The organism is Pseudoduganella sp., assembly GCF_041914865.1.
In the GTDB taxonomy this organism is placed as follows: Bacteria; Pseudomonadota; Gammaproteobacteria; order Burkholderiales; family Burkholderiaceae_D; genus Rugamonas.
Genome location: NZ_JAYSCO010000028.1, coordinates 1 through 54,687 on the forward strand (window position 1 = coordinate 1; position 54,687 = coordinate 54,687).

Sequence of the window (54,687 nt, forward strand, 5' to 3'; positions counted from 1 at the left end):
AACGGACAAAAGGCGCACAAATGTGCGCCTTTTGTCCGTTTGTCAGACCTGACCCCGAATTACAATAAAACAAAGGAGGAGCACATGAGCTTATATATCGGCCTGATGTCGGGCACCAGCCTGGATGGCGTGGATGGCGTGCTGGTGGACTTCTGGGCCGGCGCGGCACGCACCATGTCGGCCGCCTATGTCGAATTCCCGCAGGCGCTGCGAGATGAGCTGATGGCGCTGCAGGCGGCCGGCCCGAATGAAATCGAACGCGAAGCACTGGCCGCCAACCAGCTGGCCGCGCTGTACGCCGACTGCGTAGCCCAGCTGCTGGCCAAGGCCGAGATGAAGGCGGCCGACGTGCGCGCGGTGGGCGTGCATGGACAGACCATCCGCCATCGGCCCGAACTCGGCTTCACGCGCCAGACCAACAACCCCGCCCTGCTGGCCGAACTGTGCGGCATCGATGTGATTGCCGACTTCCGCGCGCGCGACGTCGCCGCCGGCGGCCAGGGCGCGCCGCTGGTGCCGGCCGCGCACCGCGCCCTGTTCGGCAAGGAAGGCAAGACCCGTGTGCTGGCCAATATCGGCGGCATTGCCAATATCTCGCTGCTGCACAAGGATGGCAGCGTGGGCGGCTACGACACCGGCCCCGGCAACGTCCTGATGAATGCCTGGATCGCCCGCCACCAGGGGCGCGAATACGATGCGGGTGGCGCCTGGGCCGCCACCGGCCAGGAAGTGCCCGGCCTGCTGGCCGCGCTGCTGGCCGAGCCCTACTTCGCCCAGCCGGCGCCGAAGAGCACGGGCCGCGACCTGTTCCACGCCGCCTGGCTGGACGCCCGGCTGGCGCCCTTCGCCCAGGCGCGCCCGGAAGACGTGATGTTCACGCTGACGCGCCTGACCGCCGTCACCCTGGCGCGCGAAATCGCACCGCACGGCACGGATGCCGTCTACGTGTGCGGCGGCGGCGCCTACAACGTCACCCTGATGCGCGAGCTGCAGGCCGAGCTGGGCACCAGCATCCAGGTGCAGTCGACCGACGCCCTGGGCGTTCCGCCCAACCGCGTCGAAGCGCTGGCATTCGCCTGGCTCGCTTTCCGCTTCGGCGAGCGCCAGCCCGGCAACCTGCCCAGCGTCACCGGCGCGCGCGGCGAGCGCATCCTCGGCGCCCTGTATCCGCGTTGATTCGCCCCGTTAACGCAAGAGCCCGTGTCCACTCCGGGGCCTGACCCCAAAGTGGACACGGGCTCGGCCGTATCGGGGAAAACTTATACGGAGAAGGAAGAGCCGCAGCCGCAGGTGGAGGTGGCGGATGGGTTCTTGATCACAAATTGCGCGCCTTCCAGGTCGTCTTTGTAGTCGATCTCGGCGCCCACCAGGTACTGGTAGCTCATCGAGTCGATCAACAGCTGGACGCCGTTCTTCACCATGGTGGTGTCGTCTTCGTTGACGATTTCGTCAAAGGTGAAGCCGTATTGGAAGCCGGAGCAGCCGCCACCCTGCACGAATACGCGCAGCTTCAGGTCCGGATTGCCTTCTTCTTCGATCAGTTGCGCTACTTTCTCGGCCGCGGCGTCGGTGAAAACGATCGGTGCCGGAATCACGTCTTCGGCTACTGCAGTCATGTATTACTCCTACTTAAATTCAGTTGTCCCATTATAGTCCATGCCGGACCTGGCCGCTTTCTCAGCGCACGTCCGTTGCTTCGCTAGCAACGGTTTTACCGTTTTCCGACATGCTGACCGCCACCGACACGGCCTTGGCGCCCTCGGGGAGCTCCAGCGTGCCATCGACGCGCTGGTAATTCTCGATCGTCATGGCGTAGCGCTCGGCACCTTCCTTCGGGTACTCGAGCACGCTCTTCTTGCCGCCCTGCTCGATCGTCACCGCCAGCTTGAGCCGGCCGGACCAGGCCGCCGGCCCCTTCTTCCTGGCCCCATATTGGAGCAGTACCGTGTAATGCAATAGCCGGGGCGAGGCCATGCGGGCTTGCATGCCGCGGATGGACAGGCCGCTGCCGGGCCTGGCCGGTGGCAGCACCGCTTCCAGCAGGGCCAGGTCGGCGTTGAGCTTGGCCAGCTCGGCATCAGTGGATGCGGGCGGTGCGGCGCTGCTTGCGGCGGCAGGAGCAGCCTTCAGCTTGTCCGCCAGGGCGTCACGCTCGGCCGTCACGCGCGCCAGCTCGACTTCGGCGGCGGCCAGCTGCCTGGCAAGCGACGGGCCGGCTTCGCCTTTGGAGGCGCCGATCACGCGCTGGCCCAGGTCCACGCCCCACACCACCAGCACGCCGGCGGCCACCAGCACCGCCGCTAGGCCCAGCACGCGCGCCAGCAGCGGCGGGCGTGCCTGTTCCATGCCGGTCTCCAATTACGGCATCAGGGCGATGGTTTGCAGGCCCAGGCCTTCATCCAGGCCGAACATCAGGTTCATGCACTGCACGGCTTGGCCGGAGGCGCCTTTCACCAGGTTGTCCTGCACCACCAGCACGATCAGGGTGTCGCCGTTGCCCGGACGGTGCAGCGCCAGGCGCAGCATGTTGGCGCCGCGCGTGCTGCGGGTTTCCGGGTGCGAGCCCCATGGCATCACGTCGACGAACGGCTGGTCGGCGTAAGTGTCTTCGAACAGCTTTTGCAGCTCTTCGTTCGTCACGTCCTTGGTCAGGCGCGCGTACAGGGTCGAGTGCATGCCGCGGATCATCGGGGTCAGGTGCGGGGTGAAGATCAGGTTGACCTTGTCGCTGGTGTAGCGCTGCAGCTGGGCCGCGGTTTCCGGCGTGTGGCGGTGGCCGCTCACGCCATAGGCTTTGAAGTTGTCGGATGCTTCCGAGAACAGGGTGCCGATTTCGGCCTTGCGGCCGGCGCCGGAGACGCCGGACTTGCAGTCGGCGATCAGGTGGCCGGCGTCGATCAGGCCGGCCTTCAGCAGCGGCACGAAGCCGAGCTGCATGGTGGTCGGGTAGCAGCCGGGGTTGGCGATCAGCTTGGCTTTCTTGATGTCTTCGCGGTTCAGCTCAGGCAGGCCGTACACGGCCTGCTCCAGCAGCGCGGGCGCGGTGTGGTCGATCTTGTAAGTTTTCTCGAACACGGCGCGGTCCTTGATGCGGAAATCGGCCGCCAGGTCGATCACTTTCACGCCCTTGGCCAGCAGCTCCGGCGCTTGCGCCATGGCAACGCCGTGCGGGGTGGCGAAAAACACCACGTCGCACTGGGTCAGGTCGACCTTGTCGGGCGAGCTGAAGGCGATATCCACGCGGCCGCGCAGGGAAGGATACATCTCAGCCACCGGCAGGCCGTCCTCCTTGCGCGAGGTGATCGCGGTCAGCTGGACTTCCGGGTGGGCGGCTAACAGTCGCAGCAGTTCCACACCCGTGTAACCAGTGCCGCCGACGATGCCTACTTTGATCATGTTCTCTTCCTTGCAAGGTGTGTTAAATAGGCGGCCATTTTATCAAAACCGGCCCCGGGCTTCAGCGGCGTACGAACTTGCCGGGCGTCATGATGAAAAAGGCCGGCACAGATGCCGGCCCTTTCAGGCTAACGTCGCGCCAGCGGCAATCAGTTGTCGCAGGTAATCACATCACCTGGGCCATCCGGCAGCGAGGTCGAGTAGCGGCGTGGGTCGCAGTATGGCAGTTTGATTGCGGCGCCAGTGACGGCCTCCAGTTCCTCGGCCGTCACGACCTGGCCGACGACGTTCGACAGGATGCGCTGGAACATATTGTTCTTGATTTCCATCTACTATCTCCAATCATGCTTGGCCCACGGTTGAAACAAGCTCGGGCGGGTCAGCTTGACCCGGGCTTGCTGCGCCTGTCGCGCCAAGGCGCAGCAGGTCGCGGTAAATGGCGCCGTTGCCAAAGGCCGCAGGCTGGGCCAACGCCAGCGTCTCCGGATCGATGATGACCAGCGAGGGCACGCCTTCCAGGTCGAAATGCTGGCGCAGCACGTTGTCGGGATCGCGCAAGCCAGGCAGGCCATCGGGCGCCGGCCCGCTCAGTACGATATGCAGGGGAAAGTCCAAGCGCCCCAGCACGGGCGCCAGCTCTTTCTTCACCACTTCGCACTGCTCGCACCCGGCCATGGTGAACAGCAGCGCCAGCGGACGCCCCGGCTGCAGCAGGTGGCGCAACTGGACGCTGGAACCGTCGGGCCGCAGGCCCAGCTGGTCCTGCAGGCGCAGCTGGGCGGCGCCGCGCTGCAGGTTCTGCTCCGGCGTCCGCGCAGCCTTGACTTTCGGCACGGCGCTGGCATGCGCGTAGGCGTAGGCGGCCAGCACGGCCAGGCCGCCGGCCGCCAGGGCGGCCAGATAGGCCGGCGCGGCCCGGGTCGCGCTGTGCCCATCCCATTGCGCCGCCAGCAGCAGGACGCCGCCGAGCGCGAGCGCGCCGCGCACATGGTTGCGCCAGCGGTGCAAGGCGGGCGTCAGCACACCGAAACAATTGCAGATGGTGTTGCCGCGCAGGCGCTCGCGCAGCCAGCCGCCCGCGCCAACGGCAAGCGCGCCGGCGCCGGCGGCCAGGGCGGCCGGCTGCCACCAGGCCAGTGCCGCCAGCGCCAGCAAGCCCAGGTCGAGCGCGGCCTTGCTACACATGGCGCCGCCGATGCGCTGGCAGCCTACCACCTTGCCCATGGCGCTCACGCAGAACACCCCGGCCAGCACCGCCTGCCCTGCACCCGCCGCCACTTCAACTGCCATCATGTGTCTGCTCCCTTCAAGCGCGCAGGGCGCCGTTTTGTTCCTGCAGGAAGTCGCGCACGATCGCGCCCTGCGCCAGTTCCACCACGCGGTCGGCCGAGGCGATGGTTTCCTGGCGGTGCGCGACGATCACGCGCGTGATCGCCATGTGGTGGATCGCTTCATTGACGCGCCGCTCGTTGCTGGTGTCCAGGTGGCTGGTGGCCTCGTCGAGGAACAGGATGCGCGGGCGCTTGTAGAGGGCACGCGCCAGCACCAGGCGCTGCTTCTGCCCGCCCGACAGGCTCGACCCCATATCGCCGACCAGGGTCTGGAAGCCCATCGGCATGGCGCGGATGTCGGCGCCGATGGCGGCCGAATCGGCGCACTGCTCAAGCCAGGCCATGTCCACCTGCTGGTCGAAGAAGCACATGTTGTCGGCGATGGTGCCGGCGAACAGGTGGTCATCCTGCATCACCGCGCCCAGCATGGCGCGGTAGCGGCGCGCGCCCAGCTGGGCCAGCGGGATGCCGCCCACCAGGATCTCGCCCTCGGTCGGCTCCAGTATCCCGATCAGCATTTTAAGCAGCGTGGTCTTGCCGCAGCCGGACGGGCCGACGATGGCGATCGACTGGCCGGTATGGATCACCAGGTCGAGCCCGCGGATCACCCACGGATCGGCGTCGGAATAGCGGAAGGAGACGCCGCGCAATTCGATATCGAAGCCCTCGGGCAGGCTTTCCACCGGCGTGTGGTCGTCGCCGCTTTCGCGCTCGGTGAGCACGATGTCGGCCAGGCGCTCGCCTTGCAGGGACAGCATGCGCAAGTCCTGCAGCTTGTCCACCAGCGCGTAGGCGCGCCCGGTGAAGATGCTTTTGTAGGCCAGGAACGCGTACAGCATGCCGAGCGAGAAGCTGTCGCCCATCACCAGGCGCGCGCCGAGCCAGATCACGGCCACGTTTTCCACGCCGGTCAGCAAGGCGTTGCCGGTCTTGAAGTAGAGCGCCAGCTTGTCGCAGCGGATGGTGCGGTTGGCCGCCGCCACCTGGGCGTTGAACCAGCGCGAGTGGCGCGCGCGCTCGTGGTTGAACAGTTTGATCGACTGGATGCCGCGCAGCGACTCCAGGAACATGCTTTGCTCGCGCGCCTTGAAATTCAGCTGTTCCTCGCTGGCCCGGCGCAGCGCCAGGTACAGCGCCGCGCGCAAGGCCACGTACACGGCCAGCGCCAGCGCCACCACGCCTGTCAGCAGCGGGCTATAGGCCAGCAGGATGGCCAGCGCAGCCAGCGCCATGATGCCGTCCAGGACGGTCTCGATGAAGCTGCGCGAGAGCGTCTGCTGGATCATGTTGACCGAACCGAAGCGCGAGATGATGTCGCCCATCGAGCGCTTCTCGAAGAACCACAGCGGCAGGTGCAGCAGGTGGGTGAAGACGCCGGAAATCCACTGCAGGCCGACGTGGGTGCTGATGTACATGACGACCCAGGAGCGGAACGCGCCCACCGCCACCTGCACCAGCATCAGCATGCCGAAGCCCAGCGCGAACACGGTCAGCATGTCGTAATCGGCCGAGGCGATCGGCCCGTCCACCACCAGCTGCATGAACAGCGGCGCCAGCAGCGCGAACGTCTCCAGCGCCAGCGCCAGGGCAAAGGTCTGCACCAGGGCGCCGCGCAGGCCGCGCACCTGGCGCACCAGCTGGCCGACCCGCACGCGCGGCGGCGCGCTGCGCTCTTCGAAGCCTTCGGCCGGCGCCAGCTCCAGCGCCACGCCGCTGAAGGCGGCATCGACCTGCTCGGCGCCGACGCTGATATCGCCGACCGCCGGGTCGTGGATGCGGATCGAGCGCAGCTTGCCGCGCGCGTCGAGCCGCACTTTTTTCAGGACCACGAAGTGGTTCATATTCCAGTGCAGCACGCACGGCATGGCCAGGTGCTGCAGCTCTTCCAGTTCGATGCGCACCGGGCGCGCGCCGAGCTTGAGCACGCCGGCGATATCGACCAGCGTCTTGAGCGTGGCACCGCGCATGCTGAGCGAAAAACGCTGGCGCATGCCGAGCAGATCGATCTCATGGCCGTGGTAGCTGGCCACCATGGCCAGGCAGGCCAGGCCGCATTCCGCCGCCTCCCCTTGCATGATCAGGGGCAGCCGCTGGCGGCGGCCGAACTCCAGGCCCAGGTTCATAGCGTCTCCTTCAAGCGGTAGAGCGGCGCGAAGAGCCAGCCGGCCAGGGTGCGGCGCTCCTGCGGGAAGCGCACGTCGACCGCCATCCCGGCGCGCAGCTTGTGCCAGGCGCCGGCGGCGCGGATCGACTGCGCCGGCAGCCCGACCCGCACCCGGTAGCGCGCCTCCCCGGCCAGGCCCTGGCTGGCGGCCTGCTCCTGCGGGCTGAGCGTGGCGTTCGGCACTTCCAGCACGCGCCCTTCGAATTTCCCATACCCTTCATTGGGATAGGCGGCCAGGCGGATCGCCACCGGGTCGCCTTCGCGGATCAGGCCGATGGCTGAGCTGGGCACAAAGATGTGCGCTTCCAGCTGCGAACCGGCCGGCACGATGGTGAGCAGGGTCTGGCCGTCGATGCGCTGGCCCGGCTCGGCCAGCACGGCGGTGACCAGGCCGGCCTGCGGCGCCGTCACCAGCACCCGCCCGCGCGTCTGCTGCGCCACCCGGTCCTGCTCAATGTCGAGGATCTGGCGCTGGTAGCCCGAGCGCGCCAGCGCCAGCTTGCCGGCGGCGGTATCGACCGCAGCCTGCGCGTCGGCCATCTCGCGCACCAGGCCAAGGCGGCTGCGCTGCATATCATGCAGGCGGCTTTGCTGCTCCAGCAGCTCGTCGCGCTTCAGCTGCAAGGCCAGCGGCGACAGGAAGCCCTGCGCCTGCGCCTGCTGGTGCCGTTCGTACTGCACCTGCTTGGAGGCCAGGCGCTCGGCCTGCACCGCAATCGATTGGTCCAGCTGCGCCAGTTCGCCCTGCAGCGAGGCGACGCGGGCGCGCGCTTGCGCATTCTCGCGCGCCGCCACCTGCGCCGCCTGCTCGGCGTCGGCCTGCACCAGGGACTGGCGCGACTGCAGGTGGCCCAGGGTGTCGGCCGCGGCGCCGCGGCTGCGCGTGCCGTCCGGCGCGTACATCACTTCCGACGACACCACATACAGCACCTCGCCCGCCTGCACCTGCTGCCCTTCGCGCACGCGCCGCTCCAGGATCACGCCCGGCTGCGGCGACTGCACCTTCAGCAGGCCGGCGTCCGGCGCCAGCACGCCGGAAGCGGGCACGCGCCGGGTGTACTCGGCGTGGAAAATGAAGGCCAGCAGGCAGACGGCGAAGGCCACCATGGTCCACGCGATCAGGCGCATCGACAGCGGCTGCAGCAGCACCGGCTGGCCCAGCCACTCGTCGGGACGGGCCGCGCGCAGGGCGGCGGCCCGGAACAGGGGGCGCCGGCTCATGCCGCCAGCACCGCCGTGCGCGCCTGCTGGGCGTTGCGGCAAGCGTCGCTGGCGAACCATGCCGCCATCGAGATGGCGGGCGGCTGCCCGGCTTGCGGCCGCATGTCGCCGAAGGCGAGGTAGCGGCAGAACGCGTCCAGCATGGGAATGGCCGGATCGGCAATCTCGTTGAACAGGAACTGGCCCCAGCGGTTGATCTCGAGGAAGACCACGCCGCCGGCCGGCGTCACGATCAGGTCGATGCAGCCGAAGGCCACGCCCAGGCGCGCGCAGTAGCGCACGCATTGCTGCTCCAGCCCGGGGGGCAGCGTGGTGGCGTGCAGGTTGCTCATGCCGCGGCCGCCATCCATGCGCCAGTCGAGCGCGGGACCGTCGCGCTGGCTGTCGATCAGGGCGGCAATGGCCGCGCTGCCCATGACTGTCACGCGCAGCTCATGCTGCTTGTCGATACGCTGCTGGTAGATGCCGGGGCAGGCCCGCAGCGCGTAGTCGGACTGCAGGTGGGCGCGCGCGACGGCCGACGTCCGGGCGGCGGTGCGCGAACCGTCCGCGTTGTTCCATGTCGCGGGCGCGAACGATTTGTGGATGATGCGCCCGTCGTGCTTGTCGAAGAAGGCGCGCACGGCGTCCACGCTGTTGCCCACCAGCGTATCGGGAATCGTGAAGCCGCATTCGCGCGCCAGGGCAAGCTGGCGCAGCTTGTTTTCGCAGGCCTCGTTGGCGTAGTACTCGTTGATCCAGCGCGTGCCGGCATGGCCCAGGTAGGGCAGCACCACGCGCACGAAATGCTCGGACGCCTGTTCGATCACGGCCAGGTCGTCGGGATGGGCGCCGTCCATGGCCGTGGTCTTGCCCATGCGGCGCAGCCAGACCACGTCAAACCCGCCCTGCGGCTGGCCATCGCCCAAGTCCAGGCTGGCCGCCGGCGCGGCATCCGGGCCGATGCTGTAACTGGCCTGGCCCACGCGGGGAAAGTCTTCCCAGTACCAGATGCTGGGCTGGACGCCCATCTGCTGCAGCCCCCACTCAACGGCAGCAACATGGGGGTCGTTCTTCTTGGCGACGATAAGGATACGCATGGCGGCATTACACAATGCTAATGAACTCCAATTAGGATAACGCCAACAGTATCAATTTAGTAATTTCGTTTGTGCAATTTTTATGTGGTGTGGCGAATTCGGCCACAAATGAAAAAAGCCGCTGGAAACCAGCGGCTTTTTTGTGTAAAGCGTAAAAAGATTAACGCTTCGAGAATTGCTTTGCGCGACGTGCTTTGCGCAGACCAACTTTTTTACGTTCAACTTCACGAGCATCGCGAGTGACGAAGCCGGCACGTGCCAGGTCGCCCTTCAGGCCTGCATCGTAGTCGATCAGTGCACGGGTGATACCGTGGCGCACTGCACCTGCCTGGCCGGACTCGCCGCCGCCGTGCACGTTGACTTTGATGTCGAAACGTTCAACGTTGCCGGTCAGTTCCAGCGGCTGACGGATGACCATCAGGCCGGTTTCACGGGAGAAGTACTCAGCTGCTGGCTTGCCGTTCACGATGATCTGGCCAGTGCCAGCTTTGATGAACACGCGAGCAACTGCACTCTTGCGACGGCCGGTGCCGTAGTTGTAGTTACCGATCATGTCAGTTCCTTAGAAATCGAGTGCTTTAGGTTGCTGGGCAGCGTGCGGGTGGGAACCCTCAGCGTACACTTTCAGCTTCTTGATCATGGCGTAGCCCAGAGGACCCTTCGGCAGCATGCCTTTCACTGCCTTTTCCAGGGCGCGGCCTGGGAAGCGCTGTTGCATCTTCAGGAAGTTGGTCTCGTAGATACCGCCTGGGTAACCGGAGTGACGGTAGTAGGTCTTCTCGGTTGCTTTGGTACCGGTCACGCGCAGTTTGCCTGCGTTCACGACAACGATGAAGTCGCCGGTGTCAACGTGAGGGGTGAATTCTGGCTTATGCTTGCCGCGCAGTCGGCGTGCCACTTCGCTGGCAACACGGCCGAGGACTTTGTCCGTCGCGTCAATCACGAACCAATCGCGCTGGACTTCATGGCCCTTAGCGGAAAAAGTTTTCATGTTTGAACTTTCTGTGAAAGATTAAAAACGCTCAAATGGTGGTTCCGCCCGGTTACTTCAGCGGACGCATCCTTCTTATATGCTTTTCCTGAGCGAACGGAAAGCTGGCGATTATAGCCCGGCCGGGGCCGCTGGGTCAACCCCGCCCTGTACCGCGTTGCCGTTGCTAAGCAAATATTGCAGAGCTACTATGGAGCTCCAGAACCATAAGAGGAGACGGCCATGGTTTGCCCCATGCTGAGCCGACTGGTGGCGATGGCCGCGCTGCTGGCGCCGGCCCTGGCGCTGGCCCAGGCCGGCAAGGATTGCCACCTGCCCGGCACTGAGGAGTCGCTGCGCTGCCACCGCCTGGCGGTGCCGCTCGACCACCGCGCGCCCGGGCCCACCCTCAGCCTGCACGTGGTGGTGGCGCCCGCCCTGCGCGAATCGGCCCGGCGCGACCCGCTGTTCCTGCTGGCCGGCGGCCCGGGCGAGGCGGGCAGCGACCTGGTGCCCCTGCTGAACACCACCTTCCGCAAAGTGCGCGCCACGCGCGACATCGTGCTGATCGACCAGCGCGGAACGGGATTGTCCGGCAAGCTCGATTGCAAACCCGGCAAGAATGTGGAAATGGCCACGGAAGACGAGCTGCTGGCCGCGACCCGCGCCTGCATCAAGGGCCTGAACAAGCGCTTCAACCTGTACACCACCGAGCAGGCGGCGCGCGATATCGAGCTGGTACGCAGCGCCCTGGGTTATGGCCGCATCAACCTGTGGGGCGGCTCCTACGGCAGCCGCCTGGCCCAGGTCTACGCCCGCCTCTACCCCGCCAGCATCCGCGCCATGGTGCTGGATGGCGTGGCGGCGCCGGACCAGGTGGTACCGGCCGGCGCGCGCGATGCGCAGGCCGCGCTGGACGCCCTGTTCAAGCAATGCGCCGACGACACCGTGTGCGCCACCGCCTTCCCCAGCCTGCGCAGCGAGTTCGAGGCGCTGGCGGCGCGCCTGGCGAAAGCCCCCGCCACCCTCAACCTGCCCGACCCGCGCACGGCGGAGCCGAGCAAGGTGGAAATGACCGGCATGCGCTTCCTCGGCACGGTGCACAACATCCTGTATTCGCAGGCCGACAGCCGGCGCCTGCCCTTCCTGATCCACAGCGCCTACCAGGACCGCTGGCAGCCCTTCATTGCGCGCAGCAATGTCTCGCGCGACTTCGCTTCCGACAGCGGGCCGGCCATGCCGCTGCACCTGGCCGTGGTGTGCGCCGAGGACTTCCCGCGCCTGACGCCGCAGTTGCTGGCCGAAGACACCAGGGGCTCCTTCCTTGGCGCGCCGCAGATCATGCGCATCGGGAAGATGTGCGAAGCGATGGCGGTGCCCGCCGTGCCGTACCAGGAACCGGCCATGATCGAGGCGCCGGTGCTGCTGATGTCCGGCGCGCTGGACCCGGTCACGCCGCCGCGCCGCGCCGAAGCGGCGCGCAAATACATGAAGAAGGCGCAGCACCTGGTCGTCAAGAACGGCGGCCACATTGTCTCGCCGCTGGGCTGCATGCCGCGCCTGATGCGCAGCTTCCTCGACCAGCCGGAGGCGGCGCTGAAGGCCGACTGCCTCAGCGAGATCCCGGCCCCTACCTTCCAGCTCAATAGCGCAGGCCCGCAACCATGATCGAAGTCCAGAACCTCTGCAAGCGCTTTGGCAAAGTCCAGGCGCTGGCCGGCGCCAGCTTCACCGCGCGCGACGGCATCATCACCGCCCTGCTCGGGCCGAACGGCGCCGGCAAGACCACCTTGCTGCGCACCCTGGTCGGCCTGCTGCAGCGCGACCACGGCAGCATCTCCATCGACGGCGTCGACCCGGCCCTGGACCCGATGGCGGTGCGGCGCAACGTGGGCGTGCTGACCGACCAGTTCGGCCTGTACGAGCGCCTGACCACGCGCGAATACCTGCGCTACTTCGGCGAGCTGAATGACATGGCCGATGCCGCCATCGAGCAGCGCACGCGCGAAGTGACGGAGCTGCTGTCGCTGGAGGACATCATCGACCGCCGCGCCAAAGGCTTCTCGCAAGGCCAGCGCATCAAGGTCGCCCTGGCGCGCACCCTGCTGCACCGCCCGCGCCACCTGCTGCTGGACGAGCCAAGCCGGGGCCTGGACGTGATGAGTACGCGCGCCCTGCGCCGCGCCCTGGCCGCGCTCAAGGCCGACGGCTGCTGCGTCATCATGGCCACCCACGTGATGCAGGAAGTGATCCACTCCTGCGACGACGTGATCGTGATCGCCAAGGGCACCACCGTCACGCAAGGCACGCCGCAGCAGCTGTGCGAAAAGGCCGGGCTGTCCAGCCTGGAGGACGCCTTCGTGCGCCTGGTCGGCACCGAGGAAGGCATCGAACTATGAAGCTCAAATTCCCCATCGTACTGCGCAAGGAACTGGTGGAAACCCTGCGCGACCGCCGCGCCCTCAGCCTCCTGCTGCTGTTCGTGCTGATGTATCCGCTGCTGGTCGGCCTGGTGCTGCACCGCCAGATAGACCGCGCCACCAAGCCCGAACGCGAGGGCGTGGAGCTGTCCGTGATCGGCGGCGACCAGGCGCCCACCCTGATGAACCAGCTGCGCCAGCGCAACGTCAACATCACCGAACTGGAACCGCTGCAGGACGAGGAAATCACCTCCCTGCTGCGGCGCCAGGGCGTTACCGCCGTGCTGCGCCTGACCCCGGAGTTTGCCGAGAACTACCACGCCATGCGGCCGGCGCGGGTCGAGCTGTGGTTCGACTCCGCCTCCGACAGCGCGCGCAAGCTGGATGAAGTGGAGTACGTGCTGCGCGACTACAGCCGCAACATCGCCAGCGCGCGCCTGCTGGCGCACGGCGTCTCGCCGGTCAACCTGAACCCGGTGCTGGTGCAGCGCTACGACGCCGGCAGCAGCGCGGCGCGCTCTGCCAACACCATCAGCACCATGCTCGGCATCTTCTTCATCCCTGCCTTCATGTTCTGCATGAGCACCGCCGTCGACAGCACCGCCGGCGAACGCGAACGCCGCTCGCTGGAGGTGCTGATGGCGCAGCCGGTGCGGCCGGCCGACCTGATTATCGGCAAATGGCTGGCCGCTTCGCTGCTGTCGATCGTCGGCATCACGCTGGAACTGGCGATTGCGCACGGCATCCTGAAATGGCTGCCGCTGGAGGAAATCGGCCTGTCCTGGCGCCTGGGCTGGCGCGACCTGGCCATGGTCTGCCTGGCCTCCGTGGCGCTGTCGCTGTTCGCCGCCGCGCTGGAAATCGCCCTCGCCATCAACGCCCGCTCCTTCAAGGAGGCGCAAACCCTGGTCAGCTTCACCATGATCGTGCCGCTGGTGCCGGTGATCGTGGTGCCGATGATGAACCTGACCAACAGCTGGTGGATGTATATGGTGCCGGTGCTGTCCAACCAGACCTTGTTGCGCGAGCTGGCCAAGGGCCAGAGCATCGGCATGCTGCCCTTCCTGCAAACCTTCTTCAGCAGCCTGCTGCTGGCCATGCTGTGCGTCTGGTACACCGAGCGGCGCATGAAGAGCGAGAAATACATGATGACCGTATAATGCCCGGACGCATTTTACGGAGAGATTTCGATGGAAGTGAAAGTCAGCTGGAATGGCCCGTCGGGCATGAGTTTCCGCGCCCAGACCGGTTCGGGCCACATGGTCAATATGGATGGCGCACCGGAAGGCGGCGGCCATAACCTGGCGCCGCGCCCGATGGAGATGGTGCTGCTCGGCACCGGCGGCTGCACCGCCTATGACGTGGTGCTGATCCTGAAAAAGGGCCGCGCCGACGTGCAAGGCTGCGAAGTCACCCTGCAGGCCGAGCGCGCCGAGACCGAACCCAAGGTCTTCACCAAGATCAATTTCCACTTCGTCGTCACCGGCAAAGGCCTGAAGCCGGAAGTGGTGGAGCGCGCCATCACCCTGTCGCACGACAAATACTGCTCGGCCAGCATCATGCTGGCCAAGACCGCGCAGATCACCCACAGCTTCGAAATCATCGAAGCCTGAGCAGGGTCTCCGCAAAGCCCTGCCCGAACAGCAGGGCAGTCCTGATATCGCCGGCCGCGAACTGGTCGCTCGGTGCACCATGGCCAGCCTGCGCCATCATGCCGCTCCACGACCCCAGGCGGTTCGCCGCCTCCTCGTACGGCACCCCGCTTTGCTGCTCGGGGATGATGGGATTGCCGGCCCACAGCATGCCGTGCTGCATACAGAAGGTGAACATCGACATCAGCGTCGATTGCTTGTCTCCGGCCGGCAGCGAGGACACCGTGAAGCCGCCCGCCAGCTTGCCCTTGAGCTGCTGCGTGCGCCACATCTTGCCGGTGGCATCCATGAAGGACTTGAACACGCCCGACACGCCGCCCAGATAGGTCGGCGAGCCAAGCAGCAAGCCGTCGTACTGCAGCAGCGCCTCGGGCGCCGCAGCCAGTTCCGACGCCTGCAGCACGTGCACTTCCGTGCCCGCCACCTTGGCGGCGCCCTGCGCGATGAGCGAGGCAATATGCGCGGTGTGGCCATGCGCGCTGTGATAGATAACGGCGATCTTCTTCATGATGCGATTCCTTTGACGAGTAAAGCGGAGAGGTAGAGGCCCAGGCCGAACACGGCATGGTTGGCGAGGCTGCGCAGGCAGTTCTTGAGCGGGGTGGGCGTTTTGCTGGAGGCGAAGCCCAGGCCCATGGCAGGCTGCATCACGAACAGCGGCGCGCCGACGGTGGCAATACCGACCGTAAGCGCCGGCGCCAGCGTGGGCGCGGCCAGCCAGCCCGGCCCCGCCACCACCACCAGCGCCGCCGCGAAGGCGATGCCGGTGGCGTAATGCACCAGCCAGCCCAGCGCGCCCTCACCCGGCACCGGCGCCGCCGCCCCGATCGAGGCGTGGGCAAAACGCCCTTGCGCCAGGTGCCCCGCCCAGCGGCCGATGAAAGCCATGTTCAGCGTCTTCACACCGAGCCGTTTCAACAGCGCCAGCCAGAGGTCCATGACCACGGTCGCGCCGATGCCGATAAAGATGATTTCCATTGCAATCTCCTTGAACGATGTGCACACTGTAGAAGTTGAAGCCAACTTCAAGTCAAGGGATTTATGCCGATGGATATTGCCGAAGTAGCCGAACGCGCCCACGTGGCCGCGTCGACCCTGCGCTACTACGAGAAAAAGGGCCTGATCAAGCCCTCCGGCCGCAATGGCCTGCGCCGCACCTACGCGCCCAGCGTGCTGGACACGCTGGCCCTGATCGCGCTCGGCCAGTCGGCCGGCCTGTCGCTCGATGAAATCGGCGCCATGTTCACGCCGGACGGTGGCACCGCCATCGACCGCGCCATCCTGCTGGCCAAAGCGGAGGAAATCGAGGCCCTGGCCAAGCGCCTGAAAGCCATGAGCGAAGGCTTGCGCCATGCCGCCGCCTGCCCGGCCCCGAGCCACGCCGAATGCCCGAAATTCCAGCGCCTGCTGAAGGCGGCCACCAGCGGCGCCATCGAACGCAGCCTGCGGCGGTGACAAAGAGTGCATTTTGGATGGGGTGCCAGCTGCTATCCTCTTGGTCTTAATACAATAATTCCATGGGGAAATTAAAATGAAGATCCGTCACTGGGTGATTACGCTCGCCCTCCTTCCCGCGCTGGCAATGGCGCAGCAGATGACTGCCGAGCAGCGCAAGGCAGAATTCGACAAGCTTGAATGGCATTCCGGCCCGCGCGCCGAGAACATCGCCGGCAAAGCCACCCTGAAAACGCCGAACGACAAGGTGCAGTTCCTGGACGAGAAGAATTCGCGCCGCTTCCTGGAGCTGACCGGCAACCTGCCGGAAGACGGCAACTTCATCGTGCTCGATAACGAGAACGGCTGGTGGGCCGATTTCACTTTCGACCCGAGCGGCTACGTGAAGGAAGGCGAAAAAATCGACGCCGACGCGCTGCTGAAAACCCTCAAGGAAAACGACGGCCCGGCCAACGAAGAGCGCAAGCGCCTCGGCCTGGGCGAGCTGCATACCGAAGGCTGGTACGTGCCGCCGCATTACGACGAGAAGACCAAGCGCCTGGAATGGGGCCTGAAACTGCGCTCGGAGCACGGCATTTCGCTGAACTACACCATCCGCCTGCTGGGCCGCACCGGCGTGATGAGCGCGACCCTGGTGTCGTCGCCGGAAACGCTGGATGCCGATGTCGCCAGCTTCCGCAAGATCCTGCAGGGCTATGATTTCAACGACGGCGAGAAGTACTCCGAGTTCCGCGCCGGCGACCACGTGGCTGAATTCGGCCTGGCAGCGCTGGTCACCGGCGGTGCCGCCGCAATCGCGACCAAGAAAGGCTTCTGGGCAGCCGCTGCGCTGTTCCTGGCCAAGATGTGGAAGCTGGTTGCCGTCGGCGGCATTGCCGTTCTCGCCGGCCTGCGCTCGCTGTTCAAGAAAAAGGAAAGCAGCAATTGATTGCTCCCCACGCCGAGGTGCTGCTGCTGGCCGCCATGGTCGGCTTGTACCTGTACGACTCGGCGCGGCTGCTGCATGCCAACGAAGGCGTGCTGATGGCATCGCTGGGCGGCCGCTGGTCGCTGCACTTCGGCGCGGAGCATTTCACCCTGCGCGGCAAGGAGCCCTTCGTTCCGCATCCCCTGCTGCCGCACCGCCCGCTGTATCCCTTCCAATGGAAACAGCAGGTGGCTGCCGGCGCAGCGCCACGCTGGACGCCGCCGCCCTTCGGCCCCTACAAAGTGCTTGCACCCATGGTGTGGCTGATGGCACTGGCCCTGTTCGGCCTGGTGCCGCTAGGCCTCTTCTCGCGCTTCGGCAATGTAGCGATTGCGGCGGGCATTGTGCTGTTCTACGCCGCCGCACTGCTCGCGCTGGGCTACACCTGGTTTCAACGCCGCGCCCTGGCACTGAGCGCACGCCAGGTCGGCGCACTGGCCTTTGAATCGCTCACCTGCCCGCCGTTTGCCCTCAACCTGGTACGCCACATCAGCTGGCACACGCAGCCACCGGAAGAACTGGTTTCCGCCGGCCGCCGCCTGCTGCGCAGCGACGACTGGAACGCCACCCTGCCCACCGTGATCAAGCGCATCGACAACGCCATCTCCTGGGAAGCCGAAGGCACGCCACGAGCGCAGGCACTGGCAGCTTACCAGGCCGCCCTCCACCAGGAACTCGAAACATGTCCACCCACGAAATAATCGCCATCGTACTGGGTCTTGCCGGCGGCTACTGGGGCATCAGCCGCCTGCTGGCCGCGCAGGAAACAGCCGCCCAGACACCCTGGCACCTGGTCCTCAACGTCCCACCGGACGCCACGCTGGAGCAGGTCGACCAGGCTTACCAATCCATGATGAAGACCAAAGAAGTCCGCAACGCCTACGCCGCAGCCATCAAAGCCCTGACCGTTTGAGCGCCCCCAAGCCGTCCGCCCGACGTTATCAGCATGCCGGCGTTTGAAGAAGAGCTAGAGCTTCTGAGACAGCAAGCCATATTCGTTGACGAAGAACCTCTACATATGCTTTAAGTTAGTGCTGTTCTGTCAAGCACCGGCGTTCTTGGATGAGCCCACCAGCGGGGCTTTTCTCATGAAACATAGGGAAGACCATGGCCGAATTGCCCACTCACTCGTCGCCCGCAATAAATACGAATCCCGCCTGCTTCTATCGAAAGTGAAAACGATGGTTGACTGAAGCTGAACTGCTTCCAAGGCCGAGTAACACCAGTTTCGGCAAAACGGATGTAGGCGTCACTCATCGCTGTCAATGTACATTGCCCCAGTTTTCCCTTGGGCATCCCGTGCATCGAATCATCGTTGTCGTCTCGCTCCAAGGTACCATCAACCCGAAGCAAACGAACGTCATAGAATTCGAAAACCACTTCCGCCCGTGCTTCCTCCCGAGGTCCCCAGCTCGCAGGCACCACGTTTGGCATATGTAGGAACTGACCGGCGATGGCAACCTGATTGAAGTGCGCACGCCACGCATGTGGTGCAAACGCGCTCAACGATGGTGCGGTACCGTTATAAGGGCCCAGGATGGACTTCGGCTCATCGAGAAGTGCAGTCCATTCAGTTATTGTCATTCCAGGAACCCAATAAGCAAAAAATCTCTAACGAATTACCTGAACTTTCCAGCAAAGCCTCTGTCCAAGCGATTAACATGGCTGCGAGCCGCGCATTGTAAAACTTGAGGCTGAAATAGCGAATCAAATCCTGGGCTGGGTGTTGAAGGCCGCCGGCGTCTTTTAGATGTAATACGTGGTCGAAGTCATCACCTTCGACATGGCCTTCATCGCCAGCTGGATCGGCAGCGGCGTCTTCTCCGCGCCCATGTCTTCAGCCGCCTTGCCGTGCGCGATTTCGTCGATGCGCATTTGCTCGACGATGGCGCGCGACTTGGCGTCTTGCGGCGGCAGCATGTCGAGGTGGCTGGCCAGGTGGGCTTCCACCTGGCGTTCGGTTTCCACCACAAAACCCAGGCTTTGCTTGTCGCCCGCCAGCGCGGCGGCGGTGCCCAGCGCGTAGGCGCCGGCGTAGAACAGCGGATTCAGGAAGCTCGGCTGCGAGCCTAGTTCGGCCAGGCGCGAGGCGCACCAGGCCAGGTGGTCCTCTTCTTCGCGGCTGGCTTTGTCGAAGGCGGCACGCGCTTCATCGCTTTTGGCAAAGCGCGCCTGCGAGTTGTACAGCGCCTGCGCCATCACCTCGCCCACATGGTTCACCCGCATCAGGCCCGCGCTGTGGCGGTGTTCCTTCTCCGTCATGTCCGCATCGGCCGCATGCACCGCCGGGTTCGGGCGCGATGCCGAATGCACGCCAGCCAGCACGCGCAGCGCCTTGTCGGCGCCAGTGATGAAACGGTCGATAGGATTGTGGTAGCGGTTCATGATGTGTCACCAGGCTTATACGGAAGGCCACATTATATGCCCTACACCGGGGCAGTTGCGCCTTGCTGCGCTTCCAGCAAGCCCATAAGCGCGCCCATTGCGAAGCCCAGCGCCAGCACCAGCACGAACACCAGCACGCCAAGGAAAGCTCCGCGCAGGAAGGGAATGCGCAGGCCCTCGCGGTCGTGCACGTGGCGGCCGAGGAACCAGCCGCCCATCAGGGCGTGGAAGGCAAAGGCGATGGCGGCGCCGAGCACGCCCGGCAGCACCACGCCGCTGAAAAAGCGCAGCAGCACGCCTGCCAGGCCCGCCACCGTGACCAGGGCGCCGTAGGCGAAGGCGTGGCGCCAGGCCAGGCTGCCGTGGCGCGCCAGCCGTACCACCAATTTCGCCATCAGGCCAACAGCCAGGGTCCCGAGCAGCAGCGACAGGATGGCCGGCACCAGGATCATGCCTCGCCCTCCCGCAACTGGCGCTGCTTTTCCAGCCAGTCGGCCACCGGGCCGCGCGCGTCGATCTTCGAAATATCCTTGGCCACGCCCAGGTTCAGCCCAAGCAGGAAGGGAATCGAATCCACCGGCACTTCCGGGAAGTAGTCGGCCATCGCGCGCATGAAGCGCGGCGACTCCAGCACTTCCACCACCTTGGACCCGCTCATGAACTGCAGGATGCTGGTGGTGCTGTGCCCCGGCCCGATGGTGCGGTAGATGAAGCGGTTGAACGCCTTGTCGAGCGCCTTGAAATCCAGCTGCTCCTTGGTCATCAGGCCGGCCAGGTAGTACAGGCCGATGGCCGTGCGGAAAAAGCCGCTCGCTTCGCGCGCGGTCAGGCCGCAGCGGGTCACGGTCAGGATCTTTTCCTGCACCGCAGCATCAAGTTTGGGATGGTGGACTTGCATGGCTTGGGACTATATAGCAATTTTGTCCAGATTTGTTCCTTGCGCGGGGGTATCAACCTTGTTACCCTTGAAACTTTAGTGCTAAACCTACCCCAGAATGGCCCTTTCCGCTCCCCGGAAAGCGCAATCTGGGCGGCGGAATATGCGGGCTATCGCATAAGGGCAACCGATATGTCGTGTATTCAATACAATGCCATCATGTGAAAAGGGGTTAGCGGAGTCACCATGGAATTACGCATCAAGAACTTGTCAAAGACATATGCCAACGGGGTAGTCGCGCTCGACAACGTGTCGCTGACCATCCCCGCCGGCATGTTCGGCTTGCTCGGCCCGAACGGCGCCGGCAAGTCGACTTTGATGCGGACCCTGGCCACCCTGCAGGAATGCGACTCCGGCTCGGTCTTTTTCGGCGACCTCGACGTCCTCGACGAGAAGGATGAAATCCGCCGCCTGCTGGGCTACCTGCCGCAGGATTTCGGCGTTTACCCGAAAGTGACCGCTTACGAACTGCTCGACCACTTTGCCATCCTGAAGGGCCTGTCGCACCGCGGCCGCCGGCGCGAGGTGGTGGACGGCCTGCTGCAGCAGACCAACCTGTTCGAAGTGCGCAACCAGCGCCTGGGCGGCTTCTCCGGCGGCATGCGCCAGCGCTTCGGCATCGCCCAGGCCCTGCTGGGCGACCCGAAACTGATCATCGTCGACGAGCCGACCGCCGGCCTGGACCCGCAGGAGCGCGTGCGCTTCCACAACCTGCTGTCCGATATCGGCGAAGACCGCACCGTGATCCTGTCGACCCACATCGTGTCCGACGTGGCCGACCTGTGCGCCAATATGGCGATCATCAACAAGGGCAAGCTGCTGGTGGCCGGCGCCACCCAGAAGCTGATCGATGACGTCAGCTGCAAGATCTGGGCGCGCTTCGTTGACAAGAAGGAGCTGGCCTATTTCCAGCAGCGCCATGCCGTGATCTCGACCCGCCTGATGTCCGGCCGCACCCTGATCCACGTCTACAACGACGACGATCCGGGCGACGGTTTCGAGGAGGCCCTGGGCGACCTGGAAGACCTCTATTTCGCGACCATCCTCGGCCGCCACGACGTCAGCAACGCCTGCGACTGACCGGGGGCCGCCATGTTCGCCATCGCCCTCTTTGAAGCGAAGCAGCGCCTGAAGCTGGTGTCGACCTGGGTCTACTTCGGCATGTTCCTGCTGCTGGCCGTGCTGTGGATGGCCGCCGCCGGCGGCGTGTTCAAGGAAGCCATGATCACTTTCGGCGGGCGCGTCTTCATCAATGCGCCGCGCTCGATCATGCTGACCTCCTCCTTCCTCGGCTGCATGGGCGTGATCATCGTCGCCGCCGTCATGGGGCGCGCGGTGCAGCAGGACTTCGAGTACGAGACCCACCACTTCTTCTTCTCCGCGCCGATCCGCAAAGCGCAGTATATGTTCGGCCGCTTCCTCGGCGCCTGGCTGGTGCTGTGCGTGGTGTTTGCCTCGATCCCGCTCGGGGTCTGGCTCGGCACCCAGGTGCCCGGCATCGACCCGGAGCGCCTGGGACCGTTCAACCTGGTGCATTACCTGCTGCCGTACGCGCTGTCGCTGCTGCCCAACCTGTTCATCTTCGGCGCCATCTTCTTTGTGCTGGCCGCGCTCACGCGGCGCATGCTGCCGGTGTATGTATCGAGCGTGGTCATGCTGGTCGGCTACATCGTGGCGCCGGGCCTGGCGCGCGACCTCGACTACAAGACCCTGGCGGCGCTGATCGACCCGTTCGGCACCACCGCCGTGATCCGCCTCACCGAATACTGGCCGATCGCCGAACGCAATGTGCGCCTGGTGCTGCCCGAAGGCGTGTTCCTGCTGAACCGCGCGATCTGGTCCTCGTTTGCCCTGGTGGCGCTGCTGCTGGGCTACTGGCGCTTCCACTTCGTCAGCACGGTCGACAGCGGCGCCGCCGCGCGCGGCGACAGCGACATGCCGGCTACCCTGACCCAGGCCGCCGTCGCCACCAACGAAAAGCCGGACTTCAAGGCGCGCAGCCTGGGCTTGCTGCTGCTGCGTTTCAGCTACCTGAACCTGCGCGAGACGGTCAAGAACATCTACTTCTTCGTCATCGTACTGGCCGGCGTGCTGACCATGTACGCCGGCTCGCTCGACATGGGCTCCATGTTCGGCACCGGCACCTATCCGGTCACCTACCAGGTGCTGGAACTGGTGACCAACACCTTCTCGCTGTTCATGCTGGTGGTGACCACCTTCTACGCCGGCGAAATGGTGTGGCGCGAACGCGAGCACCGCATGGCGCAGATGCTGGACGCATTGCCGGTGCCGACCTGGCTGCCGATCCTGTCCAAGCTGTTCGGCCTGATCGGCGTGCAAGCCTTCCTGCTGTTTATCGTCATGCTGGTCGGCATGTCGATCCAGCTGTTCAAGGGCTACTTCAACCTGCAGCCCGGCTTGTACTTCGAGTGGCTGTTCACGGTGCAGCTGCCGGCCTGCGCCCTGATCGCCGTGCTGGCGATCGCGGTGCAGGTGCTGGTCAACCACAAGTACGTGGCCTACTTCGTGATGATCATCTATTACGTGGCGACGCTGACCGCCGCCACCTTGGGCCTCGACCATCCGATGCTGATGTACGGCGTGACGCCCGACCTGCCCTATTCCGACATGAACGGCTTCGGCCACTTCATGGCGCGCGAGCGCTGGTACACCCTGTACTGGGCCGGCGCCGCCGTCATGCTGCTGGTGCTGGCCGTGGTGTTCTGGCCGCGCGGCACCAACGAGGAATGGCGCCAGCGCGCCAGCCTGGCGCGCCATGCGCTGACCTTGCCGGTGCTGGCCAGCTTCGGCCTGGGCCTGGCGGTCTTCCTCGGCGCCGGCGGCGTGCTGGCCTACAACCTGTGCGCCGGCGACTACAAGACCAACTTCGGCCGCGACGCCCTGCGCGCCGACTATGAGCGCAAGTACAAGCAGGTGCTGGACGTGGCGCAGCCGCGCATCACCGACGTCAAGCTGGGCCTGGACATGTATCCGGAACAGCGCACGCTGAAGGTGAAAGGCTGGTACCAGCTGGAGAACAAGACGCAGCAAGCCATCAGCACCATCTACATCCAGCAGGATGCCGGCGCCGACATCCACTCGCTCAAGTTCGGCAGCGCCGTGCACCGCGTGCTGAACGATAAGGAACTGGGCTTCTACAGCTACCGCCTGGAGCGCCCGCTGCAGCCGGGCGAAAAGATCACGCTCGACTTTGTGCTGGGCTACGAGCCGAAGGGCTTCTTCAACCTGGGCAAGACCACCCCGGTGCTGAACAACGGCACCTTCTTCAACAACACGGTGCTGCCGCATATCGGCTACCAGCGCCACGCCGAGCTGACCGACCCGCGCGACCGCAAGAAGCACGGCCTGCCGCAGCAGGAGCGCGCGCTGCCGCGCGACGACCCCAAGGGCCTGTCGCGCAACTATATCGGCGCCGATGCGGACTGGGTGACGTTCGAAGCCACCCTCGGCACGTCCGGTGACCAGACCGCCGTGGCGCCAGGCACCCTGGTGAAGGAATGGCGCAAGCACGGCCGGCGCTACTTCCATTACAAGATGGAGCAGCCGATCCTGAACTTCTACGCCTTCCAGTCGGCGCGCTACGCCGTCAAGCATGACTGGTGGCAGGACGTGGGCATCGAGATTTACTACCATCCCGGCCACGAGTACAACCTGGACCGCATGGTGAAAGGCGTCAAGGATTCGCTCGACTACTACACGCGCAATTTCGGCCCCTACCAGCACAAGATCGTGCGCATCGTGGAGTTCCCGCGCTACGAGCGCTTTGCGCAGTCGTTCCCGAACACCATCCCGTTCTCGGAAGCGGTGGGCTTTATCGCCAAGGTGGACGACAAAAACCCGAAAGACATCGACTACCCGACCTACGTTACGGCGCACGAAGTCGCGCACCAGTGGTGGGCGCACCAGCTGGTGGGCGGCAACACGCGCGGCGCCACGGTGCTGAGCGAAACCCTGGCCGAGTACTCGGCGCTGATGGTGATGAAGAAGAGTTTCGGCCCGCAGCGCATGCGCCGCTTCCTGCGCTATGACCTGAACAAATACCTGTTCGGCCGCGCCACGGAGAACAAGAAGGAATTGCCGCTGGCCGACAATGAAAACCAGAGCTACATCCACTACCACAAGGGCAGCCTGGCCATGTACCTGCTGGCCGACATCGTCGGCGAGGCCAAGATCAACGCGCTGCTGGCCGAACTGCTGCGCCAGCACGCCAACCACGCGCCGCCATACCCGAGCGTGACGGTGCTGGTGGACGGCCTGCGCCGCATCGTGCCGCCGGAGCAGGCTTACCTGGTGGACGACCTGTTCAACGCCATCGTCCTGTACGACAACCGCGTGGTCGCCGCCGTGGCCGAAAAACGCGCCGACGGCAAGTACGACCTGACCCTCACCGTGCACGCGGCCAAGCTGCGCGCCGATGAACTGGGCGCCGAAAAGGAAGTGCCGTTGCACGACCTGATCGAGATCGGCGTCGACGACAAGGACGGCAATGCCCTGCTGCGCGAGCGCAAGCTGATCGACCGCCGCGAATCGACCTTCAGGCTGGTGGTGACGGGCCGCCCGGCCAAGGCCGGCATTGACCCGGACAATAAACTGATCGACCGCAAGCCGGACGACAACCTGGGAACGGTGGAGATCAGCTCGCGTTAAGGGTTAGGCAACGCACTTTGTGCGCCCGCCATGCTTGCTAAGCTTTCACGCAACTTGAAAGCGAGGACACCATGGGCATCCTGAGCAAGATTTTCCACAAGATTTTCCCGTCGTCGCACCAAGAGGCCGCCCCACCGCCGGCCTCTGGTGCGCCAGTAACGCCGCAGCCCGGCGCACCGGCCGCCACGCCCGCGCCCATCCCGACCGCCGCCCCGGCGCAGGCCGCCGCCGCCCCGGTCGATGTCGAAGCCATCCTGAACGCCAAGGCCGCCCAGGCCGGGCAACCGCTCAACTGGCGCAGCTCCATCGTCGACCTGCTGAAACTGCTCGACCTCGATTCGAGCCTGGCAGCCCGCAAGGAGCTGGCGCAGGAGCTGCACTATACGGGCGACAGCGGCGACTCGGCCGCCATGAATATCTGGTTGCATAAGCAAGTGATGCGCAAGCTGGAGGAAAATGGCGGCAAGATCCCCGCCGAGCTGCGCTCATGAGTAAAATGGGGGGATGAACCCATTACGACGCGCTGTTGCGGGCGCCTTGCTTGCGCTCTGCACCCTTCCGCTGCATGCGGCCGATAAAACCTACGGCACCCACGGCATGGCCCTGTTCGGCGGCCAGGACGGCTTGTACGCCTCGCACCTGCCGATGTTCCATGCCCCGCACGATTACCAGGTCATCCTGCAGATCCATATCGCCGACAAGGCGACCGATGCGGCGCTGCGCAAGCGGCTGGACGGCAAGACCGAGCTGTGGACCATCAACCCGGAAAAGTTCGAGTTGAGCAGCATCGCGCCCGAGGCGGAAAAGCCGCGCAAGGACTTCCGCGCCGACCTGGTGCAAGGCCACTTCGAGCGCGGCGGCAGCACCCAGTACAAGGGCGCCAAGGTGGTCATCGACAAGGTGATCATGTTCCGCCAGCTGGAAAGCCGCGCACAGCACGCCAAGCTGGCGCGCTACTTCCAGCTGGGCAGCGGCAAGCAGCGCTTCCTGGTCAAGGAAATCAACACCCGCCCCGACTTCGACCATATCGTGGCCTACAACGCCGCGCCGGACGCGCCGACTGGCCCGGTCCAGGTGCGCAAATGGGGCATGCAGCAGACCGGCAACGACGCGCTGGCCATGGCGCTCAAGGCCAATATGGCGGCCATCGGCGGCACCATCTATTTTGAGACCGGCGACCTGAAATGAGCGTCCCGCAGGCATATGAAGGGCTGTGGCGGCGCAAGGGCATCTGGCGCAGCAACGGCAGCAGCGACCTGGTGACGCCGGTATGGTGGTTCCAGGCCGCCGACTTCCACATCGACCTGCGCATCCCGGCCGACCGCAAGGACATGACCGGCTTTGCCGGCACCACCGTGGTGGACGGCGCGCGCTGCGAATGGCGGCCGGAAATCGCCTACCCCTTCGTCAGCCCGGAACTGGATGCCGGCACCATGCGCTTCGACAGCGCCGATGCGCTGCATGAGGACGGGGTGGACGGCAGCTACCAGGAAGACTGGTGGCGCGAGGCGGCGGGCCCGGTCGCCAGCAGCCGCACGGTGCTGGAGGACGGCCGCATCCAGTACGAAATCTCGTGCGGCGACTTCCTCGCGCGCGCCACCGGCAAGCCGCACAAGGCGGCCGACATCACGGTCTGGCGCCGCAGCGCGCCCGGCCTGTGGCGCGTGATCGCCTCCACCATCGCCGCGCGCGAGAATGTGACGGTGGAAACGCCTTAAAGGCTGAGCAGGCTGCCGCTGCGGAACGGCGTGGCGCCGGCGATCTTGGCCACGTTCATGCCGCGGATGATGTAGCGGTGCGACAGGCGCGTGAACAGCACGCCGTCCACCTGCGACACCAGCGGCGTCGTCTCGCCCGTCACCGGGTCCACCAGGTCGGCGATCACGTCGCCGGCGCGCACCGTTTCGCCCACCTCGCGCCGGTACACCAGCATGCCGGCGTGCGGCGCATCGAGCCGCTGCGTGCCTTCCAGCGGCGTCGGCATGCAGCCCTGCGCCGGCACCGCCACCGGGCCCGCATCGAGCATGCCGCGCAGGCCCAGGTAGCCGATGATGGCGTCCGCATCGCGCGCCGCCAGCTCGTAGCTGACCGACGTTTCGCCGCGCAGTTCGACCGTGGCGGCCATGCAGGCCGACGGAATCGGGAACTGCGGGCCGAAATGCGCGGCCAGGTCCCACCACAGGCGGCTGCAGGCTTCATCGAACGGCTCGCCGCCGGCGCCGGTGGTGTGCAGCACGGCGCAGGCGCCCATCAGGTTGGCCAGCGGCTGCGCGGCTTCGCACAGCGAGGTGCCGACATACAGGTGCAGCTCGCCCTCGTTCTCGCAATGCATGTCCAGCACCACGTCGGCATCGAGCGCCATCTGCAGCAGGGCTTTCTTCAGCGTGGTGGCGTCCGAGTGCGGCTGCCATTGCGCCACCAGCTCGCGCAGGTGGCGGCGGATGGTGCGCACATTGGCCTCGGCATCGGGCCCCAGCTGCCCGGGCGCCGCCAGGCGCTCTTTCAGCTGCTCGAAGTAATGCGGGTAGCCGCGGTTGAAATTGATGCCGTTGCTCAGGTCAAAACGGCCGAACGGGCGCTCGTTGATCACCTGCCCCAGGCCGATCGGGTTGGCGGCCGGCACCAGGATCACTTCGCCCGTCACCTTTCCCGCCGCGTCCAGCGCGGCCAGGCGCTGACGCAATTCGTGCGCCACCAGCATGGCCGGCACCTCGTCCGCATGCAGCGCGGCCTGGATATAGGCTTTCGGCCCGCCCGGCCGGCCGAAGTGGTAGCTGGTCAGTTCGTAGTGCGCCGTGCCGTGCGGCGCGGAGATCGGGTGTTTGATGGTTTCCATACCTGCCATCCTACCAGTTCATGAGGCAGGGCGGCACCAGCAATACCAGCGCCAGCACCAGGTAGATCAGCTGCAGCGGGATCATCCACTTGGCCCAGGTCAGCCACGGGATGCGCGCCAGCGCCAGCACCCCGACCGTGATGCCGGAGGTCGGGATCATGGGGGTGGTGAATTCGCCGAACTGGAAGGCCAGGATCGCGGTCTGGCGCGTCACGCCCACCAGGTCCGCCAGGGGCGCCATGATCGGCATGGTGAGCGCGGCCTGGCCGCTGCCGGAGTGGATGAAGAAGTTGATCACGGTCTGGATCAGGAACATCTTCTGCGCCGCGAACACCGGCGAGGACGAGGCCACCAGCGGCATCAGGCCGTGCAGCATGGTGTCGATGATATGGGCGTCGCGCGCCAGCACCATGGTGGCGCGCGCCAGCGCGATCACCAGCGCCGTGCCGACCAGGTCCTTCGAGCCCTGCACGAAGGCCGCCACCGCGTCGTCCGCGCTCAGGCGCCCGATCAGCGCCACCACCACCGTCATGGCCAGGAACAGCGCGCCGATCTCCTCGATGAACCAGCCGAACTTCACCACGCCGAACACCATGCCGCCCAACGTGGCGGCGAACACCCACAGCACCATCCGGTGGCGGCTGGTCATGCCCTCGAAGCTGCCGAAATCAACCGTTCCCTCGGCGCGCTTTTCCTGGTCCAGCAGGTAGGTCGGGCTCTTCTCCGGGTGGCGCTTGATGCGCGCCGCGTACCACATGAGGAAGGCGATGGTGGCGGCCGTGGCGATAAACCAGACGATGACGCGGTAGCCCATGCCGGAGAACAGCGGCACGCCCGCGATGCCCTGCGCGATGCCGACGTTGAACGGGTTGAGGAAGGCGGCCGCGAAGCCGACCTGCGAGCCGACAAACGGGATCGAGACGCCGACGATGGAATCGTAGCCCAGCGCCAGCGCCAGCGGCACGAAGATCAGGATGAAAGGAATGGCCTCCTCGTTCATGCCGAAGGTGGCGCCCCCGATCGAGAACAGGGTCACGAACAGCGGGATCACGCCCACCCGCACCAGGCGCGAACGCGAATGGGCGCGCGCGATCGACTTGATCATGGCGTCCACCGCCTCGGTCTTGTGCAGCACGTTGAAGGCGCCGCCGGTTAGCAGCACGAAGCCGATGATCAGGCCCGCCTCGGCGAAGCCCTTGACCGGCGCCATCAGGAAGGCGGCCAGCCCCTGCGGCTTGCTTTCGATGTAGTGGAAGCTGTCCGGGTTGATCAGCTGCTTGCCGTTGACCAGGTGGGTGTCGTACTTCCCGCCCGGCACCAGCCAGGTGGCCAGCGCGATCAGCGCCAGGATCATGAGCAGCAGGATGAAAGTATTGGGGAGTTTGAGCTTCTTCATAGGCTGAGCAGGTTGCCTTCTCGGATTGGGTGGACACCGGCGATCTTACCGACATTCATGCCGCGGATCACGTAGCGGTGCGACAAACGTGCGAAAAATACGCCATCCACCCCGGCACGCAGGGTGGTGGTATGGCCGCTGGCCGGGTCGATCAGGTCGACGATGGCGTCGCCCGCAGCCACCGTGTCGCCCAGGGCGCGCAGGTAGACCAGCATGCCCGCGTGCGGCGCGTCCAGGCGCTGCGTGCCTTCCAGCGGCGTGGCGCGGCAGCTGGCCGGCGGCAGCTCGAAGGCATCCATCTGCACGATGCCTTGCAGCGACAGGAAGCGCAGGATGGCGTCGGCGTCCAGTGCCGCCGTGGCGTAATCGACCTGCGTCTCGCCGCGCAGTTCGACGGTGGCGGCCAGGCAGGCCAGCGGCAGCGGCGTGCCCGGCGCCAGCTGCGCCGCCAGTTCCGCCCAGGGACGGAAGCAGGCCTCGTCGAACGGGTCGCCGCCGGCCACGCTGCTGTGCAGCAGCGCGCTGGCGTGCATCAGGCGCGCCAGCGGCTCCAGCTCGGCCACCTGGCCGCTGCTGGCGTAGATGTGCAGCGCCGCCTCGTTGTCGCAGTGCAGGTCCAGCACCACGTCGGCGTCAATCGCCAGCGCCAGCAAGGTTTTCTTCAGCGCGTTCACGTCCGACGCCGGCTGCCAGGCCGCGACCTGGGCGCGCAACTGCTCGCGCACCAGGCGCACATTGGCTTGCGCGTCCGGCCCCAGGCGCCCGTGCAGCGCCTGCGCCAGCGGCGCGCCCAGCTGCGGATAGCCGCGGTTGTAGTTGATGCCGGTGGCCAGGTCGAAGCGGCCGAACGGGCGCTCGTTGATCACCTGCGCCAGGCCGAGCGGGTTGGCGGCGGGCACCAGCACCACTTCGCCGCTCACCCTGCCCTGCTGCTCCAGCAGGTGCAGGCGCGTGCGCAGGGACTGGGCCACCAGCATGGCGGGCACTTCGTCGGCGTGCAGGGCGGCCTGGATGTAGGCCTTGCGGCCGCCGGGCTGGCCGAAATGGTAGCTGGTCAGGCCACTGGTCGGATGTCGGATGGTTTGCATATTGTCGGCGGAAGTTCAGGTCGGCCGATTATGTATCAATTTTTTCACGTTGTGCGCATATGAAAATAAATTTTCAGAATTTTGTTGAATTTCTGCGCGAGGGTGCGTACATTCCGGATATCGGATAAATTTTCATCTTTCCAATATTTGAAAATTCACTTACATGAAACCGAACCGCACCTACGAAGCCAGCTCGCCGGAAGTCGCCTTCGCCCAGTCCACCCTGGGCCAGGAGCTGAAGCGCATGCTGAGCGAGGGTTCCGCCTCCAGCCGCACGATCGCCGACTTCGTGCTGCGCAACCCGGTGCGCGTCACGGCTTTCGGCATCGAAGAGCTGGCGGAACACTGCGCCGTTTCGAACGCCACCGCCAGCCGCTTTGCGCGCGACATCGGTTTCACCAACTACGCGGCGATGCGCAGCGAGATCGCCGCCACCATGCAGGGCATCCTGCAGCCGGTGGAAAAGCTGCGCAGCAATATTGAACGCGGCCAGGGCGCCAGTACGCCGGCCGTGGAAAGCCTGGACTACACCGTCGCCAACATCGGCGCCACGGCGCAGGCTCTGGACGCGGCCAGCCTGCACAAGGTGGTCGGCAAGCTGACCGCCGCGCGCACCGTCTACGTGATGGGCTTCGGCCTGTCCTCGCACTTGGCGGGCCTGCTGTCGCTGCACCTGCAGCCCTTCTGCCAGCATGTGGTGGAAGTGGCCGGCCACGGCGGCACCGAGGTCGCCGCCGGCCACCTCGCCAACATCACGCCCAAAGACGTGCTGGTGGTGATCTCGTTCCCGCGCTACGCGCTGGACGTGATCCGCCTGGCCGGGTTCGCCCGCAGCCGCGCCGCCTGCATCGTCTCGCTCACCGATTCTCCGGCTTCGCCCCTGGCGGAGCTGGCTGATGTAGCACTGTTTGCGCAAGCCACGCACCCGGTCCTGCCAAGCAGCTCCAGCGCCGCCCTGGCGCTGATCGAAGCACTGGTTGCCACCTTGATGGTGTCCAACAAGGACAACGTCGAGAAGGCGGCCCGCCTCACCGAAGCCATCTCCGCCTATCTGTACGGCGCAGAGGCCGGGAGAGTGAAACCCAAGAAGAGTCGATAACAGGAGAGAGTAATGAAGCAGAGACAGGTTCCGGCGCCAACGGTGCTGGCGGGATTGTTGCGCCTTGCGTTTGGCGCGATGGCATTGGGCGCGGCCGGCGCGGCGCTGGCGCAGGCCGAGGAAAGCAAGCTGCAACGGGTGGAAATCACCGGCAGCTCGATCAAGCGGCTGGATGCGGAAACGGCGCTGCCGGTGCAGGTGATCCGGCGCGAGGACATCGACAAGTCGGGCGTGACCACCGCCGCCGAACTGCTGGGCAAAGTATCGGCCAGCGCGGCCGGCCTGACCGACGGCGCCAGCTTCAGCGACATCTCGGGCCAGCGCGGCTTCAACGGCGCCAACCTGCGCGGCATCGGCGTCTCCTCCACCCTGGTGCTGCTGAACGGCCGCCGCCTGGCCAACTTCGCTTCGCCTGGCGCCAACGCCGGCGTCGACCTGAACGCCATCCCGGCCGCCGCCATCGCCCGCGTCGAAGTGCTGAAGGACGGCGCCTCCGCCATCTACGGCACCGACGCCATCGGCGGCGTGATCAACTTCATCACCCGCGCCGACTATACCGGCGCGGACGCCAGCCTGTACGGCAGCGCCACCCAGCACGGCGGCGCCGGCAAGACCATGGCCACCCTGTCGGGCGGCACCGGCAAGATCGCCGAGCAGGGCTACAACCTGTTCGCGGTGCTGGACTACCAGGACAACAAGCCGCTGCGCTCGGGCCAGCGCGACTGGATCGGCTCGGCCTACCAGCCCGACATCAACCTCGATGTCGGCAGCTCCAACACCTTCCCGGCCAATGTGCGCCGCGTGCGCGCCAACGGCTCGCCCACCGGTCCGCGCCTGAACCCTTCCGCGCCAAGCTGTAATCCGCCGGCCACCGTGTATGCGCCGGGCAGCTTCGTCGGCAGCCAGGCCTGCCTGTACGACTACATGCAGGACACCGAAATCTTCCCCGAGTCGAAACGCCTGTCGCTGCTGGCGCGCGGCGAGTTCGATGCCGGCAACGGCCACACCGTCTTTGCGGAAGCGCTGCACAACGTCACGCGCAGCACCTACCGTATCAGCCCGCTGACCATCACCAACCTGAACTACCCGCTGGCCGGCCAGTACTACCCGCACAGCCTGATCACCACCAATAAGACCGACCTGCGCGTCTCGATGCGCCTGGCCGAAGGCGGCAACCGCACCAACGAAGTCGAGTCCACCGCGCAGCGCCTGCTGCTCGGCGCCAAAGGCACGCTGGCCGGCTGGGACTACAACACGGCGCTGAACCACAGCGTCAACACGGTGGACGACCAGTACATCGACGGCTATGTGCGCACCAGCGCCTTCGACAGCGCCTTCGCCACCGGCAAGATCAATCCGTTCGGCGCCTCCGGCGCCGAAGGCCAGGCCCTGCTGAAGGCCGCCAAGATCAAGGACGCGGCGCGCCAGTCGCGCGGCACCACCAACGTGTTCGACGCCAAAGCCACGCGCGACCTGTTCGCCATGGCGGGCGGCACTGCGGCGGTTGCCGTCGGCGGCGAATACCGCAAGGAGAAGATGCGCTTCACGCCGTCGGCCCTGCTGGCTGCCGGCGAAATCCGCGGCGACGGCGCAGCGGCCGCCTTTGCCGGCGAGCGCACCGTGAAAGCGGCTTACGTGGAACTGAACCTGCCGTTCCTGGCCGGCGTCGAAACCCAGCTGGCCCTGCGCCACGACCGCTACGACGACTTTGGCGCCACCACCAATCCGAAGTTCGGCCTGCGCTGGCAGCCGGCCAAGGAACTGGTGCTGCGCACCTCGTACAGCGAAGGCTTCCGCGCGCCGTCGCTGTCGGACCTGTACAACCCGCCGCGCACCGGCCAGACCAACGGCATCTATAACGACCCGCTGGGCTGCATCAAGACCGCCACCCTCGACAACACCGGCAACCCGGACTACTGCGGCCTGCAGCCGGACAAACTGCTGGGCGGGCGCGCCGGCCTGAAGCCGGAAACCTCGAAGCAGTTCTCGGCCGGCGTCGTGTTTGAACCGCAGCGCAACCTGACCGCCACCCTGGACTACTGGAAGATCCGCAAGCAGGACGTGATCGTGGCGCCGGAAGGCTCCTACTTCAGCGACCCTGTGCGCAACGCCGCCTATATCGAGCGCGGCCCCGCCGATCCATCCCTGCCCGGCATTCCCGGCCCGATCCTGTCGATCGATTCGCGCCTGCGCAATATCGGCTCGCTGGAGACTTCCGGCCTGGACCTGGGCCTCAACTGGCGCAGCGCCGCCAGCGCCTGGGGCCGCGTCGCCGTCGGACTGACCGGCACCTATGTGCTGGACTACAAGACGCGCGAAGCCGATGCGCCCGAACTCAATGGCGCCGGCGTGTTCGCCAACGACCAGGTGGTGCAGCGCTGGCGCCATACGCTCAGTTTCGATTACGACCTGGGCCCGTGGGCGGCGACCTTGCAGCAGACCTTCTACTCGCACTACCGCGACCAAAACCCGAATCCGGATGGCAGCGAACGGCGCGTCAAGGCCTACCAGCTGTGGGACCTGACCGGCAGCTACGCCTGGTCGAAGGCGCTGCGCATCCGCGGCGGCATCCGCAACCTGCTCGACACCAACCCGCCGCGCTCGAACCAGATCTACAGCTTCCTGGCGGGCTACGATCCGAACTACACCGATTCGCGCGGGCGTTCGTTCTTCCTGTCGGCTAACTACAGCTTCCGCTGATGCGCCGCCAGTTCCTGAAAGCCGCCGGCGCCCTGCTGGCGGCGGCCGCCCTGCCGCGCGCAAGCGCGCAGGCGGCGCGCGCGGCGACGGGCGGCGCTGCCGGCGCCGTGCCCGCCGGCGCGCTGGTGATCATCGGCGGCGCGCTGCGTCCCGATACCGCCGATGTCTGGCAGCGCATCGTCGCGCTGGCAGGCGGCCCCGGCGCGCGCATTGCGGTGCTGCCCAGCGCCGCCGCGCGGCCCGAGCGCTCCGGCGCCAGCATCGCCGCCAACCTGAAGCGCCACGGCGCCGACGCCTTCGTGGTGCCGGTCGCCGTACGCCTGGCCGGCAGCGACTACCGCGCTCGCGCCGACGACGCCGAACTGGCGGAGTCGGTGCGCAGCGCGGGCGGCGTCTACTTCAGCGGCGGCGACCAGGCCCTGGTCACGCAGGCGCTGGTCCGTCCCGACGGCAGCCGCAGCGCCATGCTGCAAGCAGTGTGGGACGTGTACCAGCGCGGCGGCGTCATCGCCGGCACCAGCGCCGGCGCGGCGATCATGAGCAGCACCATGTTCCATGACCCGCGCCCGACGCTCGCCATGCTGCAGCACGGCGTGACGCCAGGGCGCGACCTGGCGCCCGGCCTCGGCTTCATCGGCGACCAGGTCTTCATCGACCAGCATTTCCTGGTGCGCGGCCGTTTCGCGCGCATGCTGCCGGCCATGCAGCACGCCGGCTATCGGCTTGGCCTCGGCATCGATGAGAACACGGCGGTGGTGGTGCGCGCGCAGCGCGAGCTGGAAGTAGTGGGCTACAAGGGCGTGCTGCTGGCCGACCTGACGCAGGCCAGCAGCGCGCCCGGCCCGTTCAACGTCAGCAACGCGCGCCTCAGCTACCTGGACCGAGGCGACCGCTACGACCTGGCCAGCGGCCGCCACACGCCGGCCCCGGACAAGGTCAATGGCCGCATCGACCCGGCGCGCCCCGCCCTGCGCGGACCGGTATATGCCAACGACGTGCTGGCCAACAACGCCATCGTCGAGCTGATGGAGCGCCTGATGGACGGCGACCAGCGCGAAGCGCTCGGCATCGCAGCCGGCGACCCGCGCACCGCGCCGCCGCAGCCGGCCTTCCATTTCCGCCTGTCGCGCGATGCGGCCAGCGTCGGCTACGCGTCCGATGTGGCGGAAGCATATTCCCTGCTCAATGTGCGGCTCGATGCCGCACCGGCTGCTCAGGGCGCGGCGAACAGGTAGTTGCAGCCCTGGTCGGCCGGGTCGCGCGCCATGATGCGGTCGTACAGGCCGGCGCGCTCGGTGATGATGCGCTCGAAGTCCTCCTGCAGCAGCAGGCGCGCCGCCAGCTGGCGCTCGGCGGCGGCGCGGGTGGCGGCGACAAAGGCTTCGCGGCTGGCGTAGCGCGCCTCCAGGCTTGGGCGCGGGTCGTTGGCGGCCTTGCGCTCGGCCTCGTTGCGCGCAAACGGCACGAAGCTGCCGTCGAAGCGCGAGGTGAAGCCGGCAAAACCGGTTTCCGGCGCGCGCAGGTTCCAGCCGGTATGGGTGCCGAGCGGCGCCTGCATCTCCACCAGGCGCACACCGCCACGGTCGTTGCCGTCGGCGTCCGGCGCCGGCACGCGCGTCTCGTATGCCACCTTCTGCAGCGGCGGCACGATGTCGGCGATGCCTTGCAGCGGGAAGCGCGCGCCGTAGTCCAGGCGCGGCTGGCGCAGGTTCTGCTCCGGCGGCGCAATGCCCGGCACGGCGGGGAAAGCCTTGCGGTAAGCCTCGACGGTGACCAGCGTGCCGTCCTCCAGGCGCGGGTAGGCGCTGGCGGGCGGCAAGGTGCCCTTGCTGGTCCATGCATCCAGCGCCAGCATCAGCGCGCGCATCGGCAGGTAGTGGTTGGTGGTCGAGACGCAGGCTGTAAACGGTGCGCGCGTGCGCGAGCGGCCGACGTAGTGCTGCGCGCCCATGAAGCCGTACACGCGCACATTGGCGGCCGGCCCCACATCGCCGCTGGCGTCGGGCGCAGTGGTCAGCAGCGAAGCGCCGCGGTTCCAGAATTCGGTCGAGGTGTTGGCGATGACGATCTTGGGCAGGCGGCCGCGCTTATCCTTCGCCTTGTCCAGCGTGGAGGCGGTGCGGCCCGTCAGCGGATCGCGCGAAGGCAAGCTGGTGAAGGGGAAGGCGTCGGCCGGATAATCGTGCTCCTCCAGCATGGACGGGTGGCGCGTCGGCTGCACGAAACGGCTGTTGAAGCCGGCCGAGCCGCCGGCGCCCGGCACCTGCAGGAAGGCGCCGTCGAAGGCCAGCCGGCCCTGCTCGTCCACATTCAAGCCATCGTGCAGCATGCGGCCGATCACGCGCGCCGACTGGCTGATGCCGAACACCAGCACGTTCTTCGGCGGCATGGCGTCCTCCACCGGGTTGTCGCGGAAGTACGCCAGCAGATCGCGAATGCCGGCCAGGCCGGCGCCGGTCACGCGCGGGTCCTTCGCCTCATAGCGCACTTCGTAAATGGCGCCGGGCTGGAAGCCGCCTTCCAGCTTGATGCGGCCCGGGCCGCCCGCCTGCTCCGGCGCCACAAACTGCCAGCGGGCGCGCGGCAGCACCTTGCGTTCGCCGCCCTGGCTGCTGCGTTCCGTCAGCACCGCGTGCGGATCGTCCGCCGTGGCCGGCTCGTAGGTCAGGCCGCGCATGCCGGCGTAGGTTGCCACCTCGGTGGCGGCGTTGACGATGAATTCGTTGGCCACCATGCCGCGCACGCCCTTCACCACCGGCGGCTTGAACACCAGCGGCCGCGCACCGGCCGCTTGCGGCGCCACGTCCCAGGTCCAGGCCGAGAACAGCATGCTGAAGCCATGCCGCATCAGGAAGCTGTCGCCCGCGTCTTCCGCCGTGGTGGGGTCGTTGTTCTTCGGGCTCCTGCCGTTGATCTGGCCCAGCATGGCGATGCCGCCGCGGTTGTTCACGTCGTACACCAGGGTGGTCGATTTGCCGTGCACGGGGCGCAGCAGCACGAACTCGCTGGAGAAGCGCACCATGCCGCGCTTGTCGCGCGGCGCGCGTTTCAGGTCGACGATGGACAGGTTGGGCGTGGCCTTCGGGTTCAGCGCGAAGTGCGCGATGCCGCGCAGTTTTTCATACTCGCCCACTTCGCCGAACTTCACGCCCGGCGCGAACGGCACGCGCTCGGTGATCTCGATGCGCTCGACGGCGGCCAAGGCGGGCGCCGCCAGCATGGCCAGGGAAACGGCCAGCGCCGCAGCGCGCGCGGGGGCGCTTGGCGCCTGGCGGTGGAATTTCTTCATCTGGTCATAGAAAGTAAAACGGGACCGCAAGGGTCCCGTTGGTTTATTCCGCTGCCGCGGTCTTCTTGGCGGCTGCCTTTTTGGCTGCCGGCTTCTTGGCCGCAGCTTTCTTGGCTGGCGCCTTTTTCGCCGCAGCCTTGGCGGCTGGCTTGGCTTTGGCTGGCGCCGCTGCCTCGTCCGCGCCTGCTTCGCCGCCGGCATCGGCCTTGGCCGCAGTCTTCTTGGCCGCAGCGCCAGGCTTGGCCTTGCGCTCCTCGAACTCGAAGCTGATCTTGCCGTCCTTGCCACGCACCAGGAAGGCCTTGAACGGCCGGCGGGTACGCTGCGAGATAAAGCCCGGCAGCAGGTCGGTCTTGCCCTCGTTGAGCAGCTTGGCCATCTGTTCCGGCAGGATCTCCTGCTGCAGGATGATGCGGCTGGAGCGGAAGTCGCAAGTCTTCGGCTTGGCTACCTGGTTTTCGCAGGAATAGGCCAGGCCCATCTCGTACACATTGCCGGCGCATTTCGGGCACGGGCCGACCGGGGTCTGGCCGGTGAAGTCGACGCCTTCGCCTTCCTCGCCTTCGTCATCGTTCTGGCCGAAATCGAACTCCAGCTTGTGGTTCTTGATCTCGTCGTCCTTGACGATGCGCAGGATGGCTGCGAACGGACGGCCCATCTTGGAGCGGAAGCCTTGCAGCGGGCCGATGGTGCGCTCGCGCAGCAGCTGTTCCACCTCTTCGATTTCGAACTGGCGGCCGCCCGGCACCTTGGTCATCGAGAACTCGCACTTGGTGCAGGCGAAACGGCGGTAGTTTTCCTTGACCACGCCGCCGCAGTTCGGGCACGGCGCCGACAGCGTCGCGTAATCGCCCGGGATGGTGTCGTCGGTGTATTCCTTGGCGCGCTTGACGATGATCTGGGTCATCTGCGCAATCTCGCGCATGAACTCCTCGCGCGAGATCTTGCCCTTCTCCATCTGCGACAGCTTGTATTCCCACTCGCCGGTCAGTTCCGGCGCGGTCAGCTCGTTCACGCCCAGGCCGCGCAGCAGCGTCATGAGCTGGAAGGCTTTCGCCGTCGGCATCAGTTCGCGCCCTTCGCGCAGCAGGTATTTCTCGGTCAGCAGGCCCTCGATGATGGCCGCGCGCGTCGCCGGCGTGCCCAAGCCCTTGCCGGCCATGGCATCGCGCAGCTCGTCGGAATCGACCAGCTTGCCGGCGCCTTCCATGGCCGACAGCAGGGTCGCTTCGGTGTAGCGTGCGGGCGGTTTGGTCGCCAGGCCGTTCGGCGTCACCTTCTCGGTCAGCACCTTCTCACCCTTGGCCACCGCCACCAGGTTGCCGCCGCCTTCCTTGTCGTCGTCGCCTGCGGCATCCTTGCCGTAGATCGCCAGCCAGCCCGGGTTGGTCATCACCTTGCCCTCGGTCTTGAACTGGTGGCCAGCCACTTCGGTGAAGCGGGTGGTGACCAGGAATTCCGCCGCCGGGAAGAACACCGCCATGAAGCGGCGCGTCACCAGGTCGTACAGCTTCTGCTCAGGCTCGCTCAGGCCCTTCGGCTGGATGCCGGTCGGGATGATGGCGAAGTGGTCGCTGATCTTCGTGTTGTCGAAGATGCGCTTGTTCGGCTTGACCCAGCCCTTGTCCAGGATCTGCTTGGCGAACTGGTTGTAGTTGTGGTTTTCCTTGATGACTTCCAGCGTCTGCTTGACGGTTGGCAGGTAGTCTTCCGGCAGGTGGCGCGAATCGGTACGCGGGTAAGTCAGCACCTTGTGCTTTTCGTACAGCGCCTGTGCCAGACCAAGAGTATTCTTTGCGGAGAAACCGAAACGCGAGTTGGCTTCACGCTGCAGCGAGGTCAGGTCGAACAGGCCGGGCGACATCGAGGTGGTCGGCTTGGACTCCTCGGTGACATTGCCCTGCTTGCCCTTGCAGGCCAGCGCGATCGAGTCGGCGGCGGCCTTGCTCCACAGGCGCTCGGCGCGCTTCTCCGGATCGTGCTCGTCCTTCTTGAAATTGGTGTCGAGCCAGCGCCCTTCGTACACGCCGGCGGCGCACACGAACTCGGCGCGCACTTCCCAATAGTCGCGCGAGACGAATTTCTTAATCTTCTCTTCGCGCTCGACCACGATCGACAGGGTCGGCGTCTGCACGCGGCCCACGGTGGTCAGGTAGAAGCCGCCCTCTTTCGAGTTGAAGGCGGTCATGGCGCGGGTGCCGTTGATGCCGATCAGCCAGTCCGCTTCCGAACGGCAGCGCGCCGCATCGGCCAGCGGCAGCATTTCCTCGTCGCTGCGCAGGTGGGTGAAGCCGTCGCGGATCGCGGTCGGCGTCATCGATTGCAGCCACAGGCGCTTGACCGGCTGCTTGGCCTTCGCATTCTGCGCGATCAGGCGGAAGATCAGCTCACCTTCGCGGCCCGCGTCGCATGCGTTAATCAGGGTGGTAACGTCCTTGCGCTTGATCAGCTTGTTCAGCACCTTGAGGCGCGATTCAGTCTTGGCGATCGGGTTCAGCGCGAAGTACGGCGGGATCATCGGCAAATGGGTGAACGTCCATTTGCCGCGCTTGACGTCGTGCTCTTCCGGCACGGCGATTTCCAGCAGGTGACCCACTGCGGAGGACAGCACGTAGTCGTCGGATTCGAAATACTCATCGTGCTTGCTGAAGCCGCCAAGGGCTTTCGCGATGTCGTTCGCGACAGAAGGTTTCTCAGCGATGATGAGGGCTTTACTCATATTTATAGTTCTCGTCGGTGTATGCGGCAGGGCGCATCATACAACATTCGTAAGTAAGCGCAGGCAAAGTGATAGCGCCTGGGCATCATTGCTGCGAATATTATTACGGAAACGGCCGGCGCAGGGCAACGCTGGCAAGAGTGCGCTTAGTGCAACAGGCGTGGCGCCTGGTCTTCCTCGGCGCCGAACAGGTCGTCGAACATCAGGGCGTCCGGCTCCTTGCCCTGGCTCCACAGCAGCATCAGCACAATGATTTTCAGCTTGCCGAGCGAAACCGGCGCCTCGTCCAGCGCCAGGGCGCGTTCGATGACGATTTCACGTTGCAGCGGGGACAGCAGGCCGGCGCTTTCCAGGAACTGGATGAAGCCAATGGCAGGCGCGCCGAGTACATCGAGTTCCTGGCGCACGTAGAAGCGCGTGCCCGTCGAGGCGGCCGTGAGCGACTGCTCGACGCCAGCCATGGCGGCGAGATCGTTCAGCCAGACCAGCGCCTCGGAAATCTCGACGTCGTCGAAGCCGACGGCGGAGAGTTTCTTTGCCAATGCTGCAGGTTCGGGGCAGGCATCGGGGCGGTAATAGGTCTCGTACAGGTAAACCAGGATGTCAAACATGGCGCTACTTTAGCAGCATCTGCGCGCCCGGCACAAGCTTCGCGGCGGTTCAGGGGGCTTTCAGGCGCTGGAAAGCACCGCCCGGCAACCTTTCCACCACACCGGCCAGTTCTAAAGTTAACAAGCTTGCCTGCATATCACTTGGGTCAAGTTGCAACCTTGATGCAAGTTCATCGGCGCCTATCGGATCGTAACCAAGCGCCTTCAGCAAGCCTTGCGCCAGCTCGTCCAGCGCGGTGTCGTCCGCCCCGCCCAGCACGCCGGCCGGCCCCAGGCCGAGGTCTTGCAGCAAATGCCCGGGCGACGCCACCAGGCGGCCGCCGCTGCGGATCAGGTCATGGCAGCCCACCGATTGCGGCGCATGCACCGAGCCGGGCAGCACGAATACTTCGCGTCCCGCCTCCAGCGCCGCATACGCCGTGATCAGCGAGCCCGACTTGACGGCCGCTTCCACCACCAGCGTGGCGCGCGCCATGCCGGCGATGATGCGGTTGCGGATCGGGAAATGCTCGGCGCGCGCGTGCGTGCCCAGCACGAACTCGCTGAGCAGGCAGCCTTCTTCCGCAATGCGGTGCGCCAAAGCGGCGTTGCGGCGCGGGTAGATGCGGTCGATGCCGGTGCCGATCACGGCCACCGTGCTGCCCCGGCCCGCCAGCCCGCCCTCATGCGCGGCGGCATCGATGCCGAGCGCCAGCCCGGACACCACCAGCAAGCCCGCCTGCGACAGCGCTTCGGCGAAATGGCGGGCGTTGGCCTTGCCCTGCGTGGTCGCCTTGCGCGCGCCCACCACCGCCACCGCCTCGCGCTGCAGCAGGCTGGGGTCGCCCTTGGCGTGCAGCAGCAGGGGCGGGTCGGCAATGTGGCGCAGGCAAGGCGGATACGCTGGGTCGCCCAGCAGCACCAAATGGTTGCCGGGATGGCTGGCCCAGTCCAGCGTGGCTTCGGCCAGGCGCAGGAAGCGCTCCGGCATCGGCCCGGCCAGCAGGCGCGCGGCCTGGCGTGAAATGGCCTCGCCACCGCCGCCGTCCTCAAAGCGCGGCAGCCAGTTCCATGGCCGCGCCCTGGACTTGGGCGGCGCCGGGCCGAACGCCACCTCGGTGCCGGGCGTGGCATGCGAACGCGCCGGCGGCTCGGCGTCATTGCGCGCAGGCGGACCGGCCAACAGCAGGTTGGCGGCATTAAAAACAGCGTGGGGAGACTTGTAATACTGGAGCAGCTCGTACGCTGCGTGGCGGCTGACGCCCGGCGAGTTTGCCAGGCGCAGCCATGCTGCCAGGGTATCGATATCCTGGCAGGCGCGGGTGGGGGCGTCCGTGTCCTGCACGGCCATGGGATTTACTCCGCTGTCTTGGCGACATCCCCCACGACGATCGGTTCAGTCACCTGCATGATCAAGCCGTACGACACCTTCTTGAACACGCGGAAGATAAACAAGCTGCCCACACGCTCGTCCGGCAGCTTGACCTGCGGCTTGTTCAATCCGTGCCAGGCTTTCTGGCCGCCCGGATCGACCACCGTCTCACCCCGATGGTACAGCTGCAGCACGGAACCGACATCGAGTCCGTCAAGCTTTCCGCGATTAATGCTGACAACCTGGTTCTGGCCGGCGTGCGTGACACCGCCGTAGATCGCCAGCACGTGGGCATTGATCTCCGTTTCCGGAGGATGCGGCACATAATTTTGCATCGGCATCGGCGGCATCGCCATCAGCATATCGCCCTTGCCCATTTCCTCCTTGGCGCTCTGCACCACGAAGGTATGCACATCGCTGCCGGCCTCGGCCGGCGCTTCGAGCTTCAGGGTGCCCAGGTAGAACGCCTCCTGCGCCACCACAGCCTTGGTGATCGGGTCTTTCAGCGGTTTGCCCGGACGGAACACCTGGAACGAGGTGCCGCCCTTCAGGTCGCCGCGCACATAGGCTTTGTCATCCTTGCCCAGGTAAACCCGGTTGCCGCGCGTGGCGATGATGCGCGGCGCATTCTTCAGTTCATCTTCTTCGATGATCAGCGGCTGGCTCAGGAACGGCTCGATCACGCCGGACGGGATCGATTGCACCGCATCCTTGCCCAGGCCCTGCATGCGCAGCTGCGGCGACAATTGCATGTCGCCGGCGCCGCCGCCGTTGCCGCCGACCTTGGTGCCAAGGCGCAAGCGGCCAGCGGCACGGTCGAACCAGACCACCTGCCCCGGGTAAATCCAGTGCGGGTTGGCAATCTCTTCTTTGTTCATGCCCCAAACCTGCGGCCAGCACCAAGGCTTGTCGAGGAAGGTGCCGGCAATACCCCACAGGGTATCGCCTTTGACGACGGTGTGGCTGTCCGGAGCGTTAGGCTTGAATTCGCAAACGAGCGGTTTGGCCTGTGCCGAGACGGCCGTCACACCGCAAAACAGGGCAGCGGCCAACAGGCGGCTGCTGCTTGTGCTAAAATTTTTCATTGATATATCCGTTAGGTGCGGCAATGACGGAAGGCCTGAAAGGCTTGCCTCACTGAATCAAATTCTGCCCATATTACCCTGATCAAGCAAGGAAATCGTGTCACAGGAGCAACCGTGCACACGTTATATGAGCCGTTTACCGCATATTCGCTGCATAATTATTGTCGTTTGACCAAGATCTGACCCGTGAAACTGAATATTCTCCGCTACCCTGATCCCCGCCTGCACAAGGTCGCCAGACCCGTCGCCGTCTTTGACGAGCGCCTGGCCAAACTGGTGGATGACATGGCGGAAACCATGTACGACGCACCAGGCATCGGCCTGGCTGCCACCCAGGTTGACGTGCACGAGCAGGTGGTCGTGATCGACATTACCGAAGACAAATCCGGCCTGACCGCCTTCATCAACCCGGAAATCCTGTGGTCGAGCGAAGACAAACAGGTGTACGACGAGGGCTGCCTGTCCGTGCCCGGCATCTACGACGGCGTGGAACGCCCGTCCAAGGTGAAAGTGCGCGCCTTCAATGTGAAAGGCGAAGCCTTCGAATTGGAAGCCGACGGCCTGCTGGCAGTCTGCATCCAGCACGAGATGGACCACCTGAAAGGCAAGGTCTTCGTCGAGTACCTGTCCCCCTTGAAACGCAACCGTATCAAGACCAAGCTGCAAAAAGAAGAACGTGGCATGCAGCGCGAAGAAGCCCTGCGCGCCTCTGGCCGCCGTTACTGATACCAGCGGGGGAAGCATGAAAGTGATCTTCGCGGGCACGCCGGAATTCGCGGCCGTCGCCCTCCAGGCCCTGCACGAAGCAGGTTTCGAGATTCCCCTAGTCCTGACCCAGCCCGACCGCCCGGCGGGCCGCGGCATGCAGCTGCAGCCGTCGGCGGTCAAGCAATACGCCGTCCAGCACGGCATTGAAGTGCTGCAGCCGCTGTCGCTGCGCATGGACGCCAAAGACCCGCAGCGCGCCGAGGAAGCGAAAGCCGCCCATGCGCGCCTGCTGGCGACCGACTACGACGTGATGGTGGTGGCCGCCTACGGCCTGATCCTGCCGCGCTCCACGCTCGACATCAAGCCCTGCCTCAATATCCACGGCTCCCTGCTGCCGCGCTGGCGCGGCGCCGCCCCGATCCACCGCGCGATCGAAGCGGGCGACGCCGAGACCGGCGTCACCATCATGCAGATGGAAGAAGGCCTGGACACCGGCCCCATGCTGCTGATCGAACGCACCCCGATCACGCCGCAGGACACCACCGCCACCCTGCACGACAAGCTGGCCGCCATGGGCGCCCAGATGATGGTCAAGGTGCTGCGCAAGATGGAGCAAGGCGTGGTGGAAGCGGTGCCGCAGCCCGAGCAAGGCGTCACCTACGCCAACAAGATCCTGAAGGAAGAAGCGGCGCTCGACTTCAGCCAGAGCGCGCGCGAGATCAGCCGCAAGATCCGCGCCTTCAACCCCTTCCCCGGCGCGCATGGCGATGTCGGCGGCACGGTGGTCAAGCTGTGGGGCGCGGAAGTGCTGGAAGAAAGCAGCAGCGCCGCGCCCGGCCAGGTGATTGCGGCCGACGCCCAGCACGGCATCATTGTCGCCTGCGGCGAAGGCGCGCTGCGCCTGACGCAGCTGCAAAAGCCGGGCGGCAAACGCCTGCCCGCCGCAGAGTTCATCAAAGGCTTCCCGCTCGACGGGCAGCGCTTCCAGTAAATGGACCAACTCGCGGCGCTGCGTGCGCTCCGCCGCGTAGTTGAACTGGGCAGCTTCACGGCTGCCGCCGACGCCCTCGGCATATCTCACACCATCGTCTCGCGCCAGGTGCGCCAGCTCGAAGAGCATCTCGGCGCCCAGCTGCTGAACCGCACCACACGCCGCTTCGCCCTGACCGACGCCGGCCGCGACTACTACGAAGCCGCGCGCCAGGTGCTCGACACCCTGGACGACGCCGACCGCAACATCGGCCGCCACCAGGCCGAACCCACCGGCACCCTGCGCATCAACGCCCCCATGGCCTTCGGCACCATCGAAGTCGCGCAATGGCTGCCCGGCTTCATGGCCAGGTACCCCGGCCTGCAAGTGGACCTGGTGTGCAACGACCGCATGGTGGATCTGATCGAAGACGGCTTCGACGTCGCCCTGCGCCTGGCGCGCGAGCTGCCCGATTCCACGCTGGTGGCGAAGCGCCTCGCCAGCAGCAAGGTGGTGCTGGCCGCCAGCCCTTCCTACCTGCGCCAGCACGACGCCCCCGCCACGCCATCCGACCTGGCGCAGCACAACTGCCTGGTCTACACCGCCGCCGCCCGCCCCAACGAATGGACCCTGGCCGGACCCGACGGCGCCGAACAGACAGTGACCGTGCGCGGCACCCTGCAGGCCAACACCAATATCGCCCTGCGCGCGGCGGCAGTGGCGGGTCTTGGAATCGCCAACGCCGCCGCCTTCATCCTGCGCGAAGAACTGGCGCGCGGCACGCTGGTGGAAGTCCTGCCCGGCTACACCGTAAAGCCGCGCGAGCTGTACGCCCTGTATCCGCAGAACCGCCACCTGTCGCCCAAGGTACGCGCCTTCGTCGACTACGCCGCCAGCGTTTACATCAACATCTTCTGAACCGCGCGGAACTGCTGCGTCAGCCCGCCCCAGCCCCAGGCCGCCGGACGCGCATCATCGATGTGGATATAGCTCACCTCATGCAGCTCGCCCAGCAGGTCCTGCAGATCCTTATAGACCGCCGCGATATAGGCCGCCTTCTCGTTCGCCGTATTGGTTTCATCGGTGATTTTGATATCAAAGAAAAAACTCGACTTCCCCAGTTCCACCAGCGACTCGCCGCCCACGAACCACTGCTCGCGCGGCGTGTAATGGACTGCGATGGCAGTCAGCGCCGGCGCCTTATGCAAGATCGCAGCCGTATGTTTCATCAGGATGTCGCTGACCTTCTTGGCCGGCACTTTGTCTGGGGTGCCGCTGACGGTGATATTCAGGATAGGCATTTTGGATCTCCTTCAAGTAGTGGGTTGATGGAGCCATCTTATAAAGCCCGCCGCCCCTTTGGTAGCAGTCTGTCAACACAAGATTTGTGCCGTTCCAGCACAAATGTCCGTCCTGGGGTCAGGAAGAAAAGTGGACATTTCCCACAAGAAATGTCCACTTTTCTTCCTGACCCCAGGACGGACATTTCGAATAAGCAAATGCCGAATTTGTATCGGTGGGTGGCGGGCCTTCGCGGGGGAAAATGCTGCTTTGCCGTATAATTTCAGGTCCTCGTTGCCAAACCCTTGATTTCAAAATGACTATCCAGACCCGTCCAACTTCCAAGACCGAAGCCCAGCTGCGCGAAATGCTCGCGAAGCGCATCATGTTCCTGGACGGGGCGATGGGTACCATCATCCAGCAGTACAAACTGGATGAGCAGGCTTACCGCGGTGAGCGCTTCAAGGATTTCGCTGCGCCGGAGGGCAGCGGGCATCGCGAACTTTTCGTCAAAGGCAATAACGAGCTGCTGACCCTGACCCAGCCGCATGTGATCCAGGAAATCCATGAGCGCTACCTGGCCGCCGGCGCCGACCTGATTGAAACCAATACCTTCGGCGCCACCTCGATCGCGCAGGACGATTACTTCATGGCCCACCTGGCCTATGAAATGAACGTGGAGGCGGCAAAACTGGCGAAGGCGGCGACCGCCAAGTATTCGACCCCGGACAAGCCGCGCTTCGTCTGCGGCGCGCTGGGCCCGACGCCGAAGACCGCTTCCATTTCGCCGGACGTGAACGATCCGGCGGCGCGTAACGTGACCTTCGACCAGCTGGTGGCGGCCTACTACGAGCAGGTGCGCGGCCTGGTGGACGGCGGCGCCGACGTGCTGCTGGTGGAAACCATCTTCGATACCCTGAACTGCAAGGCGGCGCTGTTCGCCATCGACCAGTACTTCGACGAGCGTCCGGACATCGAGCGCCTGCCGCTGATGATCTCGGGCACCGTGACCGATGCTTCCGGCCGCATCCTGTCCGGCCAGACCGTGCCGGCTTTCTGGAACTCGGTGCGCCACGCCAGGCCGCTGACCATTGGCCTGAACTGCGCGCTGGGTGCGACCCTGATGCGTCCTTACGCCGAGGAGCTGTCGCAGATCGCCGATACCTTCGTCTGCATCTACCCGAACGCCGGCCTGCCCAACCCGATGAGCGATACCGGCTTCGATGAGCTGCCGGAAGACACGTCGCGCCTGCTGCGCGAGTTCGCCGATGCGGGCTTCATCAACGTGGCCGGCGGTTGCTGCGGCACCACGCCCGACCACATCGCGGCGGTCGCGAAACTGCTCTCCACCGCCACGCCGCGCGCCGTGCCGCATGTGCCGGTGGCGCAGCGCCTGTCCGGCCTGGAGCCGTTCACGATCGACGACGATTCGCTGTTCGTCAACGTGGGCGAGCGCACCAATGTGACCGGCTCGAAGGCTTTCGCGCGCATGATCCTGAACGAGCAGTACGACGAGGCGCTGTCCGTGGCGCGCCAGCAGGTGGAGAACGGCGCGCAGATCATCGACATCAATATGGACGAGGCGATGCTGGATTCCCAGGCCGCCATGACCCGCTTCCTGAACCTGATCGCGTCCGAGCCTGACATCTCGCGCGTGCCGATCATGATCGACTCCTCCAAGTGGTCGGTGATCGAGGCGGGCCTGAAGTGCGTGCAGGGCAAGGCCGTGGTGAACTCGATCTCGCTGAAGGAAGGCGAAGACGAATTCATCCGGCAGGCCAAGCTGTGCCGCCGCTACGGCGCCGCCGTGATCGTCATGGCCTTCGACGAAACCGGCCAGGCCGATACCTATGCGCGCAAGATCGAGATCTGCGCCCGCGCCTACAAGGTGCTGACCGAGAAAGTCGGCTTCCCGCCGGAAGACATCATCTTCGACCCGAACATCTTCGCCGTGGCGACCGGCATCGAGGAACACAACAACTATGCGGTGGACTTCATCGAGGCCACGCGCTGGATCAAGAACAACCTGCCGCATGCGAAGATCTCCGGCGGCGTGTCGAACGTGTCCTTCTCCTTCCGCGGCAACGACCCGGCGCGCGAGGCGATCCATACCGTGTTCCTGTACCACGCCATCAAGGCCGGCATGACCATGGGCATCGTCAACGCGGGCATGATCGGCGTCTACGACGACTTGCCGGCCGAGCTGCGCGAGCGCGTGGAAGACGTGGTGCTGAACCGCCGCGAAGACGCCACCGAACGCATGATCGAATTCGCGGCGACGCTGAAGGGCGGTGCCAAGCAGGAGGCGGCCAACCTGGAGTGGCGCAATGCGCCGGTGGAGAAGCGCCTGGCGCATGCGCTGGTGCACGGCATCACCCAGTTCATCACCGAGGACACGGAAGAGATGCGCCAGCAGGTGTTCGCTTCCGGCGGCCGTCCGATCAACGTGATCGAGGGCCCGCTGATGGATGGCATGAACATCGTGGGCGACCTGTTCGGCCAGGGCAAGATGTTCCTGCCGCAGGTGGTGAAGTCTGCGCGCGTGATGAAGCAGGCCGTGGCCCACCTGATCCCGTACATCGAGGAAGAGAAAAAGGCCGAGGAAGCGCGCACCGGCATCGTGGCCAAGCCGAAGGGCAAGATCGTGATCGCCACCGTGAAGGGCGACGTGCACGATATCGGCAAGAACATCGTGTCCGTGGTCCTGCAGTGCAATAACTTTGAAGTGGTGAACATGGGCGTGATGGTGCCGGCATCCGAAATCCTGGCCAAGGCCAAGGCGGAGAACGCGGACATCATCGGCCTGTCCGGCCTGATCACCCCGTCGCTGGAGGAAATGGCGCACGTGGCGAAAGAGATGCAGCGCGACGAGCACTTCCGCATGCTGAAGATCCCGCTGCTGATCGGGGGCGCCACCACCAGCCGTGCCCACACGGCGGTGAAGATCGCCCACAATTACGAAGGCCCGGTGGTGTACGTGCCGGATGCGTCGCGCTCCGTTTCGGTGGCGCAGTCGCTGCTGACGGAAGAGCAGCGCCACAAGTTCGTCGAGGAACTGGACCACGATTACGCCCGCATCCGCGAGCAGCACGCCAACAAGAAGGCGCTGCCGAGCGTGTCGCTGGAGACCGCGCGCGCCAACAAGATGAAGCTGGAGTTCACCCCGGTGCGCCCGAAGTTTGTCGGCCGCCGCGTGTTCAAGAACGTGGACCTGGCGACCATCGCCGAGTACATCGACTGGGGCCCGTTCTTCCAGACCTGGGACCTGGCGGGCCCCTTCCCTGCCATCCTGACCGATGAAGTGGTGGGCGAGGCGGCGACCAAGGTGTTCGAGGAAGGCAAGGCGCTGCTGAAGAAGATCATCGAAGGCCGCTGGCTGACCGCCAACGGCGTGATCGCGCTGCTGCCGGCGAATACGGTCAACGACGACGATATCGAGGTCTATACCGACGAGACGCGCAGCGAAGTGGCCTTCACCTACTACGGCCTGCGCCAGCAGGGCCTGAAGCCGGTGATCGATGGCGTGCAGCGTCCGAACCAGTGCCTGGCGGACTTCATTGCGCCGAAGGATTCGGGCAAGCAGGATTACATCGGCATGTTCGCGGTGACGGCGGGCCTGGGCATCGAGAAGTATGAGAAGCGCTTCGAGGATGCGCATGACGATTATTCGTCGATCATGCTGAAGTCGCTGGCGGACCGCCTGGCGGAGGCCTTTGCGGAGTATATGCACGAGCGTGTGCGTAAGGACCTGTGGGGCTATGCGGCGGACGAGGCGCTGTCCAATGAGCAGCTGATCAAGGAGGAGTACCGCGGTATCCGCCCGGCGCCGGGTTATCCGGCCTGCCCTGAGCATACGGTGAAGAAGGATGTGTTCCGTGTGCTGGCGGCGGAGGAAATCGGGATGGAGCTGACCGAGTCGTTTGCAATGTTCCCGGGCGCGGCGGTGTCGGGCTTCTACTTCGCGCATCCGGAGGCGAAGTATTTCGTGGTTGGTAAGGTTAATGAGGACCAGGTGCTGGATATGGCTGCCCGGCGCGGTGTGGCGAAGGAGCAGCTGGAGCGCTGGTTGGCGCCTAACCTTTGAACCCGGTAAACCTGGGTCAGACCCAAGGGTCTGACCCTTGGGTCTGACCCTGCCTTACCGGGTCTGGGCGCGGAAGCGCCAGATCGCCAGCGCCCCGAACACCGCAGCAAACGCCAGCTGCACGCCCGCAGCCTGCAGCGCCACATCCATCCCCAGACCGCGCCAGGTCATCGCATCCAGCCCATCAACCGCCCAGCGCGTCGGCACGATCAGCGTTGCGCGCTGCATCCAGGCCGGGAACACGAAAGTCGGCACCCATGCCCCGCCCAGCATCACCAGGATCAGGGTCGCGAAAGTCGCCAGCCCGCGCGCCGCCTCCGGCGTCTTGCCGAAAGCCGCGATCAGCAGCCCGAACGCCGCCGTCATCAGCGAGAACGCCACCGCCACCAGCGCGAAGCCGGCGACATTCGTGATCTCCACCTTAAAGATCAGCATGGCGCAGGCAAAGATGGCCACCAGCAGCGCTGCGGCAATCAAGGCCCCCGACAGCGCGCGCGACAGGAGCACCTGCGTCATCGTGATCGGCGCCGCCAGCAGGCGGTTCCAGATCCCCATGCGGCGCGCCAGCAGGATGCCAATGCCCACATCGATCCCCATGAACAGGATGAACTGCACGCCCATGCCGGCGAACGCGTGCGAATAGGCGTTGTACTTCGGCCCCGAGCTGAGCGCCTCGTCCCTGGTGGTGAAGGGCACGGTCAGGTTGCCGCCGCCGCTGGCCACGGTGCGTTCGCTGTCCACCTTGGACGCCTCATGCTCCTGGTACTTCTTCAAGCCGCCCAGCAGGCCAAGCAGCGCGTCCTTGTCGGCGCTGGCTGGCACTTCATCCAGCTGTTTCAGGCTGGCGTCGGTGAACCTGCCGCCGGACGCGCCCATCACCTCCCCGGTCACGCCCTGCATCACGTGCTGCGTCAGCAAGCCCTTCACCATCGCCAGCACGGTGGTCTGCGATGGATCGTAATACAGCGGCAGCTGCGGCTTGCTGCCCGGCTGGAACAGCGACTGGCCGGCGGCATCGCCAAAGCCGGCGGGAATCACCACCGCCACCATCAGCTTGCCGGCGCGGACTTTCTCCTGCGCCTCCTGCAGGCTCAATTCGCTCACCTGCAGCGCCGTATCGGCCTTCAGCGCAGCGCCGATCTTGCGGCCGATGATGCTGCTGTCCTGCTGCACCAGGCCGATTTCCAGTTTGCTGTTGCTGCCGCCGCCGGCGCCACCGAACAGGGAGCCGAAGAAGGCCGCCAGCACGATCGGCATCAGCAGGTTCAGCATCAGCGCGCGCTTGTCGTTCAGGTACAGGACCAGGTCCTTGCGGATCATTGCAAAAATTGCTGTCATGGGGATTCCTTAGTCGCGCAGGCTGCGGCCGGTCAGGGTGAGGAAGATGTCTTCCAGCTTGGTGCGGGCGGTGGAGAAGTGGGCCAGCGCGTGGCCCTGCTCGTCCAGCCAGCGCAGCACGCGCGCGGCATGCGCGCTATCGTGCAGGCTGATGTCGAAATGGGCGCCATTGCGCCGTATGCCCGCCACGCCTGCCTGCGTTGCCAGGGCCGCCACCAGCGACTCGGCGGCCGCCTGCGCCGCCGCCCCCGCGCCGGCGGCCGGATGGCTGGCCGCCAGCTCCACCTGCAGCGCGGCCTGCCCCGGCAAGCGGCGGTACAGCTCCTCCGGCGACGCATCGGCCAGCACCTTGCCATGGTCGATGATCACGATATGGTCGGCCAGGCGCTCCACCTCCTCCATGTAGTGGCTGGTGTAGATCAGCGAGCGGCCCTGCGCCTTCAGCGTTTCCAGCGTCTCGAAAATGGCGTTGCGGCTTTGCGGGTCGACGCCCACGGTCGGCTCGTCCAGGATCAGCAGCTGCGGGTCGTGCAGCAGCGCCGCGCCGATGTTCAGGCGGCGCTTCATGCCACCGGAGAATGTGGACGGCTTGTCGCGCGCGCGGTCCGACAGGCCGACCAGCGCCAGCACTTCTTCCGCGCGCCGCGCCAGCGCGGCCCCGCTCAAGCCGTACAGTGCGCCGAACAGCTTAAGGTTGCCAATGGCCGGCAAGTCCTCATACAGCGCCAGGTCCTGCGGCACCAGGCCCAGTTTGGCCTTGGCGGAGCTGGCGCCCTGCCCGATCGGCATGCCGTCCAGCGTTACGCTGCCGCTGTCGGCGCTGATCAAGCCACAGATCATGCTGACCGTGGTGGATTTTCCCGCGCCGTTCGGCCCCAGCAAACCGACGGTCTGCCCGCGCTGCACCTGGAACGAAACGCCATCGACCGCGCGCCGCTTCCCGAAAGACTTGCATAGTCCACTGACACTTAACACAAACCGCCTCCACAAAAAAAACGGCGCCGCTACTGCGGCGCCGCTGCCGGTGCCCGCGCCATCAAAGCGCGTATCGCACCACGTTGTCACTCCATTCGAATGCCGACATCTCCAGCTCCACCAGCTCCTCGGTCGAGATGGCCAGTTCGGCCAGCGCCGGCAGGATGCTGCTGTCCATGTCCTCCAGCCGCTCGATGCATTCGGCCAGCTTGAGCAGGTCGCCGAAGAAGCCGCCGCGGAACATCAGCGCTTCGCCGACCTCGTCGCCCATCGGGATCTGCGCCAGGATTTCCTTCATCGGAATGCCGAACAGCGTATCCATCAGCGACATGATGCCGACCGTGAAAGCGATGTCGGCCACATGGCGGTGCGCCGGGCGCAGCTTGGTGGCCAGCAGCTCCAGCAGGCGGCCGCGCGTGGTGGCCAGCATGAGCAGCGGCGTCATCGAGTGGCCGCGCTTGCCCGGTTCCGCATACAGCATGATCTGCAGCCAGCGCTGCAGCTGGCGGCGGCCCAGGATATGCACGGCCTGGCTCAGGGAATCGATGCGCTGGCGCGCGCCCACGGCCGGCGTATTCACCAGGCGCAGCAGGTTCAGCGCCAGCGAGACATCCTTCTTGATGGCGCGTTCGATATCGGCGTTGTCGGCTTCCGAGGTGACGAGCGTCATCAGCTCCATCACCGCCATTTGCGACGGCGACAGCTTCTTGCCGCTCATGATGACTGGCTTGGCGAAGTAATAGCCCTGGAAGTAGTCGCAGCCCAGGTCCAGGCAGTTCTTGAATTCGTCGCGGTTTTCGACCTTGCTTGCCACCAGCTTCTTGCCGTCCTGCTTGAAGCGCGACGCCAGCTTGACCAGGCCGTCCAGCGGCAGGTCGCGCATCGAAAGCTTGATGTACTCGACCATCGGCAACAGCGTGGCCAGCTGCGCGGAGTCGGGATTGATCTCGTCCAGCGAGAAGCGGAAGCCATGGCTGACCAGTTCCGACATGCGCGCCACGACGGCGGGCGCCAGCGCAGCCGCGCCGCTCACTTCCAGCACCAGCTTTTCGCGCGGCAGAAAGCCGAAGATATCGCTCAGGATGGCGTCGGCATCAACATTGACGAAGCCGATGGCGTCGCCGATCGTGCGCTCCATGCCCAGTTGCGCGGCATGCGCGACGACTGCGGCGGTGGCGCACAGCGGCGAGGTATTGATGTTGGCGGGCCCGACTGGAGCGTTGCGAAAAAGCAACTCGTAGCCAAACAGGGCCTGGTTCCGGTCCAGGATAGGCTGCCGGCCCAGATAGAATTCGCGCACTTTCAGGCTCTGGGAAGCCGCATCGGTGCTGGAAAGGTCGATCATAGGGAAATTCCTGACGTGTCCTGACATTTTGGCATCAAATCTTTCCCCTGTCTGTCTAAATTTGTTCGAAGTCCCTTTTCTGCGGCAGGCCATCCACAAAGCATTTCATCTCGCCCGGGGTGAAGGCAGTCCATTGCTCATTGGTAGTTAGTGGCTGGGTCACGATCACGGCGACGCGGTCGTTCGGGGTGGTGACCTGGGAAAAGTCCACGCTCAAATCCTCATCGGACAGCTTGGCCTTATCGAACGGGTGCTGGCGCACGATGTAGTGCAGGTGGGTCGAGCAATGCGCGAACAGGGCGCGGCCGTCGGACAGCATCATGTTGAAGGTGCCGTGCGCCGCGATATTGCGCACGGTCTTCTCGATCTGCGCGCGCAGCATCGGCAGCGGCGGGCAGGTATCGCCAAAGCGCTCGCTCAGGTCCTGCAGGATCAGGCAGAAAGCTTGCTCGCTGTCGGTGGTGCCGACCGGGCGGAAAGGCCCGTGCAGCACCGGCGCGAACTCCTTCAGGTCGCCGTTATGCGCGAACACCCAGTAGCGCCCCCACAGCTCGCGCACGAAGGGGTGGCAGTTCTCCAGCATGACCTCGCCCTGCGTGGCCTTGCGGATGTGGGCGATCACGTTCTTCGACTTGATCGGGTAATTCTTGATCAGCTCCGCGATCGGCGAATGGATCGCCGCTTGGTGGTCGACGAAATGGCGCACGCCGGCGCCCTCGAAAAAGGCGATGCCCCAGCCGTCATGGTGGGTGTCTGTCTGGCCGCCGCGCAGGGCAAAGCCGGTGAAACTGAACACAATGTCGGTCGGGACATTGCAGTTCATTGCGAGTAATTGGCACATCCCGCAACTTTATCAGGTTGCGGCGGCCCAAAGAAGCGCTGCGACCGCGAAAAATACCACCCACGACAAATGCCGCCCGCGCGTGAAGTACAGCGGGAACAGGCCGGAGACCAGCGCCACGACGCTGAATGCCTGCAGCACCGTGCGCGTTTGCAGCGCTTCGCCCGACGCTTGCAGGATGAGGATGGCGATCCCCCACCAGACAACAGTCAGCAGGTGCCAGACAAACCGCAAGGTGCCCGTGGTGAAGTCGGTACTCCCGAGCACCTTGGGCAAATTATCGCGCCGGAAAAGCCGCATCAGGATATAGCGCTCCCCCAGGTAGG

51 protein-coding genes (1 of these 51 only partly in view) are annotated in these 54,687 nt (G+C 65.5%); 21 read left to right on the forward strand and 30 right to left on the reverse strand.

What is annotated here, in order from left to right; all coding sequences use genetic code 11:
• The first annotated feature begins 84 nt into the window (after positions 1-84).
• Positions 85-1,176, forward strand: a complete 1,092-nt coding sequence (locus tag ACE3TQ_RS14415; protein ID WP_374582966.1) for an anhydro-N-acetylmuramic acid kinase — start codon at positions 85-87, stop codon at positions 1,174-1,176.
• An 83-nt stretch (positions 1,177-1,259) separates the two neighbouring features.
• Here ACE3TQ_RS14415 and erpA read toward each other — a convergent pair whose 3' ends face one another.
• The 10 genes from erpA to rplM form a co-directional block, all read right to left on the reverse strand.
• The gene (gene erpA / locus ACE3TQ_RS14420; protein WP_028102302.1) at positions 1,260-1,616 is read right to left on the reverse strand and encodes an iron-sulfur cluster insertion protein ErpA; all 357 of its coding nucleotides are present in this window, start codon (positions 1,614-1,616) and stop codon (positions 1,260-1,262) included.
• Between the two features lie 61 nt (positions 1,617-1,677).
• Positions 1,678-2,346: a DUF6776 family protein gene (locus tag ACE3TQ_RS14425; protein WP_374582967.1), complete on the reverse strand. Its 669-nt coding sequence runs from the start codon at positions 2,344-2,346 to the stop codon at positions 1,678-1,680.
• A gap of 12 nt (positions 2,347-2,358) precedes the next feature.
• A complete protein-coding gene (gene argC, locus ACE3TQ_RS14430; RefSeq protein ID WP_374582968.1) occupies positions 2,359-3,396 on the reverse strand; it encodes an N-acetyl-gamma-glutamyl-phosphate reductase in 1,038 nt (345 codons plus the stop codon).
• Between the two features lie 149 nt (positions 3,397-3,545).
• A complete protein-coding gene (locus tag ACE3TQ_RS14435; RefSeq protein ID WP_374582969.1) occupies positions 3,546-3,725 on the reverse strand; it encodes a hypothetical protein in 180 nt (59 codons plus the stop codon).
• 13 nt (positions 3,726-3,738) lie between these two features.
• On the reverse strand, positions 3,739-4,689 hold the full coding sequence (locus tag ACE3TQ_RS14440; RefSeq protein WP_374582970.1) for a hypothetical protein: 951 nt from the start codon (positions 4,687-4,689) through the stop codon (positions 3,739-3,741).
• A 13-nt stretch (positions 4,690-4,702) separates the two neighbouring features.
• Positions 4,703-6,850, reverse strand: a complete 2,148-nt coding sequence (locus ACE3TQ_RS14445; protein WP_374582971.1) for a peptidase domain-containing ABC transporter — start codon at positions 6,848-6,850, stop codon at positions 4,703-4,705.
• Complete coding sequence (locus ACE3TQ_RS14450; RefSeq protein ID WP_374582972.1) at positions 6,847-8,112, reverse strand: HlyD family secretion protein; 1,266 nt, start codon at positions 8,110-8,112, stop codon at positions 6,847-6,849. The genes ACE3TQ_RS14445 and ACE3TQ_RS14450 overlap by 4 nt, the downstream gene beginning before the upstream one ends.
• On the reverse strand, positions 8,109-9,191 hold the full coding sequence (locus ACE3TQ_RS14455) for a hypothetical protein (protein WP_374582973.1): 1,083 nt from the start codon (positions 9,189-9,191) through the stop codon (positions 8,109-8,111). Before ACE3TQ_RS14455 ends, ACE3TQ_RS14450 begins: the two co-directional genes overlap by 4 nt.
• 160 nt (positions 9,192-9,351) lie before the next feature.
• Positions 9,352-9,744: a 30S ribosomal protein S9 gene (gene rpsI, locus ACE3TQ_RS14460; protein ID WP_028102305.1), complete on the reverse strand. Its 393-nt coding sequence runs from the start codon at positions 9,742-9,744 to the stop codon at positions 9,352-9,354.
• 9 nt (positions 9,745-9,753) lie between these two features.
• Entirely contained in the window at positions 9,754-10,182 is a 429-nt protein-coding gene (rplM, locus tag ACE3TQ_RS14465; protein ID WP_130315552.1) for a 50S ribosomal protein L13, read from the reverse strand.
• A gap of 234 nt (positions 10,183-10,416) precedes the next feature.
• On the opposite strand from rplM, the gene ACE3TQ_RS14470 reads away from it, so the two are divergent.
• From ACE3TQ_RS14470 to ACE3TQ_RS14485, 4 genes are read left to right on the forward strand one after another with little or no spacing between them, the layout of a single operon-like run.
• On the forward strand, positions 10,417-11,829 hold the full coding sequence (locus ACE3TQ_RS14470) for an alpha/beta fold hydrolase (protein WP_374582974.1): 1,413 nt from the start codon (positions 10,417-10,419) through the stop codon (positions 11,827-11,829).
• Positions 11,826-12,560 carry an ATP-binding cassette domain-containing protein gene (locus tag ACE3TQ_RS14475; RefSeq protein WP_374582975.1) on the forward strand — a complete coding sequence of 245 codons (735 nt, stop codon included), beginning with the start codon at positions 11,826-11,828 and terminating at the stop codon, positions 12,558-12,560. The genes ACE3TQ_RS14470 and ACE3TQ_RS14475 overlap by 4 nt, the downstream gene beginning before the upstream one ends.
• On the forward strand, positions 12,557-13,741 hold the full coding sequence (locus ACE3TQ_RS14480; RefSeq protein WP_374582976.1) for an ABC transporter permease: 1,185 nt from the start codon (positions 12,557-12,559) through the stop codon (positions 13,739-13,741). Before ACE3TQ_RS14475 ends, ACE3TQ_RS14480 begins: the two co-directional genes overlap by 4 nt.
• A 30-nt stretch (positions 13,742-13,771) precedes the next feature.
• Positions 13,772-14,194: an OsmC family protein gene (locus ACE3TQ_RS14485; RefSeq protein ID WP_374582977.1), complete on the forward strand. Its 423-nt coding sequence runs from the start codon at positions 13,772-13,774 to the stop codon at positions 14,192-14,194.
• Here the strand turns inward: ACE3TQ_RS14485 and ACE3TQ_RS14490 are convergent.
• Both ACE3TQ_RS14490 and ACE3TQ_RS14495 read right to left on the reverse strand, forming a co-directional pair.
• Entirely contained in the window at positions 14,181-14,741 is a 561-nt protein-coding gene (locus ACE3TQ_RS14490; RefSeq protein WP_374582978.1) for a flavodoxin family protein, read from the reverse strand. The two genes, ACE3TQ_RS14485 and ACE3TQ_RS14490, sit on opposite strands and share 14 nt — an antisense overlap.
• Positions 14,738-15,211, reverse strand: coding sequence for a DUF2938 domain-containing protein (locus ACE3TQ_RS14495; RefSeq protein ID WP_374582979.1), 474 nt, complete (start codon positions 15,209-15,211; stop codon positions 14,738-14,740). The genes ACE3TQ_RS14490 and ACE3TQ_RS14495 overlap by 4 nt, the downstream gene beginning before the upstream one ends.
• A gap of 69 nt (positions 15,212-15,280) precedes the next feature.
• Here ACE3TQ_RS14495 and ACE3TQ_RS14500 point away from each other — a divergent pair, with 69 nt between their 5' ends.
• From ACE3TQ_RS14500 to ACE3TQ_RS14515, 4 genes are all read left to right on the forward strand, one after another.
• Complete coding sequence (locus ACE3TQ_RS14500; protein ID WP_374582980.1) at positions 15,281-15,688, forward strand: helix-turn-helix domain-containing protein; 408 nt, start codon at positions 15,281-15,283, stop codon at positions 15,686-15,688.
• A 76-nt stretch (positions 15,689-15,764) separates the two neighbouring features.
• Positions 15,765-16,616: a DUF2167 domain-containing protein gene (locus ACE3TQ_RS14505; protein WP_374582981.1), complete on the forward strand. Its 852-nt coding sequence runs from the start codon at positions 15,765-15,767 to the stop codon at positions 16,614-16,616.
• Positions 16,613-17,356: a hypothetical protein gene (locus ACE3TQ_RS14510; protein WP_374582982.1), complete on the forward strand. Its 744-nt coding sequence runs from the start codon at positions 16,613-16,615 to the stop codon at positions 17,354-17,356. The genes ACE3TQ_RS14505 and ACE3TQ_RS14510 overlap by 4 nt, the downstream gene beginning before the upstream one ends.
• A complete protein-coding gene (locus tag ACE3TQ_RS14515; protein WP_374582983.1) occupies positions 17,338-17,568 on the forward strand; it encodes a hypothetical protein in 231 nt (76 codons plus the stop codon). Before ACE3TQ_RS14510 ends, ACE3TQ_RS14515 begins: the two co-directional genes overlap by 19 nt.
• A 173-nt stretch (positions 17,569-17,741) precedes the next feature.
• Here ACE3TQ_RS14515 and ACE3TQ_RS14520 read toward each other — a convergent pair whose 3' ends face one another.
• The 4 genes from ACE3TQ_RS14520 to ACE3TQ_RS14535 form a co-directional block, all read right to left on the reverse strand.
• Positions 17,742-18,239: a hypothetical protein gene (locus ACE3TQ_RS14520; RefSeq protein ID WP_374582984.1), complete on the reverse strand. Its 498-nt coding sequence runs from the start codon at positions 18,237-18,239 to the stop codon at positions 17,742-17,744.
• A gap of 162 nt (positions 18,240-18,401) precedes the next feature.
• Complete coding sequence (gene coq7 / locus ACE3TQ_RS14525) at positions 18,402-19,040, reverse strand: 2-polyprenyl-3-methyl-6-methoxy-1,4-benzoquinone monooxygenase (RefSeq protein WP_374582985.1); 639 nt, start codon at positions 19,038-19,040, stop codon at positions 18,402-18,404.
• 41 nt (positions 19,041-19,081) lie between these two features.
• Positions 19,082-19,492: a hypothetical protein gene (locus ACE3TQ_RS14530; RefSeq protein ID WP_374582986.1), complete on the reverse strand. Its 411-nt coding sequence runs from the start codon at positions 19,490-19,492 to the stop codon at positions 19,082-19,084.
• The gene (locus ACE3TQ_RS14535; RefSeq protein ID WP_374582987.1) at positions 19,489-19,938 is read right to left on the reverse strand and encodes a hypothetical protein; all 450 of its coding nucleotides are present in this window, start codon (positions 19,936-19,938) and stop codon (positions 19,489-19,491) included. Before ACE3TQ_RS14535 ends, ACE3TQ_RS14530 begins: the two co-directional genes overlap by 4 nt.
• Before the next feature lie 225 nt (positions 19,939-20,163).
• Between ACE3TQ_RS14535 and ACE3TQ_RS14540 the strand changes: the two genes are divergently transcribed.
• The 5 genes from ACE3TQ_RS14540 to ACE3TQ_RS14560 all read left to right on the forward strand — a co-directional run bounded on the left by ACE3TQ_RS14540 (position 20,164) and on the right by ACE3TQ_RS14560 (position 26,363).
• Entirely contained in the window at positions 20,164-21,057 is an 894-nt protein-coding gene (locus ACE3TQ_RS14540; protein ID WP_374582988.1) for an ABC transporter ATP-binding protein, read from the forward strand.
• 12 nt (positions 21,058-21,069) lie between these two features.
• On the forward strand, positions 21,070-24,645 hold the full coding sequence (locus ACE3TQ_RS14545) for an ABC transporter permease/M1 family aminopeptidase (RefSeq protein ID WP_374582989.1): 3,576 nt from the start codon (positions 21,070-21,072) through the stop codon (positions 24,643-24,645).
• A gap of 71 nt (positions 24,646-24,716) precedes the next feature.
• Positions 24,717-25,136: a DUF3597 domain-containing protein gene (locus ACE3TQ_RS14550; RefSeq protein ID WP_374582991.1), complete on the forward strand. Its 420-nt coding sequence runs from the start codon at positions 24,717-24,719 to the stop codon at positions 25,134-25,136.
• 13 nt (positions 25,137-25,149) lie between these two features.
• Entirely contained in the window at positions 25,150-25,833 is a 684-nt protein-coding gene (locus ACE3TQ_RS14555) for a hypothetical protein (protein ID WP_374582992.1), read from the forward strand.
• The gene (locus ACE3TQ_RS14560; RefSeq protein ID WP_374582994.1) at positions 25,830-26,363 is read left to right on the forward strand and encodes a hypothetical protein; all 534 of its coding nucleotides are present in this window, start codon (positions 25,830-25,832) and stop codon (positions 26,361-26,363) included. Before ACE3TQ_RS14555 ends, ACE3TQ_RS14560 begins: the two co-directional genes overlap by 4 nt.
• Here the strand turns inward: ACE3TQ_RS14560 and ACE3TQ_RS14565 are convergent.
• From ACE3TQ_RS14565 to ACE3TQ_RS14575, 3 genes are read right to left on the reverse strand one after another with little or no spacing between them, the layout of a single operon-like run.
• Positions 26,360-27,481 (reverse strand): succinylglutamate desuccinylase/aspartoacylase family protein, encoded by a 1,122-nt coding sequence (locus ACE3TQ_RS14565; protein WP_374582995.1) that lies wholly within the window; start codon positions 27,479-27,481, stop codon positions 26,360-26,362. The genes ACE3TQ_RS14560 and ACE3TQ_RS14565 overlap by 4 nt on opposite strands.
• Positions 27,482-27,491: 10 nt before the next feature.
• Positions 27,492-28,877 (reverse strand): YfcC family protein, encoded by a 1,386-nt coding sequence (locus tag ACE3TQ_RS14570; protein WP_374582996.1) that lies wholly within the window; start codon positions 28,875-28,877, stop codon positions 27,492-27,494.
• Complete coding sequence (locus ACE3TQ_RS14575) at positions 28,874-29,965, reverse strand: succinylglutamate desuccinylase/aspartoacylase family protein (RefSeq protein WP_374582997.1); 1,092 nt, start codon at positions 29,963-29,965, stop codon at positions 28,874-28,876. Before ACE3TQ_RS14575 ends, ACE3TQ_RS14570 begins: the two co-directional genes overlap by 4 nt.
• A 163-nt stretch (positions 29,966-30,128) precedes the next feature.
• On the opposite strand from ACE3TQ_RS14575, the gene ACE3TQ_RS14580 reads away from it, so the two are divergent.
• Genes ACE3TQ_RS14580 through ACE3TQ_RS14590 form a run of 3 tightly spaced genes read left to right on the forward strand, consistent with a single transcriptional unit; the run spans position 30,129 to position 34,999 of the window.
• Positions 30,129-31,064: a MurR/RpiR family transcriptional regulator gene (locus tag ACE3TQ_RS14580; protein ID WP_374582998.1), complete on the forward strand. Its 936-nt coding sequence runs from the start codon at positions 30,129-30,131 to the stop codon at positions 31,062-31,064.
• A gap of 12 nt (positions 31,065-31,076) precedes the next feature.
• A complete protein-coding gene (locus ACE3TQ_RS14585) occupies positions 31,077-33,764 on the forward strand; it encodes a TonB-dependent receptor (RefSeq protein WP_374582999.1) in 2,688 nt (895 codons plus the stop codon).
• On the forward strand, positions 33,764-34,999 hold the full coding sequence (locus tag ACE3TQ_RS14590; RefSeq protein ID WP_374583000.1) for a cyanophycinase: 1,236 nt from the start codon (positions 33,764-33,766) through the stop codon (positions 34,997-34,999). Before ACE3TQ_RS14585 ends, ACE3TQ_RS14590 begins: the two co-directional genes overlap by 1 nt.
• Here the strand turns inward: ACE3TQ_RS14590 and ACE3TQ_RS14595 are convergent.
• From ACE3TQ_RS14595 to ACE3TQ_RS14615, 5 genes are all read right to left on the reverse strand, one after another.
• On the reverse strand, positions 34,978-37,053 hold the full coding sequence (locus ACE3TQ_RS14595) for an alpha/beta hydrolase domain-containing protein (protein ID WP_374583001.1): 2,076 nt from the start codon (positions 37,051-37,053) through the stop codon (positions 34,978-34,980). The two genes, ACE3TQ_RS14590 and ACE3TQ_RS14595, sit on opposite strands and share 22 nt — an antisense overlap.
• A 43-nt stretch (positions 37,054-37,096) precedes the next feature.
• Positions 37,097-39,772 (reverse strand): DNA topoisomerase III, encoded by a 2,676-nt coding sequence (locus tag ACE3TQ_RS14600; RefSeq protein WP_374583002.1) that lies wholly within the window; start codon positions 39,770-39,772, stop codon positions 37,097-37,099.
• A 146-nt stretch (positions 39,773-39,918) separates the two neighbouring features.
• Complete coding sequence (locus ACE3TQ_RS14605; RefSeq protein WP_374583003.1) at positions 39,919-40,383, reverse strand: DUF494 family protein; 465 nt, start codon at positions 40,381-40,383, stop codon at positions 39,919-39,921.
• A 49-nt stretch (positions 40,384-40,432) separates the two neighbouring features.
• Positions 40,433-41,713 (reverse strand): DNA-processing protein DprA, encoded by a 1,281-nt coding sequence (gene dprA, locus ACE3TQ_RS14610; protein WP_374583004.1) that lies wholly within the window; start codon positions 41,711-41,713, stop codon positions 40,433-40,435.
• 5 nt (positions 41,714-41,718) lie between these two features.
• Positions 41,719-42,819: a LysM peptidoglycan-binding domain-containing protein gene (locus ACE3TQ_RS14615; RefSeq protein WP_374583005.1), complete on the reverse strand. Its 1,101-nt coding sequence runs from the start codon at positions 42,817-42,819 to the stop codon at positions 41,719-41,721.
• Between the two features lie 186 nt (positions 42,820-43,005).
• On the opposite strand from ACE3TQ_RS14615, the gene def reads away from it, so the two are divergent.
• The 3 genes from def to ACE3TQ_RS14630 are packed head-to-tail and all read left to right on the forward strand — an operon-like array spanning position 43,006 to position 45,415.
• Complete coding sequence (gene def, locus ACE3TQ_RS14620) at positions 43,006-43,545, forward strand: peptide deformylase (protein ID WP_374583006.1); 540 nt, start codon at positions 43,006-43,008, stop codon at positions 43,543-43,545.
• 16 nt (positions 43,546-43,561) lie between these two features.
• Positions 43,562-44,518: a methionyl-tRNA formyltransferase gene (gene fmt, locus ACE3TQ_RS14625; RefSeq protein ID WP_374583008.1), complete on the forward strand. Its 957-nt coding sequence runs from the start codon at positions 43,562-43,564 to the stop codon at positions 44,516-44,518.
• On the forward strand, positions 44,519-45,415 hold the full coding sequence (locus ACE3TQ_RS14630) for a LysR family transcriptional regulator (RefSeq protein ID WP_374583009.1): 897 nt from the start codon (positions 44,519-44,521) through the stop codon (positions 45,413-45,415).
• On the opposite strand, the gene ACE3TQ_RS14635 is transcribed toward ACE3TQ_RS14630, so the two are convergent.
• Entirely contained in the window at positions 45,397-45,798 is a 402-nt protein-coding gene (locus ACE3TQ_RS14635; protein WP_374583010.1) for a 4-oxalocrotonate tautomerase family protein, read from the reverse strand. The genes ACE3TQ_RS14630 and ACE3TQ_RS14635 overlap by 19 nt on opposite strands.
• Positions 45,799-46,094: 296 nt before the next feature.
• Here ACE3TQ_RS14635 and metH point away from each other — a divergent pair, with 296 nt between their 5' ends.
• A complete protein-coding gene (gene metH / locus ACE3TQ_RS14640) occupies positions 46,095-49,862 on the forward strand; it encodes a methionine synthase (RefSeq protein ID WP_374583012.1) in 3,768 nt (1,255 codons plus the stop codon).
• Positions 49,863-49,916: 54 nt separating this feature from the next.
• Here the strand turns inward: metH and ACE3TQ_RS14645 are convergent, their stop codons facing one another.
• The 5 genes from ACE3TQ_RS14645 to ACE3TQ_RS14665 all read right to left on the reverse strand — a co-directional run.
• On the reverse strand, positions 49,917-51,200 hold the full coding sequence (locus ACE3TQ_RS14645) for an ABC transporter permease (RefSeq protein WP_374583013.1): 1,284 nt from the start codon (positions 51,198-51,200) through the stop codon (positions 49,917-49,919).
• A gap of 9 nt (positions 51,201-51,209) precedes the next feature.
• A complete protein-coding gene (locus ACE3TQ_RS14650; protein WP_374583014.1) occupies positions 51,210-52,175 on the reverse strand; it encodes an ATP-binding cassette domain-containing protein in 966 nt (321 codons plus the stop codon).
• Between the two features lie 61 nt (positions 52,176-52,236).
• Positions 52,237-53,520, reverse strand: coding sequence for an EAL and HDOD domain-containing protein (locus ACE3TQ_RS14655; RefSeq protein ID WP_374583016.1), 1,284 nt, complete (start codon positions 53,518-53,520; stop codon positions 52,237-52,239).
• Positions 53,521-53,575: 55 nt separating this feature from the next.
• Positions 53,576-54,361: a class II glutamine amidotransferase gene (locus ACE3TQ_RS14660; protein WP_374583017.1), complete on the reverse strand. Its 786-nt coding sequence runs from the start codon at positions 54,359-54,361 to the stop codon at positions 53,576-53,578.
• A 12-nt stretch (positions 54,362-54,373) separates the two neighbouring features.
• Positions 54,374-54,687, reverse strand: the 3' portion of a protein-coding gene (locus ACE3TQ_RS14665; RefSeq protein WP_374583018.1) for a hypothetical protein. It continues 49 nt past the right edge of the window; the window shows 314 of its 363 coding nt (coding positions 50-363); the start codon falls outside the window, past its right edge; it ends in the stop codon at positions 54,374-54,376.

What these genes read in the sequence shown, in the direction of transcription:
- ACE3TQ_RS14415 (WP_374582966.1), top strand. Translation starts at nt 85, where the DNA reads ATGAGCTTATATATCGGCCTGATGTCGGGCACCAGCCTGGATGGCGTG.
- erpA (WP_028102302.1), bottom strand. Translation starts at nt 1,616, where the DNA reads ATGACTGCAGTAGCCGAAGACGTGATTCCGGCACCGATCGTTTTCACC.
- ACE3TQ_RS14425 (WP_374582967.1), bottom strand. Translation starts at nt 2,346, where the DNA reads ATGGAACAGGCACGCCCGCCGCTGCTGGCGCGCGTGCTGGGCCTAGCG.
- argC (WP_374582968.1), bottom strand. Translation starts at nt 3,396, where the DNA reads ATGATCAAAGTAGGCATCGTCGGCGGCACTGGTTACACGGGTGTGGAA.
- ACE3TQ_RS14435 (WP_374582969.1), bottom strand. Translation starts at nt 3,725, where the DNA reads ATGGAAATCAAGAACAATATGTTCCAGCGCATCCTGTCGAACGTCGTC.
- ACE3TQ_RS14440 (WP_374582970.1), bottom strand. Translation starts at nt 4,689, where the DNA reads ATGATGGCAGTTGAAGTGGCGGCGGGTGCAGGGCAGGCGGTGCTGGCC.
- ACE3TQ_RS14445 (WP_374582971.1), bottom strand. Translation starts at nt 6,850, where the DNA reads ATGAACCTGGGCCTGGAGTTCGGCCGCCGCCAGCGGCTGCCCCTGATC.
- ACE3TQ_RS14450 (WP_374582972.1), bottom strand. Translation starts at nt 8,112, where the DNA reads ATGAGCCGGCGCCCCCTGTTCCGGGCCGCCGCCCTGCGCGCGGCCCGT.
- ACE3TQ_RS14455 (WP_374582973.1), bottom strand. Translation starts at nt 9,191, where the DNA reads ATGCGTATCCTTATCGTCGCCAAGAAGAACGACCCCCATGTTGCTGCC.
- rpsI (WP_028102305.1), bottom strand. Translation starts at nt 9,744, where the DNA reads ATGATCGGTAACTACAACTACGGCACCGGCCGTCGCAAGAGTGCAGTT.
- rplM (WP_130315552.1), bottom strand. Translation starts at nt 10,182, where the DNA reads ATGAAAACTTTTTCCGCTAAGGGCCATGAAGTCCAGCGCGATTGGTTC.
- ACE3TQ_RS14470 (WP_374582974.1), top strand. Translation starts at nt 10,417, where the DNA reads ATGCTGAGCCGACTGGTGGCGATGGCCGCGCTGCTGGCGCCGGCCCTG.
- ACE3TQ_RS14475 (WP_374582975.1), top strand. Translation starts at nt 11,826, where the DNA reads ATGATCGAAGTCCAGAACCTCTGCAAGCGCTTTGGCAAAGTCCAGGCG.
- ACE3TQ_RS14480 (WP_374582976.1), top strand. Translation starts at nt 12,557, where the DNA reads ATGAAGCTCAAATTCCCCATCGTACTGCGCAAGGAACTGGTGGAAACC.
- ACE3TQ_RS14485 (WP_374582977.1), top strand. Translation starts at nt 13,772, where the DNA reads ATGGAAGTGAAAGTCAGCTGGAATGGCCCGTCGGGCATGAGTTTCCGC.
- ACE3TQ_RS14490 (WP_374582978.1), bottom strand. Translation starts at nt 14,741, where the DNA reads ATGAAGAAGATCGCCGTTATCTATCACAGCGCGCATGGCCACACCGCG.
- ACE3TQ_RS14495 (WP_374582979.1), bottom strand. Translation starts at nt 15,211, where the DNA reads ATGGAAATCATCTTTATCGGCATCGGCGCGACCGTGGTCATGGACCTC.
- ACE3TQ_RS14500 (WP_374582980.1), top strand. Translation starts at nt 15,281, where the DNA reads ATGGATATTGCCGAAGTAGCCGAACGCGCCCACGTGGCCGCGTCGACC.
- ACE3TQ_RS14505 (WP_374582981.1), top strand. Translation starts at nt 15,765, where the DNA reads ATGAAGATCCGTCACTGGGTGATTACGCTCGCCCTCCTTCCCGCGCTG.
- ACE3TQ_RS14515 (WP_374582983.1), top strand. Translation starts at nt 17,338, where the DNA reads ATGTCCACCCACGAAATAATCGCCATCGTACTGGGTCTTGCCGGCGGC.
- ACE3TQ_RS14520 (WP_374582984.1), bottom strand. Translation starts at nt 18,239, where the DNA reads ATGACAATAACTGAATGGACTGCACTTCTCGATGAGCCGAAGTCCATC.
- coq7 (WP_374582985.1), bottom strand. Translation starts at nt 19,040, where the DNA reads ATGAACCGCTACCACAATCCTATCGACCGTTTCATCACTGGCGCCGAC.
- ACE3TQ_RS14530 (WP_374582986.1), bottom strand. Translation starts at nt 19,492, where the DNA reads ATGATCCTGGTGCCGGCCATCCTGTCGCTGCTGCTCGGGACCCTGGCT.
- ACE3TQ_RS14535 (WP_374582987.1), bottom strand. Translation starts at nt 19,938, where the DNA reads ATGCAAGTCCACCATCCCAAACTTGATGCTGCGGTGCAGGAAAAGATC.
- ACE3TQ_RS14540 (WP_374582988.1), top strand. Translation starts at nt 20,164, where the DNA reads ATGGAATTACGCATCAAGAACTTGTCAAAGACATATGCCAACGGGGTA.
- ACE3TQ_RS14545 (WP_374582989.1), top strand. Translation starts at nt 21,070, where the DNA reads ATGTTCGCCATCGCCCTCTTTGAAGCGAAGCAGCGCCTGAAGCTGGTG.
- ACE3TQ_RS14550 (WP_374582991.1), top strand. Translation starts at nt 24,717, where the DNA reads ATGGGCATCCTGAGCAAGATTTTCCACAAGATTTTCCCGTCGTCGCAC.
- ACE3TQ_RS14555 (WP_374582992.1), top strand. Translation starts at nt 25,150, where the DNA reads ATGAACCCATTACGACGCGCTGTTGCGGGCGCCTTGCTTGCGCTCTGC.
- ACE3TQ_RS14560 (WP_374582994.1), top strand. Translation starts at nt 25,830, where the DNA reads ATGAGCGTCCCGCAGGCATATGAAGGGCTGTGGCGGCGCAAGGGCATC.
- ACE3TQ_RS14565 (WP_374582995.1), bottom strand. Translation starts at nt 27,481, where the DNA reads ATGGAAACCATCAAACACCCGATCTCCGCGCCGCACGGCACGGCGCAC.
- ACE3TQ_RS14570 (WP_374582996.1), bottom strand. Translation starts at nt 28,877, where the DNA reads ATGAAGAAGCTCAAACTCCCCAATACTTTCATCCTGCTGCTCATGATC.
- ACE3TQ_RS14575 (WP_374582997.1), bottom strand. Translation starts at nt 29,965, where the DNA reads ATGCAAACCATCCGACATCCGACCAGTGGCCTGACCAGCTACCATTTC.
- ACE3TQ_RS14580 (WP_374582998.1), top strand. Translation starts at nt 30,129, where the DNA reads ATGAAACCGAACCGCACCTACGAAGCCAGCTCGCCGGAAGTCGCCTTC.
- ACE3TQ_RS14585 (WP_374582999.1), top strand. Translation starts at nt 31,077, where the DNA reads ATGAAGCAGAGACAGGTTCCGGCGCCAACGGTGCTGGCGGGATTGTTG.
- ACE3TQ_RS14590 (WP_374583000.1), top strand. Translation starts at nt 33,764, where the DNA reads ATGCGCCGCCAGTTCCTGAAAGCCGCCGGCGCCCTGCTGGCGGCGGCC.
- ACE3TQ_RS14595 (WP_374583001.1), bottom strand. Translation starts at nt 37,053, where the DNA reads ATGAAGAAATTCCACCGCCAGGCGCCAAGCGCCCCCGCGCGCGCTGCG.
- ACE3TQ_RS14600 (WP_374583002.1), bottom strand. Translation starts at nt 39,772, where the DNA reads ATGAGTAAAGCCCTCATCATCGCTGAGAAACCTTCTGTCGCGAACGAC.
- ACE3TQ_RS14605 (WP_374583003.1), bottom strand. Translation starts at nt 40,383, where the DNA reads ATGTTTGACATCCTGGTTTACCTGTACGAGACCTATTACCGCCCCGAT.
- dprA (WP_374583004.1), bottom strand. Translation starts at nt 41,713, where the DNA reads ATGGCCGTGCAGGACACGGACGCCCCCACCCGCGCCTGCCAGGATATC.
- ACE3TQ_RS14615 (WP_374583005.1), bottom strand. Translation starts at nt 42,819, where the DNA reads ATGAAAAATTTTAGCACAAGCAGCAGCCGCCTGTTGGCCGCTGCCCTG.
- fmt (WP_374583008.1), top strand. Translation starts at nt 43,562, where the DNA reads ATGAAAGTGATCTTCGCGGGCACGCCGGAATTCGCGGCCGTCGCCCTC.
- ACE3TQ_RS14630 (WP_374583009.1), top strand. Translation starts at nt 44,519, where the DNA reads ATGGACCAACTCGCGGCGCTGCGTGCGCTCCGCCGCGTAGTTGAACTG.
- ACE3TQ_RS14635 (WP_374583010.1), bottom strand. Translation starts at nt 45,798, where the DNA reads ATGCCTATCCTGAATATCACCGTCAGCGGCACCCCAGACAAAGTGCCG.
- metH (WP_374583012.1), top strand. Translation starts at nt 46,095, where the DNA reads ATGACTATCCAGACCCGTCCAACTTCCAAGACCGAAGCCCAGCTGCGC.
- ACE3TQ_RS14645 (WP_374583013.1), bottom strand. Translation starts at nt 51,200, where the DNA reads ATGACAGCAATTTTTGCAATGATCCGCAAGGACCTGGTCCTGTACCTG.
- ACE3TQ_RS14655 (WP_374583016.1), bottom strand. Translation starts at nt 53,520, where the DNA reads ATGATCGACCTTTCCAGCACCGATGCGGCTTCCCAGAGCCTGAAAGTG.
- ACE3TQ_RS14660 (WP_374583017.1), bottom strand. Translation starts at nt 54,361, where the DNA reads ATGTGCCAATTACTCGCAATGAACTGCAATGTCCCGACCGACATTGTG.